Source organism: Geodermatophilus sp. CPCC 206100 (assembly GCF_048569675.1).
Classification (GTDB): Bacteria; Actinomycetota; Actinomycetes; order Mycobacteriales; family Geodermatophilaceae; genus Geodermatophilus.
Genome location: NZ_JAQISV010000003.1, coordinates 226,966 through 284,067 on the forward strand (window position 1 = coordinate 226,966; position 57,102 = coordinate 284,067).

The 57,102-nt window shown below is 74.8% G+C and carries 49 protein-coding genes (1 of these 49 only partly in view); 30 read left to right on the forward strand and 19 right to left on the reverse strand.

Annotated features, from left to right (window positions below; translation table 11 throughout):
* Positions 1 to 282: the 3' portion of an STAS domain-containing protein gene (locus PGN05_RS01625; RefSeq protein ID WP_419750568.1), read on the forward strand. Its footprint begins 117 nt before the window's first position; 282 of the gene's 399 nt are visible here — the last part of the coding sequence; its start codon lies off the left edge, out of view; its stop codon occupies positions 280 to 282.
* 9 nt (positions 283 to 291) lie between these two features.
* Positions 292 to 816: a gamma carbonic anhydrase family protein gene (locus PGN05_RS01630; protein ID WP_419750569.1), complete on the forward strand. Its 525-nt coding sequence runs from the start codon at positions 292 to 294 to the stop codon at positions 814 to 816.
* A gap of 221 nt (positions 817 to 1,037) precedes the next feature.
* Here the strand turns inward: PGN05_RS01630 and PGN05_RS01635 are convergent, their stop codons facing one another.
* On the reverse strand, positions 1,038 to 2,909 hold the full coding sequence (locus PGN05_RS01635; protein WP_419750570.1) for a TIM barrel protein: 1,872 nt from the start codon (positions 2,907 to 2,909) through the stop codon (positions 1,038 to 1,040).
* Positions 2,893 to 3,864 carry a shikimate dehydrogenase gene (locus PGN05_RS01640; protein ID WP_419750572.1) on the reverse strand — a complete coding sequence of 324 codons (972 nt, stop codon included), beginning with the start codon at positions 3,862 to 3,864 and terminating at the stop codon, positions 2,893 to 2,895. The genes PGN05_RS01635 and PGN05_RS01640 overlap by 17 nt, the downstream gene beginning before the upstream one ends.
* A 158-nt stretch (positions 3,865 to 4,022) precedes the next feature.
* Between PGN05_RS01640 and PGN05_RS01645 the strand changes: the two genes are divergently transcribed.
* Positions 4,023 to 5,867, forward strand: coding sequence for an alpha/beta hydrolase fold domain-containing protein (locus PGN05_RS01645; protein WP_419750574.1), 1,845 nt, complete (start codon positions 4,023 to 4,025; stop codon positions 5,865 to 5,867).
* A 52-nt stretch (positions 5,868 to 5,919) separates the two neighbouring features.
* Positions 5,920 to 6,897: a LacI family DNA-binding transcriptional regulator gene (locus PGN05_RS01650; RefSeq protein ID WP_419750576.1), complete on the forward strand. Its 978-nt coding sequence runs from the start codon at positions 5,920 to 5,922 to the stop codon at positions 6,895 to 6,897.
* Positions 6,898 to 6,965: 68 nt separating this feature from the next.
* On the opposite strand, the gene PGN05_RS01655 is transcribed toward PGN05_RS01650, so the two are convergent.
* On the reverse strand, positions 6,966 to 8,324 hold the full coding sequence (locus tag PGN05_RS01655) for an MFS transporter (protein ID WP_419750578.1): 1,359 nt from the start codon (positions 8,322 to 8,324) through the stop codon (positions 6,966 to 6,968).
* Positions 8,325 to 8,570: 246 nt separating this feature from the next.
* Positions 8,571 to 8,918, reverse strand: a complete 348-nt coding sequence (locus tag PGN05_RS01660; RefSeq protein ID WP_419750580.1) for a UBP-type zinc finger domain-containing protein — start codon at positions 8,916 to 8,918, stop codon at positions 8,571 to 8,573.
* A 152-nt stretch (positions 8,919 to 9,070) separates the two neighbouring features.
* Between PGN05_RS01660 and PGN05_RS01665 the strand changes: the two genes are divergently transcribed.
* From PGN05_RS01665 to PGN05_RS01675, 3 genes are all read left to right on the forward strand, one after another.
* On the forward strand, positions 9,071 to 10,729 hold the full coding sequence (locus tag PGN05_RS01665) for an FAD-dependent oxidoreductase (protein WP_419750582.1): 1,659 nt from the start codon (positions 9,071 to 9,073) through the stop codon (positions 10,727 to 10,729).
* On the forward strand, positions 10,726 to 12,165 hold the full coding sequence (locus tag PGN05_RS01670; RefSeq protein ID WP_419750583.1) for an ATP-binding protein: 1,440 nt from the start codon (positions 10,726 to 10,728) through the stop codon (positions 12,163 to 12,165). Before PGN05_RS01665 ends, PGN05_RS01670 begins: the two co-directional genes overlap by 4 nt.
* Positions 12,166 to 12,254: 89 nt before the next feature.
* Positions 12,255 to 13,823, forward strand: a complete 1,569-nt coding sequence (locus PGN05_RS01675) for an MFS transporter (RefSeq protein WP_419750585.1) — start codon at positions 12,255 to 12,257, stop codon at positions 13,821 to 13,823.
* Positions 13,824 to 13,878: 55 nt separating this feature from the next.
* On the opposite strand, the gene PGN05_RS01680 is transcribed toward PGN05_RS01675, so the two are convergent.
* Entirely contained in the window at positions 13,879 to 15,303 is a 1,425-nt protein-coding gene (locus PGN05_RS01680; RefSeq protein ID WP_419750587.1) for a cation:dicarboxylate symporter family transporter, read from the reverse strand.
* A 175-nt stretch (positions 15,304 to 15,478) separates the two neighbouring features.
* Between PGN05_RS01680 and PGN05_RS01685 the strand changes: the two genes are divergently transcribed.
* Together PGN05_RS01685 and PGN05_RS01690 are read left to right on the forward strand one after the other, a co-directional pair.
* A complete protein-coding gene (locus PGN05_RS01685) occupies positions 15,479 to 17,104 on the forward strand; it encodes an ATP-binding protein (protein WP_419750589.1) in 1,626 nt (541 codons plus the stop codon).
* Positions 17,101 to 17,769 (forward strand): response regulator, encoded by a 669-nt coding sequence (locus PGN05_RS01690; RefSeq protein WP_419750591.1) that lies wholly within the window; start codon positions 17,101 to 17,103, stop codon positions 17,767 to 17,769. The genes PGN05_RS01685 and PGN05_RS01690 overlap by 4 nt, the downstream gene beginning before the upstream one ends.
* 12 nt (positions 17,770 to 17,781) lie before the next feature.
* Here PGN05_RS01690 and PGN05_RS01695 read toward each other — a convergent pair whose 3' ends face one another.
* From PGN05_RS01695 to PGN05_RS01730, 8 genes are all read right to left on the reverse strand, one after another.
* The gene (locus PGN05_RS01695; RefSeq protein ID WP_419750593.1) at positions 17,782 to 18,405 is read right to left on the reverse strand and encodes a LutC/YkgG family protein; all 624 of its coding nucleotides are present in this window, start codon (positions 18,403 to 18,405) and stop codon (positions 17,782 to 17,784) included.
* Between the two features lie 91 nt (positions 18,406 to 18,496).
* A complete protein-coding gene (locus PGN05_RS01700; RefSeq protein WP_419750595.1) occupies positions 18,497 to 19,996 on the reverse strand; it encodes a LutB/LldF family L-lactate oxidation iron-sulfur protein in 1,500 nt (499 codons plus the stop codon).
* On the reverse strand, positions 19,993 to 20,823 hold the full coding sequence (locus tag PGN05_RS01705; protein WP_419750597.1) for a (Fe-S)-binding protein: 831 nt from the start codon (positions 20,821 to 20,823) through the stop codon (positions 19,993 to 19,995). The genes PGN05_RS01700 and PGN05_RS01705 overlap by 4 nt, the downstream gene beginning before the upstream one ends.
* Before the next feature lie 48 nt (positions 20,824 to 20,871).
* Positions 20,872 to 21,297, reverse strand: coding sequence for a VanZ family protein (locus PGN05_RS01710; RefSeq protein ID WP_419750599.1), 426 nt, complete (start codon positions 21,295 to 21,297; stop codon positions 20,872 to 20,874).
* 79 nt (positions 21,298 to 21,376) lie between these two features.
* The gene (locus PGN05_RS01715) at positions 21,377 to 22,648 is read right to left on the reverse strand and encodes a DUF3500 domain-containing protein (RefSeq protein WP_419750601.1); all 1,272 of its coding nucleotides are present in this window, start codon (positions 22,646 to 22,648) and stop codon (positions 21,377 to 21,379) included.
* A 3-nt stretch (positions 22,649 to 22,651) separates the two neighbouring features.
* Positions 22,652 to 23,503 carry a fumarylacetoacetate hydrolase family protein gene (locus PGN05_RS01720; RefSeq protein WP_419750602.1) on the reverse strand — a complete coding sequence of 284 codons (852 nt, stop codon included), beginning with the start codon at positions 23,501 to 23,503 and terminating at the stop codon, positions 22,652 to 22,654.
* Positions 23,500 to 24,423 (reverse strand): alpha/beta hydrolase fold domain-containing protein, encoded by a 924-nt coding sequence (locus PGN05_RS01725; RefSeq protein WP_419750604.1) that lies wholly within the window; start codon positions 24,421 to 24,423, stop codon positions 23,500 to 23,502. The genes PGN05_RS01720 and PGN05_RS01725 overlap by 4 nt, the downstream gene beginning before the upstream one ends.
* A gap of 32 nt (positions 24,424 to 24,455) precedes the next feature.
* Positions 24,456 to 25,010: a quercetin 2,3-dioxygenase gene (locus tag PGN05_RS01730; RefSeq protein WP_419750606.1), complete on the reverse strand. Its 555-nt coding sequence runs from the start codon at positions 25,008 to 25,010 to the stop codon at positions 24,456 to 24,458.
* A 110-nt stretch (positions 25,011 to 25,120) separates the two neighbouring features.
* Between PGN05_RS01730 and PGN05_RS01735 the strand changes: the two genes are divergently transcribed.
* The gene (locus tag PGN05_RS01735; RefSeq protein ID WP_419750608.1) at positions 25,121 to 25,882 is read left to right on the forward strand and encodes a dihydrodipicolinate synthase family protein; all 762 of its coding nucleotides are present in this window, start codon (positions 25,121 to 25,123) and stop codon (positions 25,880 to 25,882) included.
* Here the strand turns inward: PGN05_RS01735 and PGN05_RS01740 are convergent, their stop codons facing one another.
* Positions 25,883 to 27,601 (reverse strand): dihydroxy-acid dehydratase, encoded by a 1,719-nt coding sequence (locus PGN05_RS01740; protein WP_419750610.1) that lies wholly within the window; start codon positions 27,599 to 27,601, stop codon positions 25,883 to 25,885. It lies immediately after the preceding gene.
* Between the two features lie 9 nt (positions 27,602 to 27,610).
* On the opposite strand from PGN05_RS01740, the gene PGN05_RS01745 reads away from it, so the two are divergent.
* Positions 27,611 to 28,642, forward strand: a complete 1,032-nt coding sequence (locus tag PGN05_RS01745; RefSeq protein ID WP_419750612.1) for a zinc-dependent alcohol dehydrogenase — start codon at positions 27,611 to 27,613, stop codon at positions 28,640 to 28,642.
* A gap of 10 nt (positions 28,643 to 28,652) precedes the next feature.
* Here PGN05_RS01745 and PGN05_RS01750 read toward each other — a convergent pair whose 3' ends face one another.
* The gene (locus PGN05_RS01750; protein ID WP_419750615.1) at positions 28,653 to 29,453 is read right to left on the reverse strand and encodes an IclR family transcriptional regulator; all 801 of its coding nucleotides are present in this window, start codon (positions 29,451 to 29,453) and stop codon (positions 28,653 to 28,655) included.
* A gap of 251 nt (positions 29,454 to 29,704) precedes the next feature.
* On the opposite strand from PGN05_RS01750, the gene PGN05_RS01755 reads away from it, so the two are divergent.
* From PGN05_RS01755 to PGN05_RS01765, 3 genes are all read left to right on the forward strand, one after another.
* The gene (locus PGN05_RS01755) at positions 29,705 to 30,682 is read left to right on the forward strand and encodes a hypothetical protein (protein ID WP_419750617.1); all 978 of its coding nucleotides are present in this window, start codon (positions 29,705 to 29,707) and stop codon (positions 30,680 to 30,682) included.
* Between the two features lie 313 nt (positions 30,683 to 30,995).
* Positions 30,996 to 32,210 carry a DUF222 domain-containing protein gene (locus tag PGN05_RS01760; RefSeq protein WP_419750619.1) on the forward strand — a complete coding sequence of 405 codons (1,215 nt, stop codon included), beginning with the start codon at positions 30,996 to 30,998 and terminating at the stop codon, positions 32,208 to 32,210.
* Between the two features lie 93 nt (positions 32,211 to 32,303).
* Positions 32,304 to 32,768: a DUF3237 domain-containing protein gene (locus tag PGN05_RS01765; protein ID WP_419750621.1), complete on the forward strand. Its 465-nt coding sequence runs from the start codon at positions 32,304 to 32,306 to the stop codon at positions 32,766 to 32,768.
* 5 nt (positions 32,769 to 32,773) lie between these two features.
* Here PGN05_RS01765 and PGN05_RS01770 read toward each other — a convergent pair whose 3' ends face one another.
* Positions 32,774 to 33,157: a nuclear transport factor 2 family protein gene (locus PGN05_RS01770; RefSeq protein WP_419750623.1), complete on the reverse strand. Its 384-nt coding sequence runs from the start codon at positions 33,155 to 33,157 to the stop codon at positions 32,774 to 32,776.
* A 37-nt stretch (positions 33,158 to 33,194) separates the two neighbouring features.
* On the opposite strand from PGN05_RS01770, the gene PGN05_RS01775 reads away from it, so the two are divergent.
* The 3 genes from PGN05_RS01775 to PGN05_RS01785 all read left to right on the forward strand — a co-directional run bounded on the left by PGN05_RS01775 (position 33,195) and on the right by PGN05_RS01785 (position 39,414).
* Positions 33,195 to 34,388: an AI-2E family transporter gene (locus tag PGN05_RS01775; protein ID WP_419750625.1), complete on the forward strand. Its 1,194-nt coding sequence runs from the start codon at positions 33,195 to 33,197 to the stop codon at positions 34,386 to 34,388.
* Positions 34,385 to 34,777: a YybH family protein gene (locus PGN05_RS01780; RefSeq protein ID WP_419750627.1), complete on the forward strand. Its 393-nt coding sequence runs from the start codon at positions 34,385 to 34,387 to the stop codon at positions 34,775 to 34,777. The genes PGN05_RS01775 and PGN05_RS01780 overlap by 4 nt, the downstream gene beginning before the upstream one ends.
* A 65-nt stretch (positions 34,778 to 34,842) precedes the next feature.
* On the forward strand, positions 34,843 to 39,414 hold the full coding sequence (locus PGN05_RS01785; RefSeq protein ID WP_419750629.1) for an HAD-IC family P-type ATPase: 4,572 nt from the start codon (positions 34,843 to 34,845) through the stop codon (positions 39,412 to 39,414).
* A gap of 9 nt (positions 39,415 to 39,423) precedes the next feature.
* Here the strand turns inward: PGN05_RS01785 and PGN05_RS01790 are convergent, their stop codons facing one another.
* On the reverse strand, positions 39,424 to 40,272 hold the full coding sequence (locus PGN05_RS01790) for an SDR family NAD(P)-dependent oxidoreductase (protein ID WP_419750631.1): 849 nt from the start codon (positions 40,270 to 40,272) through the stop codon (positions 39,424 to 39,426).
* Between the two features lie 213 nt (positions 40,273 to 40,485).
* Between PGN05_RS01790 and PGN05_RS01795 the strand changes: the two genes are divergently transcribed.
* From PGN05_RS01795 to PGN05_RS01815, 5 genes are all read left to right on the forward strand, one after another.
* Positions 40,486 to 41,517 carry an ABC transporter substrate-binding protein gene (locus PGN05_RS01795; protein WP_419750633.1) on the forward strand — a complete coding sequence of 344 codons (1,032 nt, stop codon included), beginning with the start codon at positions 40,486 to 40,488 and terminating at the stop codon, positions 41,515 to 41,517.
* A gap of 86 nt (positions 41,518 to 41,603) precedes the next feature.
* Positions 41,604 to 43,232, forward strand: a complete 1,629-nt coding sequence (locus tag PGN05_RS01800) for a flavin-containing monooxygenase (protein ID WP_419750635.1) — start codon at positions 41,604 to 41,606, stop codon at positions 43,230 to 43,232.
* Positions 43,229 to 44,440: a cytochrome P450 gene (locus tag PGN05_RS01805; protein ID WP_419750637.1), complete on the forward strand. Its 1,212-nt coding sequence runs from the start codon at positions 43,229 to 43,231 to the stop codon at positions 44,438 to 44,440. Before PGN05_RS01800 ends, PGN05_RS01805 begins: the two co-directional genes overlap by 4 nt.
* Before the next feature lie 80 nt (positions 44,441 to 44,520).
* Complete coding sequence (locus tag PGN05_RS01810) at positions 44,521 to 45,057, forward strand: MarR family winged helix-turn-helix transcriptional regulator (protein ID WP_419750639.1); 537 nt, start codon at positions 44,521 to 44,523, stop codon at positions 45,055 to 45,057.
* 97 nt (positions 45,058 to 45,154) lie between these two features.
* Positions 45,155 to 46,273 (forward strand): NDMA-dependent alcohol dehydrogenase, encoded by a 1,119-nt coding sequence (locus PGN05_RS01815; protein ID WP_419750641.1) that lies wholly within the window; start codon positions 45,155 to 45,157, stop codon positions 46,271 to 46,273.
* A 21-nt stretch (positions 46,274 to 46,294) separates the two neighbouring features.
* Here the strand turns inward: PGN05_RS01815 and PGN05_RS01820 are convergent, their stop codons facing one another.
* Together PGN05_RS01820 and PGN05_RS01825 are read right to left on the reverse strand one after the other, a co-directional pair.
* Positions 46,295 to 46,804 (reverse strand): MarR family winged helix-turn-helix transcriptional regulator, encoded by a 510-nt coding sequence (locus PGN05_RS01820; protein WP_419750643.1) that lies wholly within the window; start codon positions 46,802 to 46,804, stop codon positions 46,295 to 46,297.
* A 133-nt stretch (positions 46,805 to 46,937) separates the two neighbouring features.
* A complete protein-coding gene (locus PGN05_RS01825; RefSeq protein WP_419750645.1) occupies positions 46,938 to 48,425 on the reverse strand; it encodes an aldehyde dehydrogenase family protein in 1,488 nt (495 codons plus the stop codon).
* 402 nt (positions 48,426 to 48,827) lie between these two features.
* Here PGN05_RS01825 and PGN05_RS01830 point away from each other — a divergent pair, with 402 nt between their 5' ends.
* From PGN05_RS01830 to PGN05_RS01865, 8 genes are all read left to right on the forward strand, one after another.
* Positions 48,828 to 49,706, forward strand: coding sequence for a transketolase (locus PGN05_RS01830; protein ID WP_419750647.1), 879 nt, complete (start codon positions 48,828 to 48,830; stop codon positions 49,704 to 49,706).
* Entirely contained in the window at positions 49,706 to 50,686 is a 981-nt protein-coding gene (locus PGN05_RS01835; RefSeq protein ID WP_419750649.1) for a transketolase family protein, read from the forward strand. Before PGN05_RS01830 ends, PGN05_RS01835 begins: the two co-directional genes overlap by 1 nt.
* A gap of 22 nt (positions 50,687 to 50,708) precedes the next feature.
* Entirely contained in the window at positions 50,709 to 51,770 is a 1,062-nt protein-coding gene (locus PGN05_RS01840) for a zinc-dependent alcohol dehydrogenase (RefSeq protein WP_419750650.1), read from the forward strand.
* A complete protein-coding gene (locus tag PGN05_RS01845; RefSeq protein WP_419750652.1) occupies positions 51,767 to 53,293 on the forward strand; it encodes a sugar ABC transporter ATP-binding protein in 1,527 nt (508 codons plus the stop codon). Before PGN05_RS01840 ends, PGN05_RS01845 begins: the two co-directional genes overlap by 4 nt.
* Position 53,294: 1 nt before the next feature.
* A complete protein-coding gene (locus PGN05_RS01850; protein ID WP_419750654.1) occupies positions 53,295 to 54,284 on the forward strand; it encodes an ABC transporter permease in 990 nt (329 codons plus the stop codon).
* A gap of 73 nt (positions 54,285 to 54,357) precedes the next feature.
* Positions 54,358 to 55,347 (forward strand): sugar ABC transporter substrate-binding protein, encoded by a 990-nt coding sequence (locus PGN05_RS01855; protein WP_419750656.1) that lies wholly within the window; start codon positions 54,358 to 54,360, stop codon positions 55,345 to 55,347.
* Between the two features lie 73 nt (positions 55,348 to 55,420).
* The gene (locus tag PGN05_RS01860; RefSeq protein ID WP_419750658.1) at positions 55,421 to 56,203 is read left to right on the forward strand and encodes an SDR family NAD(P)-dependent oxidoreductase; all 783 of its coding nucleotides are present in this window, start codon (positions 55,421 to 55,423) and stop codon (positions 56,201 to 56,203) included.
* A 9-nt stretch (positions 56,204 to 56,212) separates the two neighbouring features.
* Positions 56,213 to 57,085, forward strand: coding sequence for a sugar phosphate isomerase/epimerase family protein (locus tag PGN05_RS01865; protein ID WP_419750660.1), 873 nt, complete (start codon positions 56,213 to 56,215; stop codon positions 57,083 to 57,085).
* Positions 57,086 to 57,102: the final 17 nt, after the last annotated feature.

Here is a 57,102-nt window from a genome sequence, read left to right on the forward strand (position 1 = left end):
GAGTCCGCCGGGGTCGACGAGCGCGACCTGGTCGCGGTGCACGTCGGATCGCTGGCCTACATCGACTCGATGGCGCTGTCGATGCTCGTCCGGTGGGCCCAGCACGCGGACCGCGAGGGGCGGCCGGCGGTCATCCGCCAGCCGACGTCCCGCTTCCGGCAGGTGCTGGAGCTGACCGGCCTGTCGCCGCTGTTCGTCCTGGAGTCCAGCCCGGTGAACCCGCCGCCGTCCGCCGCGCGCGACCGCGGCGCCGACCTGCGGGACCGCGGCGCGCGCTCCTAGGCTCCGCCCGTGCCGCTGTTCTCCTTCGAAGGCCGCTCGCCGCAGGTCCACCCCGAGGCGTGGGTGGCGCCGACCGCGACCCTGGTGGGCGACGTCGTCGTGGAGGCCGGCGCCTCGATCTGGTACGGCGTGGTGCTGCGCGCGGACTTCGGCGGCATCGTCGTCCGGGCGGGCGCCAACGTGCAGGACAACTCCGTGCTGCACGGCGGCGCCGATCCGCGGACCGAGGTCGGCCCCGGGGCCACGATCGGGCACGCCTGCGTGGTGCACGGGGCGGTGATCGGCGCCGAGGCGCTGGTCGGCAACGGGGCGACGGTGCAGGACGGCGCGCGCATCGGCCGCCGGGCCCTGGTCGGTGCGCACAGCCTCGTCCCGCCCGGCATGACCGTCCCGGACGAGGTGCTGGTGCTCGGCGCGCCGGCACGGGTGCGCGGCCCGCTCTCAGAGGGCGCCCGCGGCTGGGTGACCGCCAACCCGGGAACCTACCGGGCGCTGGCCCGCCGGCACGCCGCCGGCGTCACCCGGGTCGGCTGACGAGGGGCGGGTGGCCCGACGGGCCGGAGTCGGCCGGGTTTCGGCACGAGATCGTCTGGACAGGGCGGCAGGACCGAGCCGGTGGAAACCGCCCGCCTCGCTCCGGACCGCGTCCGCACCGGGTCTCGCCCGGCGCGGACGTGACCGGGCTGGACTTCCTCGTCCCCGACGTCGGGTGAGCGGAGTGGCAGGGTGACGCTTTCCGCACTCCTGCCACTCCGCTACGGCGCGAGGACGACGGCCGCCGAGCGGGCGCGGCGGTGGGCGGCCATCCGGACGGGGGCGTCGGCGGTGCCGTAGCCGTCGTAGCCGCCCAGGCGCTGCACGACCTCGAAGAACACCCGGTCGCCGATGAGCTCGGTGGCCAGGTGCAGGTAGCCGCCGCGCGCGTCCTCCTCGTACAGCAGCCCGTGCTCCCGGACCGCGGCGAGCAGGTCGTCGGGGAGGTCGAACCGGACGGCGAGGTCGTCGGCGTAGTTCGCCGGCACCGGCAGCAGCGGGGCGCCCGCGGCCCGCAGCCGGCGCGCGGTGCCCACCAGGTCGTCGGTCGCCAGCGCGACGTACTGCGGCTCGGGCACGCCCGGCGCCCAACCGCCCCGCCGCAGCGCGGAGACGCTCAGCGCCAGCCGCACGGCCCGGTCGGGGCCGGTGACCGCCCGGGTGCGCACCAGCCCGAACGGCGCGGCGAGCTCGGTGACCTCCTGGGGATCGAGCCCCAGCACCGCCCGGTAGAACAGCCCGGCCTCGTCGAAGGCGTCGAAGGGCTGGGTCAGGCCCACGTGGTCCACCCGGGTGATCCCGGCACCCGGCCCGGCCGCCGAGCCGGTGGGGAGGAAGTCGGCCGGCCAGCCGTCGGGCCCGGTCCGGGTGAAGAACACCTGGGTGCCGTCGGGGGCGGCGATCGCCGCGAGCTCCGCCTCGGCGGCGCCGCGGGTGCGCGGCAGCACCGGCGCGCTCATGGCCTCGGCCCGCGCCGCGGAGCGCACCGGGTCGGCGCTCTCCAGCCCGAGGGCGGCCACCGCCGCCACACCGGTCGCGGCCGGGCGGACGACGGAGGCGTTGAGCAGCACCCGCGCCCCGCCCTGCTCCCACAGCTGCACGGGCTTGGACCGGTGCTGCCCGGTGTGGGTGAAGCCGAGCGTGGCGAGCACCTCGGCGGCGCGCGGCCCGGAGACGCCGTCGACCGCGAGCTCGGTGAACGACCACCCGGTCAGCGCCGGCGCGGGCGGGGTCGGCGCCGCGCCCGGACCGCGCAGCGCGTGGGCCTCCTCCAGCCACTGCAGCGAGCGCATGGCGTCCACCGCCGTCCGGGCCGGGTCGGACTGCCGGTAGACGTCGTTGAACACCTCCAGCGACAGGGGGCCGGCGTAGCCGGCGGCGAGCACGCAGCCGAGGAAGTGCGGCAGGTCGAACGCGCCCTGGCCGGGGAACAGCCGGTGGTGGCGGCTCCACTGGAGCACGTCCATCCGCAGCTGCGGGGCGTCGGCCAGCTGCAGGAAGAACAGCTTCTCGCCGGGGACCTCCACGAACCCGGCGGGGTCCCCGCCGCGGGAGAGCACGTGGAAGCTGTCCAGGCACAGGCCGAGCGCGGGGGAGTCCGCGCGCCGGACGGCGTCCCACGAGCGCTCCCAGGTCGACACGTGGGTGCCCCACGCCAGCGCCTCGTAGGCGATCCGCAGCCCGCGGGCCGCGGCGCGTTCGGCGGCGGCGGCCAGCTGCCCGGCCAGCCGGTCGGGATCGTCGACGGCGTCGGGTGCGACCGACGAGCAGACCAGGACGGTGTCCACGCCGAGTGCGGCCATGACGTCGAACTTGGCCTCGGCGCGGCGCAGGTTGCGGGCCAGGCGCGCCGGGTCGGTCGAGTCCAGGTCACGGAAGGGCTGGTACAGGTCGATCGACAGGCCCAGGTCGGCGCAGCGGGCGGCGACCTCCGCCGGCGACCACGGTGCGGCGAGCAGGTCGGGCTCGAAGAGCTCGATGCCGTCGAAGCCGGCGGCGGCCGCCGCGGTCAGCTTGTCCTCGAGGGTGCCGGACAGGCAGACCGTGGCGATGGCCCGGCGGCGGCCCCGTCCCGGCTCAGCTGATCCGGACATCGACGTCCGGCCCGGTGACCAGCTCGGTGAAGTGGGCGAGCATGCGCTCGGCGTCGGGCTCGACGCCGGTGAACAGCCGGAAGGCGTCCACGGCCTGGAAGACCGCCATGCCGCCGCCGTCGAGGACCCGGCAGCCGAGGCCGCGGGCGGTCCGCACCAGCTCTGTCTCCAGCGGCCGGTAGACGATGTCGGCCACCCACAGGTCCGGGCGCAGCACACCGGCGTCCAGCGGCAGGCCGGGGTGGGCGGCCATCCCGGTGGGGGTGGCGTGCACCAGGCCGTCGGCCGCGCCGACCACTCCGGGCAGGCCGGCCAGGTCGGCCCCGGCCGCGCGGTCGACGCCGAACCGGTCGCCCAGCGCACCGGCGAGCTCGGCGGCCCGCGCGACGTCGACGTCGACGATGGTCAGCCGGCGCGTCCCGAGGGTCAGCAGCGCGTGCGCCACCGCCGCTCCCGCACCGCCGGCGCCGAGCAGCACCACCCGGTCCAGCGCGGCGTCGGTCAGGCCGCGGTCGAAGGCCCGGGCGAAGCCCGACCAGTCGGTGTTGTGGCCGACCGCCCGGCCGTCGCGGAGGACGACGGTGTTCACCGCGCCCAGGGCCTCGGCGTCGGGGGAGAGCTCGTCGAGGTGGGACAGGACCAGCTGCTTGCACGGGTGCGTGACGTTGAGGCCGTCGTAGCCGGCCAGCCGGGCCGCGGCCAGGACGTCGCCGACGGCGGTGGCGGGCAGGCCGAGGGCGTCGAGGTCCAGGCGCCGGTAGAGGTACCGGAGTCCGAGCCGGTCGGCCTCCCGCTCGTGCAGCGGCGGGGTGAGTGACGGGCCGATCCCGGTGCCGACCAGGCCGACGAGGACGCCGGGGGAGTCGGGCGGGACGGGGAGCGCGTTTCGGGACAGGGGGTGCCTCCCGGCGGTGGGGCTCGGAGGGGGAGGGTGTGCCGGTGTGATCCGGCGCACCGTCGCCCGCTCAGTTTGAAACGTTCTGCAACCGGTGTCAACGACTCGTCCCCTACCGCACTGGCGCGCGTTGACAGTGCTTGAGACCGGTTGCATAGTCGGCCTCGCGCCCGGGGCCCGGTACCCGCGGCGGTCCACCCCAGTCCCGAGGAGCTCCCGTGCCCGAGCCCGCCGACCTGCTCGCCGTCGCCCGCCCGGAGCCGGGCCCGCTCTCCGACGGCACGGCGGCCTTCCCGTTCGCGCCCCCGGTGCGCGGCGCCGACGGCGAGCTGCGCTGGGAGGCCCTCGTCTACGCCGTCGAGCCGGGCTACCGGCCGCTGATGCTCGACCTGTGGGTGCCGGAGCAGCGGCCGGCCGAGGGCGCGCCGGTCGTCGTCTGGGTGCACGGCGGCGGCTGGGTGCACGGCTCACGCCGGCGCCGGGCGCCGCACCTGCACCAGAACCGGGTGGTCGAGCGGATCGTGGCCGCGGGCTTCGCCGTCGCCCTGGTCGACTACCGGCTGGCCGCCGAGGCGCCGTTCCCGGCCGGGGTGCTCGACGTGCAGGCCGCCGTCCGCTGGCTGCGCGCGCAGGCCGAGGTGTTCGGCCTCGACGGCTCCCGGGTCGCGCTCTGGGGCGAGTCGGCCGGCGCGCACCTGGCCCTCCTGGCCGGGCTGTGCCGCCGGCTGGAGGCCGAGCCGCCGGTGGGTGAGGCGACCGACCGCTCGACCGAGGTGCAGGCCGTCGTCGACTGGTACGGCCCCTCCGACCTCGCCGCGATGTCCTCGCCGGTGGACGCCGAGTCGGAAGAGCTCGGCGAGGGGGATCCGTTCGCGATCCTGTTGCGCGACACCACCTGGTCGCGCGACGACCTCTCGCCCGTCCGGTACGTCCGCCCCGACGGCCCGGCGGTGTTCGTCGCGCACGGCAAGGACGACCAGCTGGTGCCCGTGGCGCAGAGCCGCCTGCTGGCCGAGGCGCTGACCGAGGCCCGCGTCGAGACCGAGTACTTAGAGACCGCCGGCGACCACGTGTTCGTCGGCGCGCCGGTCGTCCCCGAGGTCACCGACCGCTCGATCGCCTTCCTGCGCCGGGTGCTCGCCGGGCGCCGGCTCGGCGATCCGCGGCCGCTGGACCCGCACACCGCCGACCTGGAGGCGCGCATGGCGGCCACCGGCATGTGGCCGCTGCTCGACGCCCCGCCCGCGGTCGCGCGCGAGCGCGGGGTGGTGATGCGGCGCGACTTCTACCCGCCACGGCCGTTCCCCGTGGCCTCGGTGACCGACGGCGTCCTCCCGGGGCCGGCCGGCGACGTCCGCATCCGCGTGCAGCGGCCGGTGCAGCCCACCGACGTCACCGTGCTCTACGTCCACGGCGGCGGCTGGGTGATCGGCGACCTGGACTCCCACCAGGGCAGCGCCGCCCGCATCGCGGCCACCGCCGGCGCCGTCGTCGTCCAGGTCGACTACCGGCTGGCGCCGGAGGACCCGTACCCGGCCGGCCTGGACGACTGCCGCGCCGCCGCCCGCTGGGTGCTCGAGCACGTCGACGAGCTCGGCGGGGACCCCGCCCGGTTCGTCGTCGCCGGCGACAGCGCCGGCGGCAACCTGGCCGCGGTCCTGACCCAGGAGCTCGCCGACCGTGGCACCCCGGTGGCCGGGCAGTTCCTCCTCTACCCGGGCACCGACCTGCGCGGGGACACCAGCGCCGACGTCCGGCTGCAGTACCTGGGCCCGGACGGCGACGCGCTGGCCGGCGACCCGCGGGTGTCACCCGTCCTCGCCCCGACGCTCGCGGCCCTCCCGCCGACCGTCATCGGCATCGGCGCCCACGACTTCCTGTACGCCGACACGCTGGAGTACGCCGCCGCGCTCCGGGCCGCCGGCGTCCCGGTGGTGCTGCGGGTGTTCCCGACGCTGGACCACGGGTTCTTCAGCTACGGGTCGGTGTCCCCGGCCGCGGAGGCCGCCGCAGACCTCCTGTGCCGGGACCTGCACCGGTTGCTGCACCGTTCCACGGCATGATCGGTGTCGCGGCGCCGTCCGGCGCCGGCGGTGCACGGGGACGGGAGCTGGCGTGACGAACATCCGGACGGTCGCGGCCCACGCCGGGGTCTCGCCCTCGACGGTGTCACGGGCCTTCGCCCGTCCCGAGGTCGTGGCCGAGGAGGCGCGCCGGCGGGTGTTCGCCGCCGCCGCCGAGCTCGGCTACCAGCCCAACCCCGTCGCCCGGAGCCTGGCCATGGGTCGCACCGGCAACCTCGGCGTGATCGTCCCCGACATCGCCAACCCGTTCTTCACCCCGCTCATCAAGGAGGTGCAGCGGGAGGCGCGGCACCGGGAGCGGTCGCTGTTCGTCGCCGACTCCGACGAGCACGTGCGCCAGGAGCTCGACGTCGCCCTCGCCATGGCCCGCCAGGTCGACGGGCTGGTGCTCGCCTCCTCCCGGCTCCCCGAGGAGGACGTCCGGGCCGTCGCCGCGCTCACCCCCGTGGTCACGGTCAGCCGCGTGGTGGACGGCGTCCCCGCGGTGGCGACCCCCAGCGACCAGGGCATCGGCCAGGCCGTCGACCACCTGGTGGCGCTGGGGCACCGGCGGCTGGCCTACCTCGGCGGCCCGGAGGAGTCCTACATGACGCCGGAGCGGCACGGGGCGCTGCACGCCGCGGCCGCGCGCCGCGGCCTGGAGGTCGTCGACCTCGGCCCCTTCCAGCCCCGCTACGAGCCGGGGGTGCGCGCGGCGGACCTGGTGATGGCCGAGGACGTCACCGCCGTGCTGGCCTACAACGACCAGATCGCCCTCGGGGTGGTCAACCGGCTCACCGAGCGCGGGGTGCGCGTGCCCGACCAGGTCAGCGTCCTCGGCATCGACGACAGCTGGATCGCCGCACTCACCCAGCCGGCCCTGACCTCGGTGCGCGTGCCGGTCGGCCGGGCCGGGGCGGTCGCCGTCCGGATGCTGGCCGAACCGGCCCCCGGCGCGGGCACCACCCCCCGGGAGAGCCTGGCCACGGAGCTCATCGTCCGCGCGTCCACCGGCCCCGCCCCCCGCTGATCCCCCGCCCGGGACGACGGAGCGGGCGCCCCCGGGTGCACCGGGGACGCCCGCTCCGCGGATGGGGATCAGGCGGCGTCGGCGACCTGGCGCTTCCCCCGGGCCGCGGCCCGGCCCAGCTCGTGCATCGGCACGTCGCGGGTCTCGCGCATGGTCAGCACGGCGATCGTGGCGACCACCGCGGCGGCGCAGGCGAAGATCGCGACGGGGATCCAGTCCTCCAGGGACGGGCCGGCCAGCGCGGCGGCGATCGTCGGGGCGAACCCGCCGAGCGCGAAACCGAACTGGGTGCCGACGGCGACACCGGACATGCGGACCTTGGTGTCGAACTGCTCGCTCCACAGCGCGTACCCGACGCCGCCGTAGGCGCTGTAGGCGACGCCGCCGAGCACGATGCCGAACAGGAACACCAGCGGGAGGTTGGCCTGGCTGACCGACCAGATGAACGGCCAGATCAGCACCGCCGGGCCGAGCGCCCCGATGGCGAAGACCGGCTTGCGGCCGATCTTGTCGCCGATCATCCCCCAGAGCGGGATGGCGCCGAGCGCGACGATGTTGGACAGGATCAGCATCCACAGCAGGCTGGTCCGGGACAGGCCGATCGTGTTCACGCCGTAGGTCAAGCTGTAGATCGACAGGATCGTGCTGATCGTCGAGACCAGCGCAGCGATCATGACCTTCAGCACGTCGGGCGTGTAGTGCGTGAACAGGACCTTGAGCGGCGTCTTCGGAACGGCCTGCTGCTCCTGCTCCTCCTCGAAGGCCGGGGTCTCGTGCAGCGTCCGCCGGATCCACCAGGCGACCACCATGACCACGGCGCTGAGCAGGAACGGGATTCGCCAGCCCCAGGAGAGCAGGGCGTCGGTGGGCATCGCGGCGATCGGGATGAACACCGCGGTGGCCAGGATGAGGCCGAACTGCGTGCCGGCCAGGGTGAAGCTGGTGAAGAAGGCCCGCCGGTGGGGCGGGGCGTGCTCCAGCGACATGGAGCTGGCGCTGGACTGCTCGCCGGCGACGGCCAGGCCCTGGCAGACGCGGAGCACCAGCAGCAGGATCGGCGCGGCGTAGCCGATCTGGTCGTAGGTGGGCAGCACGCCGATGAGGAACGTCGCGATGCCCATGCCGAAGAGCGTGATCAGCAGGACGTTCTTGCGGCCGAACGTGTCGCCCACGTGCCCGAGGATGAACGAGCCGACCGGGCGGGCCACGTAGGCGACGCCGAAGGTGGCCAGCGAGGCGATGGTGGCGGCGGCCTGGTCGCCCTCGGGGAAGAAGATCTGCGGGAAGACGAGCGCTGCCGCCGTGCCGTAGATGAAGAAGTCGTAGTACTCCAGCGCGCTGCCGATCCACGCGCTGATCGCGGCCTTCCTGGGGGTCCGGCGACCGTGCGGTTCGTGGGCGCCGGCCTCGACCGAGACGTCGTGCACGTGATCCTCCTCGATGCTGGGACGTCGGGAACGGGTGCGCCGGCGGGCCTGCGCGGAGCGGGGGCAGGGGACCGGGATCCGGCTGGGTGATGTTGCTGCAACCGGTTTCAGAAACCGGATGCAGAGATGGTGCTGGCCGTCACAGTCGTTGTCAAGAGGCCGCCGGGACCCCGGCGGAGGCGGGCCGACGTGCGACACCGCCGCGTCGCCCGGCGCACCGGGTGGAGCGCGCGGGGCGCCCCGCGATCAGTGCAGGTGGGCGCGCCAGTCGGCCGGGACGCGGCCGCGGGGACCGGGTGCCGGCTGGTCGTGCGGGTGGGCGAGCGGCGGAGCGAGGTCGGGGCCGGTCACCGGGCGCTCGTGGGCGAAGTCCCAGAACCAGGTCTCACCGGGCTCGAAGCTGCGGACGACGGGGTGACCGGACTCGGCGGCGTGCGCCCGGGCGTGCCGGGAGGGCGAGGAGTCGCAGCAGCCGACGTGCCCGCACTGCGCGCAGCGGCGCAGGTGGAACCACCACCCGCCGGTCGCCTCGCACTCCAGGCAGCCGGTGCCGCTGGGCGGCACGGACGGGTCGATCCCCGCGGGAGCGGTCATGGCGGCGTCCTCCCGGTCCGGTGCTGGATCCGGCGCCCACCGTAGGCCCGGGGCGGGCCGCCGCGCGAGGCTGTCGTCGGGGCCGGGCGCGGGACTAGCGTGGCGGCACGGGGGCCGCGTCGGGTGTCCGGCGCACCCGACGGGAGGCCGAGATGGGCAAGCCGGTCCTGCTCAGCGTCGACGACGACCCGGGTGTCTCCCGGGCCGTCGCCCGCGACCTCCGCCGTCGCTACGGCGAGGACTTCCGGGTGCTGCGTGCGAGCTCGGGCGACGAGGCGCTCGAGGCGCTCCGGGAGCTGAAGCTTCGCGGCGACCCGGTCGCCGCGGTGCTCGCCGACTACCGGATGCCCGAGATGAACGGCATCGAGTTCCTCGAGCGGGCCATGGACCTGTTCCCGAGGGCCCGCCGCGCGCTGCTCACCGCCTACGCCGACACCGACGCGGCGATCTCGGCCATCAACGTCGTCGACGTCGACTCCTACCTGCTCAAGCCGTGGAACCCGCCGGAGGAGAAGCTCTACCCGGTGGTCGACGCCATGATCGACGCCTGGCGGGAGTCGTCGGACACCGGTTTCGAGGGCATGAAACTCGTCGGGCACCGGTGGTCGGCGCCGTCCTTCCGGGCGCGGGACTTCCTCGCCCGCAACGCCGTCCCCTACCGCTGGTACAGCGTCGAGGAGCCCGAGGGGCAGCGGATCCTCGCCGCCGCCGGCGCCGGCCCGGACGACGTCCCCGTGGTCGTGACGCCGGACGCGCAGGTCCTGCGGCACCCGGGCGAGGCCGAGCTGGCCGCCGTCGCCGGGCTGGCCGTGGAGCCGCAGGCCGACTTCTACGACGTGGTCGTGGTCGGCGGCGGGCCGGCGGGCCTGGGCGCGGCGGTGTACGCGGCGTCGGAGGGGCTGCGCACCGTGCTGGTCGAGCAGGTGGCCACCGGCGGGCAGGCCGGGCAGAGCAGCCGGATCGAGAACTACCTGGGCTTCCCCGACGGCGTCTCCGGCGGGCAGCTGGCCGACCGGGCGCGGCGGCAGGCGGTGAAGTTCGGCGCCGAGCTGCTGCTGGCCCGCACGGCCGTCGCGCTGGAGTCGCACGGGCCCAAGCGGGTGCTGCGCCTGGACGACGGCCGCAGCATCGGGGCGCACGCCGTCGTCCTCGCCACCGGGGTCTCCTACCGGAGCCTGGGGGTCGACGGCGTCGACGACCTGACCGGCCGCGGGGTCTTCTACGGCTCGGCGATGACCGAGGCCGCCGAGTGCGCCGACCGGGACGTCCTCATCGTCGGCGGCGCCAACTCCGCGGGCCAGGCGGCGGTCTTCTTCTCGCGCTACGCCCGGTCGGTGTGCCTGCTGGTCCGCGGGCCCTCCCTGGAGGCGTCGATGTCGGCCTACCTCATCGAGCAGGTCGCGGGCATCCCGCAGATCTCGGTGCGGACCTGCACCACGGTCGCGCAGGCGCACGGGGACGACCACCTGGAGGCGGTCACGCTGGACGACGCCCGCTCCGGGCAGCGGGAGACCGTGCCGGCCAGCCACCTGTTCGTCTTCATCGGCGGCGCGCCGCGCACCGGCTGGCTGGACGGCGCGGTCGTCCGCGACGAGCGCGGTTTCATCCCGACCGGACCGGCGCTGCTGCGCGACGGGCGGCGGCCGCCGGGCTGGCCGCTGGACCGGGACCCGTTCTTCCTGGAGACCAGCCTGCCCGGGGTGTTCGTCGCCGGCGACGTGCGGGCCGAGTCGGTGAAGCGGGTCGCCTCGGCGGTCGGCGAGGGCGCGATGGCCGTGACGCTCGTGCACCGGTACCTGGGGGAGCGGTGAGCGCGCCCGCGGCCACCCTGACGGTGGCCGAGCTGCGGGAGCTGTTCCTCTTCGCCGACCTCGACGACGGCCAGCTGGACTGGGTGGCCCGGCACGGGGCGGTGCTGGACTTCCCGGCCGGCACGGAGGTGTCGGTCGAGGGGGAGCCGGCGACGTGCTTCTACGTGCTGCTGGACGGCGAGATGAGCATGGTGCGCTTCGTCGGCGGCAGCGAGGTCGAGACGGTGCGGACGTCGCAGCGCGGCGTCTACTCCGGCGCGGTGCAGTTCTACATCGGCGAGCGGATCGCCCAGACCTACCCGGGCACGGTGCGGGCGGTCACCGACTGCCGGTTCCTCGCGCTGCCGGCGGCGGAGTTCGAGGCGGTGTTCCGGCGCTGGTACCCCATGGCCGTGCACCTGCTGGAGGGGCTGTTCTTCGGCCAGCGCAACATCGCCGAGCTGGTCAGCCAGCGCGAGCGGCTGCTGGCGCTGGGCAAGCTCACCGCCGGGCTCACCCACGAGCTGAACAACCCGGCGGCGGCCGCCGCGCGGGCGGCGTCGGCCCTGCGCGACCGGGTCGCCGGCATGCGGCACAAGCTGGCGCTGCTGTCGGAGGGCAAGCTCGACGGCGAGGCGCTGCGGGCGCTGACCGGGCTGCAGGAGACCCTCGTCGCGCGGATCGGGGACGCCCCGGAGCTGACCGCCCTGGAGCGCTCCGACCGCGAGGACGAGCTGTCGGACTGGCTCGAGGACCACGGCCTGGGCAATCCGTGGGAGCTGGCCGGCGTCTTCGTGGCCGCCGGGCTCGGGCCTGACGACCTCGACCGGGTGGAGGACGCCGTGGCGCCGGCCTTCCTCGAGCCGGCGCTGCGCTGGCTGGCCTACACGGTCGAGACCGAGCTGCTGATGGGCGAGATCATCGAGAGCACCGGCCGGATCTCCGGCCTGGTCGACGCCGCCCGGCAGTACTCGCAGCTGGACCGCGCGCCGCACCAGCCGGCCGACGTGCACGCCGGGCTGGACGCCACCCTGGTCATGCTGAGCGCCAAGATCCCGCCCGCGGTGACCGTGGTGAAGGACTACGACCGGTCGCTGCCGCTGGTGCCGGCCTACGCCGGGGAGCTCAACCAGGTGTGGACCAACCTCATCGTCAACGCGCTGGACGCCATGGCGGGGGAGGGCACGCTGACGCTGCGCACCGCCCGGGACGGCGGCTGCGTGCTGGTCGAGGTCGCCGACACCGGCCCGGGCATCCCCGAGGACCTGCGCCGCCGGGTGTTCGAGCCGTTCTTCACCACCAAGCCGGTCGGCCAGGGCACCGGCCTCGGCCTGGACGTCTCCTGGCGGATCGTGGTCAACCGGCACGGCGGTGACCTGCGGGTGCGCTCCGAGCCCGGCGACACCCGCTTCCAGGTGCTGCTGCCGCTGAGCGAGGGGGCGACCGCCCCGGCCTGATCCCGGGCCGCGGCCGGGGCCGCATCGGCGGACACTGGCAGGTGGGCGCGCACCCGGCCGCCTCTCCCCAGCTCCCCGGAGGCGCCCGCGTGTCCTCGTCCGCCGTCCGCCGGTCCCGCGCCGCTCAGGAGGGCTCCCCGGAGGACGGCTACCGGCCGCACTCGCGGCGGTGGCGGGCCCTGTGGGTGACCCTGGTCGTCGGCTTCATGAGCCTGCTCGACGTCAGCATCGTGTCGGTCACGCTCCCGTCGATGCAGCGCGACCTCGGCGCCTCCGCGGCCACCGTCCAGTGGGTGGTGTCCGGGTACGCGCTGACCTTCGCGCTCATGCTGGTCCCGGCCGGGCGGCTGGGCGACGCCTTCGGCCGGCGGCGGATGTTCCTCGTCGGCCTGTCGCTGTTCGTGGTGTGCAGCGCCGCGGCCGGAGCGGCCCCGTCGGCGGGGCTCCTGGTGGCCGCCCGGCTGGCGCAGGGCCTGGCCGCCGGGTGCCTGGCGCCGCAGAACTCGGGGCTGATCCAGCAGCTGTTCCGCGGCGACGAGCGTGCCCGGGCGTTCGGGATGTTCGGGGCCACGGTCGGCATCTCCACCGCGGTCGGGCCGGTCGTCGGCGGGCTGATCCTCGCCCTCGCCGACGGGCCCGACGGCTGGCGGTGGGTCTTCTACGTCAACGTGCCGATCGGCGTGGTCGCCTTCGTCCTCGCCTGGCGGCTCCTGCCCCGGGGCGGCACCGGCCAGCGGGGCGGCATCGACGTGGGCGGCGCCCTGCTGCTGGGGGTGGGGGCGTTCGCCGTCCTGCTGCCCCTGGTGCAGGCCGAGGCCGGCGGGCTGGCCCGGCTGTGGTGGCTGTTCCCGGTCGGGGTGCTGGTGCTGACCGCCTTCGCGGTCTGGGAGCAGCGGGTGGTGCGGCGCGACGGCCAGCCGGTGTTCGACCCCCGCCTGGTGACCGAGACCCGCGGGTACGGCATCGGCGCGGCGCTGGGCACGGCGTACTTCATCGGGTTCAGCGGGATCTGGCTCGTCTTCGCGCTGCTGTTCCAGAACGGCCTCGGCTTCAGCCCGCTGCGGTCGGGCCTGGCGGTGACGCCGTTCGCGATCGGCGCCGCGGTCTCGGCGGTGGTCGCCGGGCGGCTGGTCGAGCGCTACGGGCGGGCGATCACCGTCGTGGGCCTGTGCCTGGTGCTCGCCGGGCTGGGCGCCGCGGCGGTCGTCCTGCTCGTCGTGCCGGCGTCGGCGGTGGGCTGGGCGGTCGCGCCGGCCCTGCTGGTCGCCGGCATCGGGGGCGGCGGCGTCCTGTCGCCCAACGTCACCATGACCCTCCGGGACGTGCCGGTCCGGATGGCCGGCGCCGCCGGCGGCGGGCTGCAGACCGCGCAGCGCTTCGGCGGCGCGATCGGCACCGCGGCGCTGCCGGGCCTGTTCTACGTCGTCCTCGGCGCGACCGGCGAGGACTTCCCGACCGCGGCGGCCGCCGGACTGGCGGTCGCCCTCGTCGGGGTGCTCGCCGCCCTCGTGCTCGCGGTGATCGACCTGCGGCGCAGCTCCCGCCCGGCCGAGGACACCGCAGACGACACCGACGACGAGACGGACGAGGACGACGGGCACGACGACGGGGACGGCGACCGGCGCCGCTCCGGGGACCGCCACCACGCCCACCCCTGACGCGACGAGGGTGCCCGGCCAGGCGGCCGGGCACCCTCGTCCAGGGCGGGAGCGGTCAGCGCACGGACGCCTCGGCGACCTCCCGCTGCGCGGACTCGGCGTCCCGCTGCCCGGGGCCGGCGTTGCTGCCGGACTCCGGCAGGTCCCCGGAGCCGTGGTCGTCGAGCATCGTCTCCTCGTCGAAGGGGCTCTCGCCGGACAGCGCCGCCGACAGCTGCTCGCGGTCGAGCTCCTTGGTCCAGGTGGCGACCAGGACGGTGGCGATCGCGTTGCCGGCGAAGTTGGTCACCGCGCGGGCCTCGGACATGAACCGGTCGATGCCGACGATCAGGCCGACGCCGTCGAGCAGGTCGGGGCGGTGCGCCGACAGCCCGCCGGCCAGCGTGGCCAGGCCGGCGCCGGTGACCCCGGCGGCGCCCTTCGAGGCGACGATCATGAAGACCAGCAGGCCGAGCTGCTCGCCGATGGTCAGCGGGTCGCCGAGCGCCTCGGCGATGAACAGCGAGGCCATCGTCAGGTAGATCGCGGTGCCGTCCAGGTTGAACGAGTACCCGGTCGGGACGACGATCCCGGCCACCGGCTGGCTCACGCCGGCGTGCTCCATCTTGGCGATCAGGCGGGGCAGCGCCGTCTCCGACGAGGACGTCGAGACGATCAGCAGGAACTCCCGGCCGAGGTACTTCAGCAGCGAGAAGACGTTGACGTGGGCGACGAGCCGCAGGATCAGCCCGAGGACGACGAAGACGAAGATCGCGCAGGTCGCGTAGAAGGCGATCATGATCACGGCCAGGCTCTTCAGCGCGTCGATGCCGGTCTCGCCGACGACCGCCGCGATCGCGCCGAAGGCGCCGATCGGGGCCAACCACATGATCATCGCCAGGATGCGGAAGACCAGCTTCTGCAGGTGGCCGATGCCGCGCAGCAGGGGCTCACCGGAGCGTCCCATGGCCTGGATCGCGAAGCCGACCAGCAGCGCGACGAGCAGCGCCTGCAGCACCGATCCCGCCGTCAGGGCCGACAGGAGCGTGGTCGGGATCAGCCCGAGCAGGAAGTCGACGGTGCCGCCGCTCTCGTGGGCCTCCCCGGCCAGCGCGGCGCCCTCACCCCGGAGCTCGTCCGAGAGCTGGAGCCCGTCCCCGGGGTTGATGATGTTGCCGACCACCAGGCCGATCGCCAGCGCGACGGTCGACATGAGGATGAAGTAGCCGAGCGCCAGACCGCCGATCCGGCCCACCTTCGCCGCCTGCCGGATCGCGCCGATGCCCAGCACGATCGTGCAGAAGATGACCGGCGCGATGAGCATCTTGATCAGGCCCACGAACGCGGTGCCCAGCCACTTCAGGCTCGTCGCGAACTCCGGGAACGCGAAGCCGACCGCGATGCCCAGGACCACGGCGCCGATGACGGCGATGTAGAGCCAGTGGGTGCGGTCCTTGCGCCGGGTGGCCGGCGGTCGGTCGTGCTCGGTGCCTGACGCCATGGCGAGCTCCTGTCGTGGGGGGGCGGCGGGTCGCGGGCCCCGGAGGGGAGTGCCCCGCGTGTTGCGATGCCAGTCACAGTGCGGTGCGCGGTGACGCCGGTCACGCATTCGGTCATTGCGTTCACGGGGGCGCGACGACGGCCGGGGGGACGGCGCCAGGCGGCACACTCCCTGCGTGCACGTGCCCGCGTTCCTGTCGCACCGGCGCGATCCGAGCCTGGCCCGGCGGTTGCTGCTCCTCCAGGCGCTGGTAGTGGGGGTCGTCGTCCTGACCGCGTCGGTGGTCGCCTACCTCGACGCCCGGCAGGCCGTGCAGGAGACCGCCGAGCAGGAGACGACCGCGATCGTGGAGAGCCTGGCCGACTCGCCTCTGGTCCGGGACGCGGTCGCCGGCCCCGACCCGACCGGCGTCCTGCAGCCCTACGTGGAGCAGGTCCGCGCCGACACCGGCACGTCCTTCATCACCGTCCTCGCGCCCGACCGCACCCGGTACACGCACCCCGACCCGGCCGAGATCGGCCGCCCGTTCCGCGGGACCATCGCGCCGGCGCTGGCGGGGGAGACCTTCACCGAGACCTACACCGGCACCCTCGGCCCGTCGGTCCGGGCCACCGGCCCCGTGGTGGGCGACGGCGGCGACGTCGTCGCACTGGTGTCGGCGGGGATCACCGTCGAGGCGATCGGGGACGACCTCGCCGCCGCCGTCCCCGGGATCGCCGGGACCGCCCTGGCCACCCTCGCCGTCGGCGGGCTGGGCAGCTGGGCGCTGAGCCGGCGGCTGCAGCGGCAGACGCACGGGCTCTCGCCCGGCCAGCTGGCGCGGATGGTCGAGTACCACTCCGCCGTGCTGCACGCCGTCCGCGAGGGGCTGCTCCTGGTGGACGGCGAGCAGCGGGTGCAGCTGGTCAACGACGAGGCCCGGCGGCTGCTCGGGCTGGCCGGCGACCCGACCGGCCGGCACGTCGCCGAGTTGGGGCTGCCGGCCGAGCTCACCGCGGTGCTGGCCCAGCAGCGCACCGCGGTCGACGAGGTGCACGTGACCGGCACCCGGGTGCTCGTGGTCAACCAGGCCCCGCCGCAGGCCGCCGACGGGTCGGCGGGCACCGTGGTGACGCTGCGGGACCACACCGACCTGCAGGCGCTCACCGGCGAGCTGGACAGCGTCCGGTCGTTCGCCGAGTCCCTGCGGGCGCAGGCGCACGAGGCCGCCAATCGGCTGCACACCACCGTGTCCCTGGTGGAGCTCGGCCGCACCCAGGAGGCGGTCGACTTCGCCATCGCCTCGCTGGCGTCGGCGCAGCGGCTCACCGACCGCGTGGTCGGGTCCGTCGGCGACCCGGTGCTGGCCGCGCTGCTGCTCGGCAAGGTGGCCACCGCGCACGAGCGCGGCGTGCTGCTGGAGATCGACCCGGCCACCTCGGTGGGGGACACCGGCCTGCCCGGCGGCGACCTGGTGACCGTCGTCGGCAACCTGCTCGACAACGCCATCGACGCCGCGCTGGCCGGCGATCCCCCGCGGGAGGTGCAGTTCGCCGCCGAGGTGGCCGACGGCCGGCTGGAGATCCGGGTCGAGGACACCGGCCCGGGGGTCGCCGAGGCGGACCTGGGGCGGGTCTTCGAGCGCGGCTGGTCGACCAAGGACACCGACGGTGCACCGGCCGGGCTGGGCCGCGGCCTGGGGCTGGCCCTGGTCGCGGCCGCCGTCACCCGGCACGGCGGGACGATCGCCGTCCGGCCGGGGCCGGGCGCGGAGTTCGTCGTCCGGCTGCCCCTGCCCGTGCCGGCCGGGGCGGCGTCGTGATCCGCGTCCTCGTCGTCGAGGACGAGCCGGTTGCCGCCGAGGCCCACCGCGCCTACGTCGACCGGACCGCGGGCTTCAGCACGGCGGCGGTGGCCGGCACCGGCGCCGCGGCCCTCGACGCGCTGGCCCGGGTGCCGGTCGACCTCGTACTCCTCGACATGAACCTGCCCGACGCGCACGGCATCGAGCTGTGCCGGCGGATCCGCGGCGCCGGCGCGCAGGTCGACGTCCTGGCGGTCACCTCGGCGCGGGAGCTCACCACCGTCCGCGCGGCCGCGGCGCACGGTGTCGTCGGCTACCTGCTCAAGCCGTTCACCTACCCGGCGCTGCGGGACCGGCTGACCGCCTACGCCGAGTACCGGTCGCGGCTGGCCGCCGGCGGGGACGCCGCCGGGCAGGACGAGGTCGACCGGGTGCTGGGCGCGGTCCGCCCGGGCCGGTCCGCGCCGCTGCCGAAGGGGATGGGCCGGGAGACCCTCGACGCCGTCGTCTCCGCGGTCCGGGCCGGCGACGGGCTCTCGGCCGCCGAGACCGCCGAGCTGATCGGCGCCTCGCGGATCACCGCCCGCCGCTACCTGGAGTACCTCGCCGACGCCGGCCTGGTCGACCGCGCCCCCCGCTACGGCGGCGCCGGCCGCCCGGAGATGGAGTACCGCTGGCGCTGAGCGGTTCCGTCCTCAGCCGACGAGGACGACGACCAGCGTGCGCGGGCCGTGCACGCCCTCGACCCGCTGCAGCTCGATGTCGCTGGTGGCCGAGGGGCCGCTCACCATGGTCAGCGGCGCGGTCGGCTCGAGTCGGGCCAGCCCCTCGGGGACGCCGCCGACCACCTGCCCGGCCTCCACGACGCAGACCAGGCAGTCGGGCAGCAGCGACACCGCGCGCCGGCCCGAGCGGGGCCCGCCGTCCAGGACCAGGGTGCCGGTCTCGGCGATCGCGACGGCCACGCCGGTGACGGTGGCGGCGAAGGCGGCCAGCTCGACGGCGGGGCGGCCGTCGTCCTCGCGCACGCCGGCGGGGCGCCAGTGCTCGGGCAGGCCGGGGGCGACGACGACGTCCGCCGCGGCCCAGCCGGGACCCAGGCCCGCGTGCAGGGCGGCGGACACGGTGGCGGCGACGTCGCCGGGCGGGCAGCGGAGCACCGACGCCCGGTAGTCCACGAGCCGGTCGGTGAGGACGTCGAGCAGCTCCGCGCCGGCCCGCCCGTCCGCCGTCCGGTAGGCGCGGGCGATCTCGCTGACCTCGCGCGCCGGCCCCAGCGCGGTGCGGATGCGGGCGAGCACCTCGTCGCGGGCGCTCATGCGGTCGCCTCCGTCCCACTCTCGCGGGATTCCGCGCGCCCTCGCGGTGCTGTCCCACCGCAGGCGCGCGCGGAGAACCGCAGGAGTCGGGTCACGACCGGCCCCCGTGCTCCCGCGCCCAGGCCTGCGTGAACGTCTCCCGCGGCGGGGTCGGCAGGTCGCGGCTGCGGGTCCACGCCCACGCCGGCGGGGGCAGGGCGGCGGGCAGGGTCGGCCTCCCCCGCGCGAGCAGCCGGCCGAGGCCCGCCGCGCGCTGGGCCAGCCGCCACAGCCGCGGGTGCGACATGGCGCGGGCCAGCGCGCGGAAGGCGACCGCCTCGGGCGTCGTCCGCTCCTGCGCCTCGACGTGCTCACCGCGCAGGTGGACCAGGATCGAGGGGATGTCGATGGCCACCGGGCAGGCGTCGTAGCAGGCGCCGCACAGGCTCGACGCGTAGGGCAGCGAGGCGTTGTCCTCGACGCCGGTCAGCTGGGGGGACAGCACCGCGCCGATCGGCCCCGGGTAGACCGAGCCGTAGGCGTGCCCGCCGGTGCGCTCGTAGACCGGGCAGACGTTCAGGCAGGCCGAGCAGCGGATGCAGTGCAGCGCCTCCCGGCCCACCTCGTCGGCGAGGACCGCCGTCCGCCCGTTGTCGAGCAGCACCAGGTGGAACTCCTCCGGGCCGTCGCCGGGGCTCACGCCGGTCCACATCGAGGTGTAGGGGTTCATCCGCTCGCCGGTGGAGCTGCGCGGCAGCAGCTGGAGGAACACCTCCAGGTCGCGCCAGGTGGGCACCAGCTTCTCGATGCCCATGACGGTGATGAGGGTCTGCGGGAGGGTCAGGCACATCCGGCCGTTGCCCTCGCTCTCGACGACGGCGAGGGTGCCGGTCTCGGCGACGGCGAAGTTGGCCCCGCTGACCGCCACCCGGGCGCGGAGGAACCGCTCGCGCAGGTGGGCACGGGCGGCCATCGCCAGGCGGCGCGGCTCGTCGGTGAGGTCGGCGTCGACCCCCGGCATGGTGCGCAGGAAGATCTCGCGGATCTCGGCGCGGTTCTTGTGGATCGCCGGCACGAGGATGTGGCTGGGCTCGTCCTCCCCGAGCTGCACGATCAGCTCGGCGAGGTCGGTCTCGTGGGCGGTGATCCCGGCGGCCTCCAGCGCCTCGTTGAGCCCGATCTCCTGGGTGGCCATCGACTTGACCTTGACCACCTCGTCGGCGTCGGTGGCCTGGACGAGCCGGGTGACGATCTCGTTGGCTTCCAGGGCGTCGCGGGCCCAGTGCACCGTGCCGCCACGGGCGGTGACCTGCTCCTCCAGCTGGACCAGCAGCTCGTCGAGGCGGGCCATGGTCGCGGCCTTGATCGCCCGGCCGGCCGAGCGCAGCTCCGCCCAGTCGGGCACCTCGCCGACGACCGCGGCCCGCTTGCGGCGGATGGTGGACGTCGCGTGGCCGAGGTTGGCCCGCAGCTGGCCGTCGCGCAGCGCGTCGCGGGCGGCGTCGGGGAAGGGGCGGTCGCCCCGGAGGTGGCCCACGCCCGCCGGGGCGGTGGGGAGGGCGGGCCGTGGCGCGGTCGGCAGCGCCGGCATCCCGAGGTGGACGGCGGTCACCGCCGTCCACCCGTGGCAGTTTCCGCGGAAACCGACGTCCGTGGACCGTCGTTCTCCGCGGAAACCGACGGCTTCGTGGTCTGGGAGGGGGTCACGGCGTCCTCCGTCGAGGCGAGGATCTCGGCCAGGTGCACCGTGCGGGTGCCCGAGCGCAGCCGGGACAGCCCGCCGCCGATGTGCAGGAGGCAGGAGGCGTCGCCGGCGGTGCACACCTCGGCGTGGGTGGACAGCACGTTGGCCATCTTGTCGGCGAGCATCGCGGTCGAGGTGTCGGCGTTCTTGACCGCGAAGGTGCCTCCGAAGCCGCAGCACTGGTCGGCGGCCGGCAGCTTGGCCAGCTCCAGTCCGCGCACCGCGCGCAGCAGCGCGAGCGGCCGGTCGCCCACGCGGAGCAGCCGCAGCGAGTGGCAGGTCGGGTGGTAGGTGACCCGGTGCGGGTAGTAGGCGCCGACGTCGGTGACGCCGAGGACGTCGACGAGGAACTGCGACAGCTCGTACGTCCGCCCGGCCAGCGCCGCGGCCTCCTCGGCGAGCGCGTGCTCCCCGGCCCGGCGCAGGACCGTCGCCTGCTGGTGGTGGATCGACGCCACGCAGGACCCGGACGGCGCCACCACGGCCTCCGCGCCGGCGAAGGCGCGCACGTGGTTGGCCACGATCGGCACCGCCTCGCGCCGGTAGCCGGTGTTGACGTGCATCTGGCCGCAGCAGGCCTGCCCCGGGGGGACGACGACCTCGTGGCCCAGCCGCTCGAGCAGCCGGGCCGTGGCCATCGCCACCTGCGGCACCACCGTGTCCACGAGGCACGTGGCGAAGAGCGCGACCCTCACGGTGCCGACTCTCGCACGACGCGGGTGCCGGGGACCCGCGGGAGCCTCCTACGCCCCGGCCGGTGCGCGCCGGACCCGGATGGCTGCCGCCGCGAGCAGCCCGGCGAGGACGGCGCCGGTGACGTTGAGCGCCGCGTCGACCGGGGAGACCACGCGGCCGAGGGGCAGCGCCCACTGCAGCAGCTCGACGCCCCCGGCGACCGCGACGGCGACGACGACGAGCCGGTGCGGCGTCCCCAGGGCGGGCCACCGCAGCACGGCCAGGGCGGCCAGGGGCGCGAGCAGCGCGAGGTTGCCGAGCAGCTGGAACAGCGTCGTCCGGGACTCCAGGCCGGTGGCGTACCAGCGCAGCTCGGTCAGCGGCGCGCCCCACGCCCAGCCGGCCGCCCCGGTCGGGGTGAGGGTCAGCACCGCGACGGCGAGCCCCGCGCAGAGCAGGGCGACGTCGAGCACGCGGCGTCGGTCGTCGTCCACGGACCCGAGGGTGCACCGGCCGGCCGGGAACCCGCTGGCAGGCGTCTGGACGGCGCCTGGCAGCGGCCCGGCGCGGGGATCAGCGCGGCTCTGCCGTCGTGGGCCGCGCGCGGGCGGCCTGCCACTGCCGGACCCAGGCCCGGCCGTAGTCGTTGCCGTGCGGCGTCCGCAGCACGGTGTGGATGTGGAACGTCTTCGGGGTGTCGTAGTCGAGGAAGACGCCGCCGTGGTGGTCGAGCTCGGCGATCAGGACCGGCGACTGCACCCGGTAGTAGAAGACGTCGCCGGGCCGGTGCCCGCCGATCCAGGAGAACCAGGTCTCGTCGAGGTGGTCCTCGACCTCCCGCAGGCGCGCGGTCCGCGGGCCCTCGGGCAGCAGGCGCACGAACGTCGCGACGACGTCCACCACCCGCTGCCGGGCGGCCTCCGGCAGCTCCGCGACCCGGACGCCCTCGACCGGGATCACCCGGTTGTCCTGGAAGGCGCCGGCCAGGTGCCGCTCGTCGCCGGGGTGCACCCGGCCGGGCGGCATGGCCGGGTCGACCATCTGCTCGTACACGACCGCGGCGCGCCGCTGGTCCGGGTCCAGCGCGGCCATGACGGCCAGCCCGGCGTCGATCCGGTCGGCGAACAGGCCGGAGAGCCCGGCGTGCGGGCCCGCGTCGATCTCGTCCGGCTCGGCGCCGAGGAAGACCGGCGAGACCACCATGCGGCCCTCGACGACGAGGCAGTGGACCGCGCAGTGGTGGCCGTACAGCTGCCAGCCCCACGGGGCGCGCAGGTCGGGGGTGCCATAGAGGGCGAGGTTGTAGCTCCACTCGCCCAGCACGGTGGGCAGGTCGACGACGTCGCCGAGGAAGCCGTTGACCAGCATCATCGCGTGCACGGAGGCAGCGCCCTCGGGGGAGAGCGAGGCCCGCACCAGGGCCAGCGCCCGCTCCCGCACCTCCGGCGGCTGGAACTCCAGGCGCAGGCCGGTGTCGAACTGCAGGAACTCGGGGTTCGCCCAGGTCTGCCACTCGACGGCGTCCACGGGGAACGCGATCCGCTCCCGGTCCTCCGGGGAGAGCGCGGCGAGCAGGTCGGTCACCGCGGCGACCATCGCCGCGACCGGGGCCTCCTCGCCGGGGCGGGCCGGCTCCAGCGGGTACAGGCCCTCCCGCAACGTGCCGTCCTCGGTGACCCCGCGGAACTCCGTGCGGTAGAGCGGCGTCCAGCCCTCGACCAGCCCGCCGGTGAACGTGCCCGGTTCCTTCGAGAACTCGCCGTAGGAGTGGGGGTCCATGCCGCGGACGTCGGCCAGCCGCGGGTGGTCGTGCGGGAAGAGGTACCGGCGGAACTCGCCCGACACGGCTCAGCCCCGCTTCCGCGCGTCGCCGGCGACGACGCGGTTGGTGAGGACGCCGAGGCGGTCCACCTCGACCTCGACCACGTCGCCGGGCTGCAGCAGCCACGGGGGCGTGCGGGCGTAGCCGACGCCGGAGGGGGTGCCGGTGGCCAGCAGGTCCCCGGGACGGAGCGTGAACGTCCGGCTGATGAGCGCGAGGGTGTCGCCGACGGGATAGACCATCTCGTCGGTGCGGCCGTCCTGGACGGTCTCGCCGTTCACCCGGGTCCGCACCCGCAGCCCCTCCCGCAGGTCGCCGACCTCGGCCGCCGGCACCAGCGGGCCGAGCGGGCCGGAGTTGTCGCCGTTCTTGCCGAGGATCCACTGGCTGGTCAGCTTCTGGGCCCGGCGGGCGGTGAGGTCGTTGAACGTCGAGTACCCGACGACGGCGGCCAGCGCCTCGTCCGGGGTGGCGTCGACCAGCGTCGACCCGACGTAGGCCACCACCTCGCCCTCCCAGTCGAGGCCCTCCTCGTCCGGCGGCACCGGCACCTCGGCGCCGTCCACGGTCAGCGAGGCGGTCCAGCGGGCGAACAGGGTCGGGTACGGCGGCAGGTCCTGCCCGGCGAACGAGCCCTCGGCGACGTGCTTGAGGTAGTTCAGCCCGATGCAGACGACCCGGGCGCCGGGCAGCACCGGCGGAACGCGCTCGACGTCCCCCACCGGCAGCGCCGGACCGGCCGGCTCGCGGGACAGGTGCCCGGTGGCGTCGGCCCAGAACGCCTCCAGCCCGGCGACGACCGTCACCGAGGTGCCGTCGTCGGACAGCGCGCCGACCTCGACCGGTCCGCCGTCCCGGCGGATGCCCATGATCCTCATGACTGGTCCCCTCCGGGGGTCAGGTGCCGCTGCAGGAAGTCGACGGTGCGGCGCAGGGCGTCGGCGGCGGCGTCCGGGTCGCCCGCCCACATGTGGTCGGCGGCGTCGTAGGAGTGCAGCTCGACGTCGGCCCCGGTCTGCTGGAGCGCCGCGGCCAGCCGCTCGGACTGCACCCACGGGATGAGCTGGTCGACCCGCCCGTGCAGCAGCAGGACCGGCGGTGCGGACGGCGAGACGTGGGTGAGCGGGCTGGCCTGCGCCGCGAGGTCCGGCACGGTCGCCGCGGGCGCGCCCAGCAGGAGCGCCTCGCGGGTCGAGGCGTCGAGGGGGTCGGCACCGGTGTCGACGGCGACGGCGGCGACGTCGCTGGGAGCGAACCACGCGACGACGGCGACGACGTCCGACGGGGGGCCCGCGACGCCGACGTCCCCCTCCAGCGCGGGGTCGCCGCCGGTGAGGCCGAGCAGCGCGGCGAGGTGCCCGCCGGCCGACTCGCCCCAGGCGGCGATCCGGTCGCCGTCGATCCCCAGCTCTCCGGCGCGGGCGCGCAGCCAGCGGACGGCGGCCTTCGCGTCGGAGAGCTGGGCCGGCCACGTCGCCTCGCCCGAGAGCCGGTAGTCGACGCTGGCCACCGCGATGCCCGCCTGCGCCAGCACCTGGAACGGGGTCGGGTCCTGGCCGCGGTAGGCGGGGCCGGCGGAGTGGCGGCTGCCCACCCGCCAGCCGCCGCCGTGCAGGAACACCACGACGGGGGCCGGGCTCCCGGCCGGCAGGTGCAGGTCGAGCTCGAGCGGGCGGAGCCCGGGGATCGCGGCGTACGGGACCCCCGCGAGGACACGGGTGCCCCCGGGGCCGGGGTGCGCGCGAGGCAGCGGCAGTTCGTGGGCGGGCGGCGGGAAGGGCAGGGCTGGCGCGGGCACGGAACTCCTCGTGTCCTCCGGGAGGCGGCAGGTCAGGCGTCGGGCCAGGTGTGGTCCGGCAGGAAGCGCATGTCGTGCTGCTGGGCCGCCGCCTGCATGCGCGGGGGGTCCGGCACGAACGGCGGCTGGTCCGGACCGGCGGAGTCGGTCGGGGTGCCCATGTGCTGGAAGAACCGCTCGAAGCCGCCGGACAGCGTGCCCATGATCCGGGCGTGCTCGACGATCTGGTAGGCGTGCGCGAAGCCGGCCGGGACGAACCCGAAGTCGCCCGCGCGCAGCAGTTGGGACTGCTTCTGCCGCTCGGCGTCCTCGAAGAACAGCCGCACCGTGCCCTCGATGACGTAGAAGGTCTCATGGGTGGCGTTGTGCGCGTGCGTCGGGATGACGTCCCCGGCCGGGGAGTCGCTGACGACCACCCCGAACTGGTTCTCCGTCTCGTCCCCGGACAGCAGCACCGTGAACACGTCCCGGAACAGCATCGCGTGCTCTCCCTCGCCCCGGCGCAGCACGTAGGGCACCGGCCTGCCGGGCAGCACGCCCGCCCACTGCGGACCCCTCGCGGGGTCGACCAGGTACTCGAAGCTCATGCGCCCTCCCGGGTGGGGTCGTCGGTGACCGGTCGAGCATCGGGGAGCGCCGTTCCCGCACCCAGTGTCGTGCCATTGAGCGGCAGGGTCATGGGCGGCAGGATCGGGCCATGCCCCTCTTCGCCGGCGTCGGCGTCGCCCTGGTCACCCTCTTCCGGGAGGACGGCGCGCTGGACGCACCGGCCACCGCCGACCTCGCGGCCCGGCTGGTGGACCTCGGGGTGCGCTGCGTGCTGGTGGCCGGGACGACCGGGGAGGCGGTCGCCCTCACCCCCGACGAGCGCGACGCGCTGGTCGGCGCGGTGCGGGCGGCGCTGCCGGGCGGGGTGCCCGTGCTCGCCGGGACGGGCGCACCCACGGGGCGGCAGGCGGCGGAGCTGACCGAGCGGGCGTTCGGGGCCGGGGCCGACGCCGTCCTGGCGCTGTCGCCGCCCGGCGTCGCCGACCCGCGGGCGTACTACGAGACGGTCGCCAAGGCGGCTCCCGGGTCCCTGCTGGCCTACCACTACCCGGGCGCCTCGGCGCCGGGGATCCCGGTCGACCTGCTGCCCGACCTGCCGGTCGCCGGGGTCAAGGACTCCGCGGGGGACGCCGGGCGGCTGCTGCACGAGCGGGCCACCTACGGCGGCGACCTCTACACCGGCGCGGCGAGCCTGGTCGGGTTGTGCGGTGCCGTCGGCGCAGCGGGCGCCCTCGTGGCGGCGGCCAACGCCGTTCCCGAGGAGTGCGTCGCGGCCTTCGCGGGCGACGGCGCCGCGCAGGTCCGGCTGGCCGCCGTCGACCGCTCGGCGTCCTCGGAGTTCCCCGCGGGCTACAAGCGGGCGGCGGCCGAGCGGTTCGGCGTCTCCACCGTCACGCGGGTGGGCACCTGATCAGTGCGACTCGCGGCTGACGTGCGAGCCGCTCGAGCCGATCAGGAAGTCGAGGTCGGCGCCGGTGTCGGCCTGCTGCACGGTCTCGACGTAGAGCCGCTCCCACCCGCGGCCGGGGGCGGCGAACCCGGCGAGGGTCGCCTCGTTCGGCGTGCGGGCGGCCAGCTCGTCGTCCGGGACCTCGACGTCGATCCGCCGGGCCGCGACGTCCAGGCGGACCACGTCACCGGTGCGCACCCGGGCCAGCGGGCCGCCGGCCGCCGCCTCCGGTGCCACGTGCAGGACGACGGTGCCGTAGGCCGTGCCGCTCATCCGGCCGTCGCAGACCCGCACCATGTCGCGCACGCCCTGCTCGAGCAGCTTGCGGGGCAGCGGCATGTTCGAGACCTCCGGCATGCCGGGATAGCCCTTCGGGCCGCAGCCGCGCAGCACCAGCACCGAGTCGGCGTCCACGTCGAGGTCCGGGTCGTCGATGCGGGCGGTGAAGTCCTCGATCGAGTCGAACACCACCGCGCGGCCCCGGTGCCGCAGCAGACGCGGTGACGCCGCGGCCGGCTTGATCACCGCTCCGGACGGGGCGAGGTTGCCGCGCAGCACGGCGATGCCGCCGTGCTCGACCACCGGGTCCGCGCGGGTGCGGATGACCTCGGGGTCCCAGATCGGGCCCTCGTCGAGGGAGTCGACCAGCGGCCTGCCGGTGACGGTGAGCGCGGCCGGGTCGAGCAGGTCGCGGACCTGGTGGAGCACCGCGCGGAGGCCGCCGGCGCGGTGCAGGTCCTCCATGAGGAACCGGCCCGCGGGCAGCAGGTCCACGAGGACCGGCACCTCCGAGCCGATGCGGTCGACGTCGTCCAGCGTCAGGTCGATGCCCAGGCGCCCGGCGATGGCCAGCAGGTGGACGACGGCGTTGGTGGACCCGCCGATCGCCGCGAGGGCCACGATCGCGTTGGCGAAGGACCCCCGGGTGAGGATGGTCGACGGGCGGCGGTCGGCGGCGACCAGCTCGACGGCCAGCCGGCCGGTGCCGTGCGCGGCCTCCAGGAGCCGGCTGTCGGCGGCGGGCGTGCCTGCGACGCCCGGGACGACGGTGCCCAGCGCCTCGGCGACCAGCGCCATCGTCGACGCCGTCCCCATCGTGTTGCAGTGCCCGCGGCTGCGGATCATCGCCGACTCCGAGCGGGCGAAGTCCTCGGCCGACAGGGTGCCCGCGCGGACCTCCTCCGACAGCCGGAACACGTCGGTGCCGCAGCCCAGCGGCACCCCGCGGAAGGTGCCGGTCAGCATCGGGCCGCCCGGGACGACGACGGCCGGCAGGTCGACCGAGGCCGCGGCCATCAGCAGCGCGGGGATCGTCTTGTCGCATCCGCCCAGCAGCACCAGGCCGTCGATCGGGTTGGCGCGGAACGCCTCCTCCATCTGCATCGCGGCCAGGTTGCGCCAGAGCATCGCGGTGGGGCGCACCTGCGTCTCGCCGAGACCGAAGACGGGCAGCTCCAGCGGGGTCCCGCCGGCGGCGTGCACGCCGTCGCGCACCGCGGCGGCCACCTCGGTCAGGTGCCGGTTGCACGGCACGAGGTCCGAGGCGGTGTTCGCGATCGCGATCTGCGGGCGCCCGAACGCGTCGTCGGGGAGGCCGCGACGCATCCACGCGCGGTGGATGTAGGCGGACCGGACGTCGGAGGAGTACCACTGCGCGCTGCGGAGGGCCACGGGCGACATCCTTGCCGCGTGCCGAGGACCATGCGCGCCGTCGTGCTCACCGGACCGGGACAGTGCGCCGTCGAGGAGGTGCCTGTCCCCGTCGCGGCGCCGGGGGAGGTCGTCGTCGACGTCGAGCGGGCCGGCGTGTGCGGCACGGACGTCGAGCTGTTCACCGGCGAGCTGTCCTACCTGCACACCGGGCACTCCTCCTACCCGCTGCGGCCCGGTCACGAGTGGTGCGGGCGGGTCGCCTCCGTGGGCCGGGGTGTCGACGAGGCGTGGCTCGGCCGGCGGGTCATGGGGGACACGATGCTCGGCGACCAGGTCTGCCGGCGCTGCCGCCGGGGCCGGCAGCACGTGTGCGAGCAGCGGCAGGAGGTCGGCATCCGCGGCGGCCGGGACGGCGCGCTGGCCGAGCAGGTCGCCGTCCCCGCCTGGTCGCTGCACGCCCTGCCGGACGCCGTCGACGCCACCCTCGGGGCGCTCGTCGAGCCGGGCGGCAACGCGTGGCGCGCGGCGCACGCCACCGGCGCCGGCCCGGGGGACCGGGCGCTGGTGATCGGCCCCGGGACGATCGGCCTGCTGACGGCCGCGTTCCTGCGAGCCGCCGGCGTCGAGGTGCACCTGCTCGGGATCACCGAGGACTCGCTCGCGTTCGCCCGCGGTCTCGGCTTCGCGGACGCCTGGACCCGCGAGCAGGTGCCGGACCTGCCGTTCGACGCGGTCGTCGACGCCTCGACCGCCGCTGGGTCCCCGGCGCTGGCCCTCGAGCTGGTCGAGCCCGCCGGCCGGATCGTCTGCATCGGCATCGCCGGGACCCCGAGCACGATCGACACCCGGTCGCTGCTGCTCCGGGACGTCACGGCCGTGGGGGTCCTCTCGGCGTCGCCCGGGCTGGCGCCGACGATCGCCGCCTGGGCCGGCGGCGAGGTCGACCCGCGCCCGCTGGTGGCCGCCACCGTCGGCCTCGATCAGGTCGGCGCCGTGCTCGCCGGCGAGCGGCCGGAGGGCGGCGGTGCGGGTCCGAAGGTGCACGTCGACCCGCGGCTGGGCTCCTGAGCCGGCCGGGTCAGCCGTCGAGGCCGATCGTCCGCCGGGCGCCGAGCTCGCGGGAGATCGAGCGGGCGGCCGTGCGCACCGCGGGACCGAGCAGTCGCGGCTCGGCGTCCTCCTCCGGGACGACGACCGACAGCGCGGCGGCGATCCGGTCGTCGGCACCGAAGACGGGCGCGGCCACGCTGACCAGGGGCTCCGGAGCCGACCGGCGGATCGTGCCCAGGCCCTCCCGCCGGATCCCGGCGAGCGTCCGGCGCAGCAGCCCGGCGGCGACCGCGACGTTCTCCGGCTGGTGCACCAGCGGCTGGGCGAGGACCTCCTCCTGGACGGCCGGGTCGGCGAAGGCCAGCAGGACCAGGCCGGCGCCGGTGGAGTGCAGGGGCAGCCGGCCGCCCACGCGGTAGAGCACCTGCATCGCCCGGTGCGCCGAGAGGCGCTCCACCAGCAGGCCGTCGAGGCCGTCGCGGACGACGAGCAGCACGTGCTGCCGGGTGACCTCCTCCAGGTCGCCCATGAACGGCAGGGCCACCTGCCGGAGCCCCTGACCGCGGGGAGCGAGGGAGGCGACCTCCCACAGCCGGAGGCCGACGGTGAACCGGCCGTCCTCGCCCCGCTCCAGAGCGCCCCACGCCAGCAACCGGTTGGCCAGCCGCAGCGCCGAACTGGCCGGGATGCCGCTGCGCCGGCTGAGCTCCCCGAGGCTCAGGGACCGGTGGCCGGCGTCGAAGGCGGCCAGCAGGGCGAGCGCACGGTCGACCACCGGGTCGCCCTGGGGTGGGCGGTGCCCGCGGACGCGGGCCGGGGGGTCGGTCACGGGCAGGACATCCGTTCGTTCGCGGTTGCGGGCGGGCGCTCGGCCGGCCGGCCGTCGAGCGGCATCGTGCCCGACGCGCGGATCCGGAGGGTGACCGTGCGGTCGGCGCCCCCTCCGGCTCCGCCGTCCCCCCGAGAAACATCCAGGAACAGGGGATTAATGCCTTGTGCTCCGGGTCCTGCGGTCCCACGCTCGGGCTGCACACTCTCGCGGTTCCGGGGCAGCCCCGGACCGGTCCCCGAGGATGGTCGATGACCGCAACCGACCGCGTCGCGCCGGGCTCGTCGGCGGACGCGGGTTCGCACCAGCCCGACCCGCAGGACCCGGCGGACGTCGTCCGGCCGGGCACCCGGGTGCTGCTCCGCGTGTTCGTGGGGCTCACCTCGCTGGCCGTCGTCCAGCTGCTGTTCCGCCCGGGACAGACGGCGGAGGCCTTCGCCTGGCACATCCACTCCGAGGTGACGGCCGCCTTCATTGGCGCGGCCTACGCGGCGGGCACCGTGCTGTCCGTGGTGGCGCTGCGGCAGCGGTCGTGGAGCCGGGTGCGCATCCCGGTCCTCACCGTCACCGTGTTCACCTGGCTGACCCTCGTCGCCACCGTGCTGCACACCCACCGCCTGCACCTGACCGACGGGGACGCGCTCGCCCGCGGCGCCGCCTGGCTGTGGCTCGCCGTCTACCTGGTCATCCCGTTCGCCTGCCTCGCCGTCGTCTGCGCGCAGGGCTGGCGCCGGCCCGCGGCGGTGGCCCGGCGCCGGAACCTGCCGCTCTGGCTGTCGGCCCTGCTGGCGGTCCAGGGGGCGGCCCTGGCGGCGGCCGGTGCGGTCCTGTTCGCCGGTGGCCTGGCGGTGCACCACACCGCCGAGCCCATGACCGGGTTCTGGCCGTGGGACGTCATGCCGCTCAGCGCCCAGGTGATCGGCGCCTGGCTGGTCGCCTTCGGGATCGCCGCGGCCCTGGTCATCCGCGAGGGCGACCTCACCCGCCTGCGCGGGCCGGCCGCCGCCTACGCCGTGTTCGGCGCGCTGCAGCTGCTCGTGCTCGCCCGCTACCGGGCCGAGGTCAGCAGCTCCGACCCGTGGCTGTGGGCCTACGTCGGCGTCCTGGTGACCGTCGTGGTGGCCGGCGGGTACGGCTGGGCAGCCGCCCGGCGCGGGGCCGCGGCCGGCGCAGACCGCGTGCCGGGCCGGAGCCCGGTCGAGGAGCCGTCCTTCGCGCCGATCGGCTGAGGAGGCGGGGACCGCACCCGCCGGGCGGCGGGTGCGCAGACGCCCGGGCGAGCCGTGGGTGGCGGCTGGGAGTTCGGGGACATGCCGGGCGGCGACGCGGTGTCATCCGACGCGGAGGCCGGGCACGCGGGGTTGTCGCCGACCTCGTCAGGACCACGGTATGGCGTGGGCTGCACTACCCGCCGCCGCGCTCCTTCGGTCGCAAGGGGCTCTGCAGATCTGTGGACAGCCGTTTGACCTGGGGATCCGCGTAGTGGGCGCCGCCTGATCGCGGTAGACTTCGAACACGTGATCGAAGTCGCCGGGAGGTGTCGTGGACGGGTTGTCGTCGGTGCTCGATGCCCTCGGGGACGGTGACCTGGCCGGGTTGGGCGACGGGGAGCTGCTGGACCGGACCGCGGCGCTGGTCGCCGCACGGAACCGGATCGAGGCGGAGCTGGCCCGCACGGTGCGGGCCGCGGACGTCCGGCGGGCCGCGGAGCACGACGGGCTGACGACGATGCGCTCCTGGCTGCGCGGGCACGCCCGGTTGTCCGCGGCCGAGGCCGGCCGGGTGGTGCGGGCCGGGCGGGTGCTGGAGCACCTGCCGGCGGTGGCCCGGGCGTTCGCCGCCGGGCAGGTCAGCGCCGAGCAGGTGGCCGCGGTGGTGCCGGTGGTGACCTCGGAGCGGGTCGCCGCGGCCGCCGAGCAGGGCGTGGAGCTGGCCGAGGTCGACGCGGTGCTGGCCGAGGTGGCCGCCACCCGGCCCCACCGGGCGCTGCGCCAGGTGGTGGGCCACTACCTGGCCCGGCTGGACCCCGACGGCACCGAACCGGATCCCACCGAGGGCCGGTCGGTGTCGATCGCCCGCCACTCCGACGGCAGCATCACCGCCCGCGTCGAGCTCGATGCCGTCGGCGGGGAGAAGTTCCAGGCGGCGCTGGAGTCGATCGCCGCGGCGGGCCGGTGCGCCGGGGACCTGCGCACCCGCGCCCAGCAGCTCGGGGATGCGCTGGTGCAGCTGTGCGATCTGGCCCTGGCGTCGGGGACGCTGCCGGTGCTGCGCATCGTGAAGCCGCACGTGGCGGTCACCATCCCGCTCGAAGACCTCGCTGACTCCGCGACCGGACCGGGTTCAGCGGAGTTGGGGTTCGGGGCGACGATCTCCGCGGCGCGGGCGCGGTGGATCGCCTGCGACGCCACCGTCACCCGGATCGTGCTCAGCCCCGAGGGGCTGCCACTGGACCTGGGGCGCAGCGCCCGCGTCGTGCCCCCGCACCTGCGCCGGGCGGTCGAGCACCGCGACCGCGGCTGTGTGTTCACCGGCTGCACCGCGCCGACGCACTTCTGCGACGTGCACCACCGGCTGGAGTGGATCAACGGCGCCCAGACGAACCTGGAGAACTCCGCGCTGCTCTGCGAGCGGCACCACACCGAGGTCCATCACGGCTTCCGGGTCCAACGCGGATCCGACGGGCGATGGCGCACCTGGCGACCCGACGGCACCGAGATCCTCCTCCCACCCGAACGCCCGGCCACCGCCGCCTGACGTCGGGGCGCGGAGCTCGCCCGGACCGTCCGCACGGCTGCCGGACCCGACCGGCAGGATCGGAGCGTCCGTTCGATGCCGCCAGGAGGCCCCGTGACCGTCCCCCCGCCGTCGCTCGTGCACGTGCTGCACCTCGAGGTCACCGTCGACGCGCCGATCGAGATCGGCCCGACGCCGGCCGGCCAGCGGCGGGTCATCCCGATCACCGGCGGCACGGTGAGCGGCCCGCTGCTGACCGGCCGGGTGCTCCCCGGCGGCGCGGACTTCCAGGTCATCCGCACCGAGACGGAGACGGTCGCGGAGGCCCGGTACGTGCTCGAGAGCGACGAGGGCGAGCGGGTGTACGTGGAGAACACCGGCCTGCGCACCGGCTCGGCCGAGGACATCGCCCGGCTGCGCCAGGACCTGCCGGTCGACCCGTCCCGGATCTACTTCCGCTCCTCGCCGCGGTTCGAGACCGCCGTGCCTCGGCTGGCGGAGCTGACCTCGCACGTCTTCGTCGGAACGGGCGTGCGGCGTCCCACCGCGGTGGTGTTCGACTTCTTCCGCGTGGACTGAGCGGCTCAGTCCGGCAGCCGCGTCGGCGCGTAGGCCAGCAGCCGCCAGGCGCCGTCCGCCCGGGTCCAGACGGCGAGGGCCAGGTTGTCGATGGTCTTGGGCACGCCGTCGACGTCGACGTCCGCGGTCATCCGGCCCACCACGACCGCGCAGTCGCCGGCCACCTCGACCCGCTCCACCGGGTGCTCGGCGCGCCGGTACACGTAGTAGCGGGCACGGAGCTTGCCCAGGTACTCGTCCTTGGTGTCCCGGGCGCCGCTGGAGTGCGCGTAGCTGGCCCCGGGCGCCAGCAGCTCGTCCAGCGCGGCCAGGTCGCCGTCCACCATCGCCCGGTAACGGCGCTCCTCCGCCGCCAGCACCGCCTGCACGTCCTCGTCCCCGCTCGTCATGGCCCCATCCTCGCCGGAGGGCGCTAGCTTGCGCCGCGTGGACGGCGAGCTGGAGGCCAGGCCGCGCGAGCGGAGCACGGAGGACGGCGGGTGGTTCCGCCAGCCGCCGCCCTGGCTGCGGCGCGGCGTGGTCTTCGCGATCGTCGCGCTGGCCGGCTACCAGGTCGCGGTGTGGGCGTTCACCAACCTCCGCGGCTTCCTCGGCCTGCTCTTCCTCGCCTGGCTCTTCTCGATCAGCGTCGAGCCGCTGGTGGAGCGGCTGGAGCGCCTCGGGCTGCGGCGCGGCGCGGCCACCGGCCTGGTGCTGTTCTCCCTGGTCGCGGCGCTGGCCGGCTTCGTCGCCGCCTTCGGCACCCTGCTGGTCGAGCAGCTCACCTCACTCTTCACGGCCCTGCCGGACGTCGTCCGCGAGGTCGTCATCTGGGTCAACCGGACCTTCGGCACCACGGTCGATCCCGATGACATCGTCTCGTCGCTGCAGCTCACCCCGGCGCGGATCCAGCAGATCGTCTCCGACCTCACCCCGGGCGTGGTCGGCTTCGTCACCACCCTCGTCGGGCTGGTCTTCCAGGTGCTCACCTTCCTGCTGTTCGCCTTCTACATGTCCGCGGAGGGCCCCCAGCTGCGGGCCACGGTCGCCCGGCGCTTCCCGCCCCGGCAGCAGCGGTTCATCACCACGGTCTGGGCCATCACGGTGGACAAGACCGGCGGCTACGTCGTCTCCCGGCTCGTGCTGGCCACGATCAGCTCGCTGGCCACCGGCCTGTTCCTGTTGCTGCTCGGCGTGCCGTACTGGCTGCCCCTGGCGCTGTGGACCGGCGTCATCTCGCAGTTCATCCCGACCATCGGGACCTACCTGGCGATCGCGGTCCCGGCGCTCATCGCGCTGTCCGGGCAGCCGGTCGACGCCCTCTGGGTGGTGGTGTTCGGTGTGGTCTACCAGCAGGTCGAGAACTACCTGCTCGCCCCGCGGATCACCGCCCGCACGGTGGCGATCCACCCCGCGGTCGCCTTCGGCGCGGTCATCGTCGGCGCGGGGCTGTTCGGGCCGATGGGGGCGCTGGTCTCCATCCCGGTCGTCGCCGCGATCGAGGCGGTCATCGACACCTACGGCCACCGCTACGAGCTGGTGGGGGAGGACCCCGCAGCGCTGGAGGCGCTCGACAGGGCCGACGCGGCGGACCGGCCCGCCGATGAGTCCGCGCCCGGAGGCCGGTCGGAACCGGTGTGAGCGACGACGCGCAGATCCGAGACCTCGCGCACCGATGGGCAGCCGCGGTGCACACCGGCGACCTGGCGGGGGTGCTCGCCGACCACGCCGAGGACATCGTCGTGTTCGACGTCCCGCCCCCCGACGACGGCGTCCGCGGCCTGGCGGCCTACCGCGAGACGTGGCCGCCGGTCTTCGAGTGGCAGCGCCAGGGCGCGTCCTTCGAGATCGTCGACCTCGAGGTCACCGCCGGAACCGACGTCGCCTGGGCGCACGCCCTGCTGCGCTGCGGATCGCCGGAGGAGCTGGCGGAGCGCCCGGGGCGCCGGCTGCGGCTCACCCTCGGCCTCCGCCACCAGGACGGCCGGTGGGTGGTCGCCCACGAGCACCACTCGTTCCCGTTGTCCTGACGCGCGCCCAGGCCGATCCCGTTCCGCGGGCGTACGGTGCGGGGAGGACCGACCGAGGGACGCCGATGACCCTGCTGCGCAGGATCGAGGCCGCACGCGGCGCGGTGGGGACGGCCACCCGTCTCACCATCGCCGGTGCGGGGCTGGCCGCCGCCCCCGCCGTGCTCACCGCCGGCCTGCTGGCCGAGCCCGCCCGCGCCACCGTCCGGCTGGCCCGCGGCGCCGCCGGGGTCGCGGCCGGGGCGGGCGCCGCGGTCGCCGACGGCTCGCTCCAGCTGGCCCGGGCCGCCGCGGTCCCCGTCACCCGGGCGGTCGGGACGCTGCTGACCGGCGCCGACCCCATCCCCGACGGCCACCTGCACTCCCTGGTCGACTCCGCGAGGGGCATGGTCGAGCCGCCGCGGTCCCGGCACACCCGCCGCGTCTGGGCCGGGGACGGGCACGTCCAGGTGGAGGTCTCCGCGCCGGCGGCCGAGGAGCAGCCCGAGGTGCGCCGCACCCTCCGCCGGCAGCTGGAACGCCTCGAGGGCGTCCAGTGGGCGGCGGTGAACGACGTGGTCGGCCGCGTGCTGGTGTCGGTCGACGAGCGCCGGGTCCGGGTGGAGGACGTCGTCGGCGCGGTCACCGCGATCGAACAGGCCCGCGGCGGGGCGCACGTCTTCACGTCGTCGACCGAGCACCCCGCCGACCTCGAGCCGCTGCTGGCCGCCGCCGTCGCCGCCGCGGTCGACTCCGCCGCGGTCGGGGTCGCCTTCCTCGCCAGGGCACTGCCGATCCCGCCGCTGTCCCGGCACGCCACGCTGGCCATCGCGCTGCTCGACAGCCAGCGCTGGGTGCGCAAGGGGCTCGAGGGCCGGATCGGGGTCATCGGCACCGACCTGCTCTTCAGCGGGACCAGCGCCCTGCTGCACGCGCTCACCCAGAGCCCGACCATCCCGGCCCTCAACGCCGCCGCGGCCCTCCAGCAGGTGGCGGAGATGCGCGCTCGGCGGCAGGTGTGGCGGCGCCGCGAGCCGGAGCTGTGCGGGCCCGAGCCGGACGACGACGCCGAGCCGCTCGTCCCGCCCGGACCGCGCCCGGTGCCCCTGCCGCCCGGCCCCGTCGAGGCCTACCGCGCCCGGCTGGAGCGGATCGCGCTCGGCTCCGCGCTGAGCCTGCTCCCGCTCACCGGCAGCCCCGCCCGCTCGGCCGACATGCTCAAGTCGCAGAACCCCAAGGCGGCGAGCCTCGGCCGGGAGTCCTTCGCCGCCACCCTCGACCTGCTCCTCTGCCGGCGCGGCGTCCTCCCCATGGACGGCGCGGCCTACCGCCGCCTCGACCGGGTGGACACCGTCGTCGTCGACGGCGCCGCCCTGTGCACCGGACCCCCGGTCGTCATCGAGGCGACGGCCGACGCCGAGGGCTGGGACGACGCGGCGGTGTGGACGGCCGCGGTCCGCCTGCTGGGCGCCCGCGGGGACGACGGAGGTGCCGGCGGGGACGGCGACGGGCGGCGGCTGCGCCTGGGGCCGCCGCGCAGCGCCCCCGGTGCCGAGGGCGGGGAGGTGCGCAGCCTGCTGGAGGGCCGCCGCCGGGTCGGCGTGGTCACCGTCGCCGCCGAGCTGGACCCCCACGCCGAGGCGCTCCTGGCGGCCGCGTCCGGTGCCGGGCACCGGCTGGTCCTGACCGCCCACGTCGGCACCCGCGAGGTGGCCGGCGCCGCGGACGAGGTCGCGGCTCCCGACGAGCCCCTGGTGGCGACCGTCCGGCGGCTGCAGGGCGACGGGCGCGCGGTGCTGCTGGTGTCCGCGACCGACGGCCCGGCCCTCATGGCCGCCGACGTCGCCGTCGCGCCGGTCGTCCCCGGCTGCGCCCCGGCGTGGGGCGCGGACCTGGTCACCCGGCCCGGGCTGGCCGACGCCTGGGCGATCGTCGACGCCACGGTCCCCGCCCGCGCGGTCAGCCGGCGCTCGGTCACCACCGCGGTGACCGGCAACGTGCTCGGCGGGCTGCTCGCCGCGGTCGGCAGCACCCGCTTCGGCCAGGCCAAGGCGACCGCACCGGGCAAGACGGCGAGCACCTGGGCCCTCGTCGACGGCACCTGGTCGGCCGTCCGCGTCGCCGGGCGCCCCGCGCCGCCGCCCGCCGTCCACACCCCGTGGCACGCGCTCGACCCCGACGACGTCCTCGGCCGGGTCGCGGACCTGCGCGGCGACGACGAGTCCGTCCCCGGCCGCCTCGCCGGCGCTGCCCGCGTGGTGGCCGGGCTGCCCGTCGTCCGGGTGCCCGCGCGCTTCGTGCGCACCGTGGCCGGGGAGCTCGCCGACCCGCTCACCCCGGTGCTGGCCACCGGCGCCGCGGCGACCGCGGCCCTCGGGGAGAACACCGACGCGCTGCTGGTCGGCGGCGTCACGGTCATGAACGCCCTCGTCAGCGGGCTGCAGCGGCTGCGCGCCGAGACCGCGCTGGAGGCGCTCCTGCTCGAGCAGGACGTCACGGTGCACCGCGAGACCGACGACGGGCAGGAGGACGTGCCCGGTGCCGTGCTGCGGGTGGGGGACGTCGTCCGGGTCGGTGCCGGGGACGTCGTCGCCGCCGACGCCCGCCTGCTGGAGGTGGCCGACCTCGAGGTCGACGAGTCCAACCTGACCGGCGAGTCGCTCCCGGTCACCAAGTCGGTGCCCGCCACGCCGGGGGCCGAGGTCGCCGACCGGACCTGCATGCTCTTCGACGGCACCACGGTCGTCGCCGGCAGCGGCCGGGCCGTCGTCGTCGCGGTGGGCTCGGCCACCCAGGCCGGTCGGGCCGCGCGGGCCGCCGGCGGCGCCGCCCCGCCGGCCGGCGTGCAGGCCCGGCTCGGCGAGCTGACCTCGGCCGTGCTGCCGCTGACCCTGGCCGGCGGCGCCGCGGTCACCGCGCTGGGCGTGCTGTGGCGCCGCCCGCTGCGCGAGGCGGTGTCCGCGGGTGTGGCCGTCGCCGTCGCCGCCGTGCCGGAGGGGCTGCCGCTGGTCGCCACGGTCGCGCAGCAGGCCGCCGCCCGGCGGCTGTCCCGCGGGGGCGCGGTGGTGCGCAGCGCCCGCGTGCTGGAGGCGCTGGGGCGCGTGGACACCGTCTGCTTCGACAAGACCGGCACGCTCACCGAGAACCGGCTGCGCGTGGCGCGGCTGCGGCCCGCCGAGGACGGCTCCGGCGAGGACGACGTCCTGCGGCTGGCCGCCGCCTCGGTGGCCGACGGCGACGAGCAGGCGCACGAGACCGACCGCGCGGTCGTCGACGCCGCCGTCGAGCGCGGGCTGACCACCGAGGGCGAGCCCGACGCCTGCGTGCCGTTCGCCGCCGAGCGCGGCTTCTCCGCCGCGGTGCGCGACGGCCGGCTCGTGGTGAAGGGCGCGCCCGAGGTCGTCGCCGCCCGGTGCACCGGCCGGCCGGACGTCCGCGCGATGGTGCAGGAGCTGGCCGCCGACGGGTTGCGGGTGCTGGCCGTCGCCGACCGGGAGCTGGACGGGGTGCCCGACGACCTCGACGCCGCCGCCTGTGACCTGCGGCTGCGCGGCCTGGTGGGCCTCGCCGACACGCTGCGGCAGTCCTCGGTGGCCGCCGTGGAGCAGCTGCGTGCGGCCGGCGTCCGGGTGGTGGTGGCGACCGGCGACCACCCCGAGACGGCCGGGGCGATCGCCGCGCAGGCCGGCGTGCCGGGCGCGGACGAGGTGGTGACCGGCGCCCAGTTCGCCCGGGCCACCGACGCCGAGCGGGCGCGCATGGTCCGCGAGGGCACCGTCTTCGCCCGGCTGTCCCCGGAGCAGAAGGTGGCGCTGGTCGCCGCGCTGCGCCGGGCCGGGGCCACACTGGCCATGACCGGCGACGGGGTCAACGACGCTGCCGCGATCCGGCTGGCCGACGTCGGCATCGGCGTCTCGGGAGCCGAGTCGCCGGCCGCCCGCGCCGCGGCGGACCTGGTGCTCACCGACCTCGACCTCACCCGCCTGGTCGACGCCATCGGCGAGGGCCGGGCGATGTGGCTGCGGGTGCGCGACGCGGTCTCCATCCTCGTCGGCGGCAACGCCGGCGAGGTCACCTTCACCGTGCTGGGCACCGCGTTCGGCGGTCGGGCGCCGCTGGGCACCCGCCAGCTGCTGCTGGTCAACCTGCTCACCGACATGTTCCCGGCCCTGGCCGTCGCGGTGGCCACCCCGCGGGCCGCCGTCCCGGAGCCGTCGGAGGGGCCGCTGGCCGGGCACCGGCTGGAGGCGGTGCTGCGCGCCGGCCCGCAGCGCGGCTTCTCGGCCGACGTCCGCCGCCTGGTGCTGGTGCGCGGCGCGGCCACCGCCGCCGGCGCGACCGGCGCGTGGGCCGTCGGCCGGCTCACCGGCCCGCGCGGGCGGGCCGGGACCATGGGTCTGGCCGCGCTCATCACCACCCAGCTCGGCCAGACCGCCTGGGCGGGACGCCGCAGCCCGCTGGTGCTGCTCACCGCCGCCGGCTCGCTGGCCGTGCTGGTCGGGGTGGTCTCCACCCCCGGGGTCAGCCGGTTCTTCGGCTGCACCCCGCTGGACCCGCTGTCCTGGCTGGTCGTGCTGGGGTGGGCCGCCGCCGGCACCGCCGGGGCCGAGGTCGTCCCGGCCCTCCTGCGGCGCTCGCGCGGCCGGACCGCCGGCTGACGCGGCGGCTCACCAGGCCAGCGGGGGAGTGGGCGGCCGGCCGGCCAGCACCTCCTCCGCGCGGCCGCGGATCGCGGCGTCGCGCGCGGAGTTGGTGAGCACGTAGAAGCGGTCGGACCGGATGGCGTCGACGACCATCCCGGCCACCTCGTCGGGCTCCCGGGGCGGGGCGGAGCGCGCGTGCAGGTCGGCGCGGGCGGCCTGCGACACGGCACCGGTGTTCTCCCGCGGGCCAGCCTCCGGCGGGCGGTTGCGGGCCGAGGTGTCGAAGTTGGTCCGGACGGCGCTCGGGCACAGCAGGGTGACGCCGATGTGCGACCCGGTCTCGCGCAGCTGGAAGTGCAGCGACTCGGTGAGGGCGACGACCGCGTGCTTGGAGGACCCGTAGGCGCCCAGCGAGCCGGCGAACAGGCCGAAGACCGAGCTGGTGTTGACGATGTGCGCGGCGTCTTGCTGCTGCAGCACCGGCACGAAGGCACGGACGCCGTGCACGACGCCCCAGAGGTTGACCCCGAACACCCACTCGAGGTCGGCGAGGGGGACCTCCCACAGCGGGTCCTGCGAGCCGCCCACGCCGGCGTTGTTGCACAGCAGGTGGACCGCGCCGTAGGCGCCGAGCGCCGCGTCGCGGAGGGCCTCCACCGAGGCGGCGTCGGCCACGTCGGTGACCACCGGCAGGACCTCCGCCCCGGTGCCGGCGACCTCGGCGGCGGCCGCCTCGAGCACCGGCGCCTCGACGTCGGCCATGACCACGCGCATCCCCTCGTCGGCGAACCGGCGGGCCATCCCCAGCCCGATCCCGCTGGCGGCGCCGGTCACCACCGCCACCCGCCCCGGAGCGACGACCTCCGCTGCCATCCGTGCCTCCCCGCTGCCGCGCCGTCCGGGGGTCCCGGCCGGTTGCACGCGCAACCCTGCTGGTCAGGGGGGCAGTCGTCAAGCTCACCCGCCGTGCGGCGACACGCCGAACGCGTCGGTTGCAAGTGCAACACAGCCCTTGACAGTCCGAGTGACGCACGACACCTTGTCCTCCACCGCGACGCAGCGCGGCTCCATCGGAAGCGAGGCACGATGCGCCACCTCAGGCACCGCACCGCCAGGCCGGGCGCGGCCCTGGCCCTCACCGCCGCCGTCTCCCTGGTCCTCGCCGCGTGCGGCGGCGCCGACGACGCGGAGGAGCCGGCGGCCACCGGCTCGAGCGAGTCGTCGGGCTCCGCCCCTGCCGAGCAGGTCACCGTCCAGGCCGGGGTCATCCCCGTCGTCGACGTGGCCGTGCTCTACCTCGGGCAGGAGCAGGGCTTCTTCGAGGACCGCGGGATCACGCTGAACTTCAACACCGGGCAGGGCGGCGCCGCGCTGGTGCCCTCGGTGGTCAGCGGCGACTACCAGTTCGCCTTCAGCAACGTCATCTCGGTGATGCAGGCGCGCGAGCAGGGCCTGCCGCTGCAGATCATCGCCCCCGCGGCCTCGAGCACCGGGGACCCGGACTTCGGCATCAACTCGATCATGGTCATCGACCCGGCGATCCAGGACGCCGGCGACCTGGCCGGCAGGCGGATCGGCGTCAACACGCTGAACAACCTCTCGGAGGTCATGGCCAAGGTGGCGGTCGAGGCCGCCGGCGGCGACCCCGAGTCCGTCCAGCTCGTGGAGCTGTCCTTCCCCGACCAGGTGACCGCGCTGAGCGCGGGGGACATCGACGCCTTCGTGTGCGCCGAGCCGTTCTGCAGCATCGCCGAGGACGCCGGCGCCCGGGTCATCGCCAACCCCTACGACGACCTCGCACCCGGTGAGCAGATCGCCTCCTCGGCGTACTTCTCCACCGAGCAGGCCATCGCGGAGGACCCCGACCTGTTCGCCCGCCTGCAGGAGGCGATCGCGGAGTCCCAGGAGTACGCCCAGGAGAACCCCGACGAGATCCGCGCCCAGCTGCCGAACTTCACGACGCTGGACCCGGCGCTGATCGAGACGCTGCGCCTGCCGCAGTTCAACGGGACGGTCACCGGTGACGAGTTGGCCGCCCTGGCCGATGCCTCGGTCCAGTTCGGCGTCCTGACCGAGGAGCCCGACCTCGACCAGGTCGTCTGGACGCCGGGGGACTGACAGGCCGGGCGGCGGCGCGGCCCCCCCTCCGCGCCGCCGCCCACCCCCCCTCCGACCCGCCCGATCCCGGACCGAGGGAGATCCCCGTGCCCCCCACCGCCGACCGCGAGCCGGTCGACGTCGTCATCGTCGGCGCCGGCCTGGCCGGCCTGTACATGCTCCACCGCGTCCGGGGCCTCGGGCTCACCGTGCGGGTGTTCGAGGCCGGCGACGACGTCGGCGGCACCTGGTACTGGAACCGCTACCCGGGCGCCCGCTGCGACGTGCCGAGCCTGGAGTACTCCTACTCCTTCGACCCCGAGCTCGAGCAGGAGTGGGAGTGGTCGGAGCGCTACGCCACCCAGCCGGAGATCCTCCGCTACATCGAGCACGTCGCCGACCGTTACGACCTGCGCCGGGACATCACCTTCGGCACCCGGGTGGTCTCCGCCGTCCGGGACGACGAGGCCAACAGCTGGCGGATCGCCACCGACACCGGCGAGCAGGTGGCCTGCACCTGGCTGGTCACCGCGGCCGGCTGCCTGTCGGCGCCCAAGCCGCCGGAGATCCCCGGGGTCGAGACCTTCGCCGGGCCGATCTGGTCGACCAGCAACTGGCCGGCCGACGGGGTCGACCTCACCGGCCTGCGGGTGGGTGTCGTCGGCACGGGCTCCTCGGGCATCCAGTCGATCCCGGTCATCGCCGAGCAGGCCGCGTCCCTCACCGTCTTCCAGCGGACGCCGAACTACAGCCTCCCGGCGCGCAACGCCCCGCTGGACCCGGAGTACCAGCGGGAGTGGAAGGCCCGCTACCGCGAGCACCGGGCGGCCGTGCTGCAGATGCGCACCGGCATCCTCATCGAGCGCGGCACCCAGTCGGCTCTGGCGGTGGACCCCGACGAGCGCACCCGCCGCTTCGAGCACTGCTGGGACACCGGCCTGTTCGCCTGCATCCCGGCGTCCTACCCCGACATCACCACCGACCTGGCGGCCAACGAGACCGCCGCCGAGTTCGTGCGGGCCAAGATCCGCGCGACCGTCCGCGACCCCGAGGTGGCCGAGGCGCTCACCCCGCGCGGCTATCCGTTCGGCACCAAGCGGATCTGCCTGGACAGCGGCTACTACGAGACGTTCAACCGCGACACGGTCAGCCTGGTCGACCTCCGCCGGACGCCGATCGTCGAGGTCACCCCCCGAGGCATCCGCACCACCGAGGCCGAGCACGAGTTCGACGCGCTGGTCTTCGCCACCGGCTTCGACGCGGTGACCGGGCCGCTGCTGCGGATGGGCATCCGCGGCCGCGACGGCGTCGACCTGCGCGAGCGCTGGGCCGACGGGCCGCGCAGCTACCTGGGCCTGCAGGTGGCCGGGTTCCCCAACCTGTTCACCATCACCGGCCCGGGCAGCCCCTCGGTGGTCAGCAACGTCATCGTCTCCATCGAGCAGCACGTCGACTGGATCGCCGAGTGCCTGCGGTACCTGCGCGAGCACGACATCGCCACCATCGAGCCCGACCTCGACGCCGAGGACGCCTGGGTGCAGCACGTGCACGACGTCGCCGCCCTCACCCTGTACCCGCAGGCGCCGTCGTGGTTCGTCGGCGCGAACGTGCCGGGCAAGCCGCGGGTCTTCATGCCCTACCTCGGTGGCGTGCCGGCCTACCGGCAGCGCTGCGCGGAGGTCGCGGCGGCCGGCTACAACGGCTTCCGGCTCGACCGGCGGACGGTGCCGGCGTGAGCGCGGGGCTGCAGGACGAGGCGGTCGAGGCGCCGGAGACCGACCTCGACCCCTTCGCCCTCGAGAACCTCGCCGACCCGGTGCCGTGGCAGACGGCCCTGCGCGAGCAGGCGCCGGTGCTGCGCCTGACCCGGTACGACGCCTACGTCGTCACCCGGCACGCCGACGTCAAGGCGGTCCTGCGCAACTGGGGGGACTACGAGTCCTCGGCCGGCACCGGGCTGCAGAACTACCACCGCGAGCCGTCCTGGCGCCCGCGCAGCCTGCTGCTGGAGACCGATCCCCCCGAGCACACCCACTACCGCGGCGCGGCCAACCCGCTGCTGCTGCCCAAGGCCCTGCAGCACCTGCGGCCGGAGTTCGAGGCGGCCGCGCACCGGCTGCTGGACCGGCTGCTGGGCCGCGAGCGGGTGGAGGTGGTGACCGAGCTCGCCGAGCCCTACGTGGTGCAGGTGTTCGCCGACGCCGTCGGGATCGGGGAGGAGGGGCGGGAGAACCTGCTGCCCTACGGCCACTCGATCTTCAACAGCTTCGGCCCGCTCAACGACCTGTTCCGGCACACCCAGGCCGCCGCCGCCGGGTCGACCGAGTGGGTGCTCGGCCGCTGCCAGCGCGAGGAGCTGCGCCCCGGCGGCATCGGCGCCGGGATCTGGGCGCTGGCCGACGACGGCACGGTCACCGAGCAGGAGGCGCCGCTGCTGGTCCGCTCGCTGTTCGGCGCCGGGCTGGACTCCACCGTCGCCGGCATCGCCTCGACCGTGCAGTGCCTGGCCGCCCACCCCGGCCAGTGGGAGCTGCTCCGGGCCGACCCGGGCCTGGCGCGGCACGCGTTCGAGGAGACGCTGCGCTACGAGTCGCCGGTGCAGAACATCTTCCGCACCACCACGCAGGACGTCGTCCTGGCCGGCACCCGCATCCCGGCGGGGGAGAAGGTCATGCTGCTGCTGGCCTCGGCCAACACCGACCCGCGGCAGTACGACGCGCCGCTGGAGTACCGCATCGAGCGGCGCGGCCACGGCCAGCTGGACCTCGGCCTGGGCATCCACCAGTGCATCGGCCAGCACATCGCGCGGATGGAGGGCGAGGCGCTGCTGAGGGCACTCGCCGAGCGGGTCCGCGAGGTCCGGCTGCTCGGCCCGGGGGAGCGCAAGCTCAACAACTCGCTGCGCGGCTGGGCGTCGCTGCCGGTCGCCCTCGTGACCGCGTGAGCAGGTCGACCGACGGCGCCCCGGCTAGCCTGCGGGGGAGACCGACGCCGGTGCGGCGTCCCGAGGCGGAGCGGGGGAGCATGGCCGGCGAGGGAGGGAGCGGGCGGCTGCGGCGCCGCCCCATGTCGCGGCACATCGACCGGGAGCGCTACGCGCCCTACTACCTCACCGTCATCGCCAACGCGATCTCCTCGTCGGCCTCCCAGGTGTACCTGCGGGAGTTCGGCATCGGCGTCAACGACTGGCGGGTGGTCTCCCACCTCGGCCTGGACCCCGGCTGCACGGCGCAGGTCATCAGCAACGTGCTCCAGCTCGACAAGTCGGTGGTGAGCCGCAGCGTCAAGACGCTGGTCGACCGGGGCCTGGTGGGCGTGGAGACCACGCCCGGCTTCCGGCGGCTCTACCTGACCGCCGCGGGCGCCGAGCTGCACAAGCGCATGGTCCCGGTGGCCCTGGAGCGCGAGCAGCTGCTGCTGGCCGGCCTGGACGAGGCCGACGTGACGCTGCTGCTCGGGCTGCTGCGGCGGGTGCACGCCAACCTGCCCGCGCTCACCGCCTACGACCCCCGCCGGGCGCCGGAACCGGCGGACCACCCGCTGGCCGCCTCCGGCGGCTGACCGCCCGCTGGCCGCCTCCGGCGGCTGACCACCCGCCGGCCGCCTCCGGCGGCCGACCCGCCACCCCCAGTCACCATCGAGCACCAGGAGCAACAGCATGAGGGCGCGCGCCGCGATCATCCGGGAGACGGGCACGCCCTGGGAGGTCACCGAGCTCGAGCTGGACGAGCCGAAGGCCGACGAGGTCCGGATCCGGTTCGTCGTCTCGGGCATGTGCCACTCCGACGAGCACCTGCGCACCGGCGACAGCGTCGCCCGGCTGCCGATGGTGGGCGGCCACGAGGGCGCCGGCGTGGTGGAGGCGGTCGGCTCCGCCGTCACCCGGGTGGCGGTCGGCGACCACGTCGTCTGCTCCTTCATCCCGGCCTGCGGCGTCTGCCGGTACTGCTCCACCGGGCACCAGAACCTCTGCGACCGGGGCGCCGAGATGGCCACCGGCAAGCTCGGCGACGGCGGCTTCCGCTTCCACGACGACGCCGGCAACGACCTCGGCGGCTTCTGCATGCTCGGCACGTTCAGCGAGCGCGCCGTCGTCAACCAGGCCTCCTGCGTGCGCATCGAGGAGGACATCCCCTTCGAGGTGGCCGCGCTCGTCGGCTGCGGCGTCCCGACCGGCTGGGGCTCGTCGGTGAACGTCGCCAAGGTGGGGGCCGGTGACACCGTCGTGGTGTTCGGCGCCGGCGGGGTCGGCATGAACGCCGTGCAGGGGGCGGCCTACGCCGGGGCGAAGAACCTCGTCGTCGTCGACCCGGTGGCGTTCAAGCGGGAGAAGGCGCTGGAGTTCGGCGCCACCCACGTCTTCGCCGACGCCGGCGAGGCCCACGAGGCGGTGGTCCAGATGACCCGCGGCCAGCTCGCCGACCACGCCATCTGCACCGTCGGGGTGCTCACCGCCGACGTCGTCTCGGCCGCGGCCGCGATCGTCGGCAAGGGCGGCCAGGTCACGGTCACCTCGGTCGGCCGGACCGGCGAGAACCAGATCCAGCTCGCCGCCGGCGGCGGGGTGGTCGGGTACCAGCGCAACATCCAGGGCCACATCTTCGGGATGAGCAACCCGCTCTACGACATCCCGCGGCTGCTGGACCTGTACCGCGCGGGCCGGCTGAAGCTGGAGGAGCTGATCACCCGCCGGTACACCCTCGACGAGGTCAACCAGGGCTACCAGGACCTGGACGAGGGGAAGATCGTGCGGGGGATCATCCTGCACGAGGGGTGACGGACAGGGGCGCGGCGGCGCTCAGGCCCGCTCGGCGTCGCCCGCCTCGTCCGTCTCGTCGGTCTGCAGCTCCCGCACGTGGGCGAGCAGCCGGCGCAGCAGCTCGTTGAGCCGGCTGACGTCCTCGGCCGACAGGTCGGCGAGGAGGATCTCCTGGCCGCGCATCGAGATCGGCAGCATCGCGTCGTGCATCTCGACGCCCGCCGGGGTCAGGAACAGGTGCCGGGAACGGCCGGTGTCCTCCACCTGCACGATGAGCCGGCGTGCGGTGAGCACGCCCACGCTCTTGGACACGATGGCCTTGTTCATCGCCACGAACTCGGAGATCTCGGTCGCCGTGATCCCCGGCCGGATGCCGATCGCGGAGATGACCCGCCAGTCGTTGGTGCCCAGCCCGAACCGGGTGCGCAGGGCGCGCGACTCGCGGTAGACGAGGTTGTTCGACAGCAGGGCCAGCAGGCGCGGGGTGAACTCCTCGCTGTCGATCACGGTCGGCATCGGGACGGCGACGGCATCGGGCGGCAGCTCCATCGTCGATTCCTCCTCCGGGCCGTCAGGAGGCCCGGCCCCGGCACGTCCGGAAAGCGACTCTGGACGACTCCCGACACTAGCCGGGGCGCGGTCCGGGCCGGCGGGGAGGCACCCACCGGCCCGGACGGCGTGCTCAGGCCTGCTCGGTCTCGTCCGCGGCGTGCGCGATCGAGCGGGTGTCCTGGAAGGCCCGGACGCCCTCGATGCCCTGCTCGCGGCCCATGCCCGACTGCTTCATGCCGCCGAACGGGGCGCGCAGGTCCAGCCGGGCGGCGCCGTGGTCGTTGACCCAGACGTAGCCGCACTCCAGCTGGCCGCCGAGCCGGGTGGCGGTCTGGTCGTCCGCGGTCCAGACCGAGGCGCACAGGCCGCCCCAGCTGTCGTTGGCCAGCCGCACGGCCTCGGCGTCGTCGTCGAAGGGGATCACGGGGATCACCGGCCCGAACTGCTCCTGGGTGACCACGCGCAGCTCCGGGTCGGGGTCGACCACGATGGCCGGGCGCAGGAAGTTGCCGCCCGCGAGCTCGCCCTCGGGCAGCTCGCCGAACTCCAGCACCGTGGCACCGGAGGCCTTGGCCTCCTCGACGATCTCCGAGACGAACGCCTTCTGCGCGGGCTGGTGCAGGGGGCCCATCGTGGTGCCCTCGTCCAGGCCGTGGCCCAGGACGACCTTCTCCAGTCGCTTGGTCAGCCCGGCCACCAGCTCGTCCTGCCGTGAACGGTGCACGTACAGCCGCTTGGCGTTCATGCAGATCTGGCCCGTGGTGTCGTAGACGGCACCGAAGAGCCGGTCGAGGTGGTCGTCGTCGAGGACGGCGTCCTCGCGGATGATGGCCGGGTCGTTGCCGCCCAGCTCGAGGGTGACCCGGGTGAGGCTGCGGGCGGCCATCTCCATGATCCGCTTGCCGCCGTTGACGCTGCCGGTGAAGCAGACCTTCGCGACGTCGTCGTTCTGGATGAGGCCGGCCATCTCGCTGTCCCGGCCGGTGACGACGTTGAGCACGCCCGGGGGCAGCTTCTCGGCGACCCGCTGCACCAGGCGCGTGGTGGCCAGCGGCGTCGAGGGCGGCGGCTTGACGATCACCGTGTTGCCGGCGAGCAGCGCGTGCGGGAGGGACGCGGCGAGGATGGCGATCGGCCAGTTGAAGGGCACGATGATGGTCACCACGCCGAGCGACTGGTAGGCCACGGTGGTCTGGACCGGGATCCCCGGAGCCGGCGGCAGCACCTTGGTCTGCTCCACCTCGTCGGCCAGGGAGAGCGCGAGCTGCCAGCGGATCTCGAAGACCAGGGCGTCGACCCACGCCTCCATGCGGATCTTGCCGTTCTCCAGGGAGAGCACGCGGGCGTCCTCGTCCCGCTCGTCGGCGATCCCCTCGATGGCCGCGGCCATCTGCGCCGCGCGCTCAGCGGCAGGTAGGGAAGACCACGCCGGGTAGGCGCCCTTCGCCGCCGCCACGGCGTCGGCGACGTCCTGCGTAGTCGCCGCGGCCGCGGAGCCGACGACGACACCGGGCCGAGCCGGGTCGACGACCTCCAGCGTGTCCGTCGTGGAGCGTTCCTGCCCGCCGATGTAGAGGCCCGTCGTCACCGGGGCCGTCGTGCTGACCGTGCTCGTCATGCGGATCGCCACCTCTGTGTGTTCCGTCTGCCGGGGTGCCGGGCGGCACCGAGGCTCTGCGCAGTCCGCGCCGGGAGGCCCGACGGGCGTCTCGGGAGCGGGTGGGTCCGGTCGCCCACCGGCGGGTCGGTGACCGGGGGAGGCCCCCTCGTCCGGGGGCGGTGCGTGACCTGGGGGCACCGTTCGCCGTCCCCTCCGGGGGTGTCAGCGACGCAGGAAGTATGGGCGGATCGGCGTTCACGTGTAAACCAGCTCCGACTGTTTACATATAAATCAGACGCCGCTACTGTGGCCCTCGTCACGGACACCGCGGACACTGACCCGGGGCCCGATGACCCCGTCGAGGCAACGAGAACGACCGGCCGTGTCCGGTTCTCACTCGCACCACACCTGGAGGTACCAGTGAAGGACGATGCCGTCTGGCTGGAGGGCGAGCGCCCCTCCGTCGAGGAGCTGGAGGAGCGGGCGTACCAGCTGCGCGCCAAGCTGCTGCACCTGTGCGGCACGTACGAGGGCGCCGTCCACATCGGTGGTGACCTCTCCGCCGCGGACATCTTCACCGCGCTGTTCCACTACGGACTGCGGGTGGACCCGCACGACATCAGCAACCCGCGCCGCGACCGGTTCCTGCTGAGCAAGGGCCACGCGGCGGTCTGCATGTACATCGCCATGTCCATGCGCGGGTTCTTCTCCTACGACGGGATCGTCGAGACCTACGGGCAGCTCGACAGCGCCTACGGCATGCACCCCTGCAAGGTGCAGCTGCCCGGCGTGGAGGCGTCCACCGGATCGCTCGGGCACGGCCTCCCGCTCGCGGTGGGCATGGCGCTCAGTGGCCGGCACCGCGGCGAGACCCACCGCGTCGTCTGCCTGCTCGGCGACGGCGAGACCGGCGAGGGCTCGGTCTGGGAGGCCGCGATGGCCGCCCGCAGCAGCGAGCTCGGCAACCTGGTCGCCTTCGTCGACCGCAACCGCCAGCTCATGACCAGCCACGCGGAGGAGCGGATCGCCTTCGAGCCCTACCCCGACAAGTGGCGCGCCTTCGGCTGGAACGTGGTCGAGACCGACGGCCACGACATGGCCTCGCTCGTGAAGGCCATCGACGACCTGCCCGCGACCGACAGCGACCGCCCCACGGTGGTCATCTGCGAGACGGTCAAGGGCAAGGGCGTGGACTTCATGGAGCGCAACCTCGCCTGGCACGCCGGCTCTCTGGGCGCCGAGGACCTCAAGCGAGCACTGGCCGCCCTCGAGGCGTCCCGAGAGAAGGAGTCGGTCTGATGCCGGTCACGTTCACGTTCGGCGAGATGCTGTCGGCCCGGTCGGTGATCGGGTCCACCCTGGCCGAGCTCGGCAAGACCCACGACAACCTGTGGGTGCTCACCCCCGACATCGGCGCCACGCTGGTCGAGTTCCAGGAGACGTTCCCGGACCGCTTCCTCGACGTCGGCCTCGCGGAGCAGGTCTGCGTCGGCATCGCCGCCGGCCTCGCCTACGACGGCAACATCCCGGTCGTCTCCGGCATGCTGCCCTTCCTGAGCATGCGGGCGCTCGAGCAGATCCGCACGGACGTCTGCTACCCCAACCTGCCGGTCAAGATCATCGGGACGCACGGCGGTCTGGTCGGCAACGGCGGGTCGACGCACTACGCGGTCGAGGACCTCGCCCTCATGTGCGCCCTCACGAACATGACCGTCACCTCGATCGGTGACCCCCTCATGGTCGGCGAGATCCTGCGCCAGTCGATGACGATGCCGGGCCCCATCTACATCCGGCTGGCCGTCGGCAAGAAGGACAAGGTCCTCTACGAGGAGGGCCAGCACGACGTGCGGATCGGCAAGGGGATCATCGCCCGCGAGGGCACCGACGCCACGATCTTCACGCACGGCACGACCGTGGCGCAGGCCCTCGATGCGGCCGACGAGCTCGCCGAGGACGGCCGCTCGGTGCGGGTGGTCGACATGTTCACGCTCAAGCCGATCGACGAGGCGCTCATCGCCCAGTGCGCCGACGAGACCGGCGGCCGGTTCGTGGTGCTCGAGGACCACCTCGCCTACGGCGGGCTCGCCACCCGGATCGCCGACGTCGTCGCCGACCGCGGCATCCGCCTCGCCGCCTTCGAGCGGCTGGGGATCCCGCAGGTCTACGCCGGCTTCGGGGACGACGAGGAGCTGCGGAACAAGCACGGCTACGGGCTCGCGGCGACGGTCGCGGCCACCCGTCGGGTGATCGCGCACCCCTCCTGGCCCTCCTCCCACTGACCGGCGCCGGACGGAGAGACAGATGAGAACAGTCGCGGTCACCAAGATCGGCAGTCTGCGCGACCCGGACGAGGGCGCGCGGGGCCGGATCGGCATCGTCGAGCTGCCCGACCAGCCGCTCGGGCCGGAGGACGTGCGCATCCGCGTCGCCTACTCCGCCATCTGTGGGTCGGACCCCCACCTGGCCGAGGGGTTCTTCGGCACCGACGTGCCGATCGGCCTCGGCCACGAGCTCTCCGGCGTGGTCGAGGCGGTGGGGGACGGCGTCCGCACCGGGATCCGGGTGGGCGACCGCATCGCCGGCAACTTCCTGCGGTTCTGCGGGAGCTGCGGGCCGTGCCGGGACGGCCGCCAGCAGTTCTGCGAGTTCATCCAGGACTACAACCGCCCCGGCATGGCCGAGACGGTGACCTGGCACGAGTCGCAGGTCTACCGGCTGCCGGACTCGGTCAGCCTCCGGCGCGGCTGCCTGCTCGAGCCCACCTCGGTCGCCGTCCGGATCGCGGACAAGTCCGGGATGCGCGTCGGCGACCGCGTCGCGATCTGCGGCGGCGGTCCGATCGGGCAGCTCGCGCTGCAGGTGATGCGGCTGCACGGAGCCACCTCGCTCACCCTCATCGAGCCGATCGCCGAGCGCCGCGAGATGGCCCTGGCCACCGGCGCCCAGCACGTGATCGACCCGGTCGGCGAGGACCAGGCGGCGCGGGCGGCGGAGATCACCGAGGGACGCGGGTACGACGTCGTCATCGACGCCTCGGGCTCGACGCGAGCGGTCCGCGGGCTGCTGGACATCGCGGCCAAGGGCGGCACCGTCGTCTACGGCGCGATGTACCCGCACGACTTCGAGATGCCGCTGAACCTCTCGGACTTCCTCTACCTCAAGGAGCTCACCCTCACCGGCGTCTTCGTCTCGCCCTACGCCTTCCCCCGGGCGGTCCAGCTGCTGCCCCTGCTGGACCTCGACGCCCTGACCGAGACCGCGTTCCCGTTCGACCAGGCCGTCGAGGCGTTCGCCGCGCACCTCAGCGGCAAGCACCCGAAGGTCCTCATCCGGTGCAACGACGTGGACGAGGCGCAGCGGTGAGCACGGCCCTGCAGCAGCCCGGTGTCGCCGAGGCGACGCCGGCGCTCGAGGCGGTCGGCGTCGAGAAGCACTTCGAGGGCGTCTACGCCCTCAGCGGTGCGCGGCTGTCGGTGCAGCCGGGGGAGATCCACGCGCTCCTCGGCGAGAACGGCGCCGGGAAGTCGACGCTCATCAAGATCGTCACCGGCCTCTACGCGCCGGACGAGGGGGAGATCCGGCGCAACGGGGAGCCCGTCCAGTTCTCGAACGTGCGCGCCGCGCACGGCGCGGGGGTGGTCGCGCTCTACCAGGAGCTGTCGATCATCCCGACGGTCAGCGTGGCGGAGAACATCTTGCTGGGGGAGGAGACCCCGAGCCGCGGGGGCGTCGTCAACTGGAAGCAGCTGAACAAGCGTGCGGCCGAGCAGCTGGCCCGGCTCAACCAGCGGATCTCGCTGCGCAAGCTGGCCGGCGAGCTCTCGCCGGTCCAGCAGACGATGGTCGCCGTCGCCCGGGCGCTGGCCACGGACGCCCGGGTGCTCATCCTGGACGAGCCGACGGCGTCGCTGACCGACACCGAGATCGTCGACCTCTTCGCCGTGCTCCGCCGACTGCGGGACGAGGGCGTGGCGATCGTCTACGTCTCGCACCGCCTCGAGGAGGTCTTCGAGCTCTGCGACCGGCTCACCGTCATGCGCAACGGCGAGACGATCATCACCAAGTCGATCGCGGAGACGAACATCGACGAGGTCATCTCCACCATGGTGGGCCGCCCGCACGGCCTCATGTACCCGGAGCGGGACACCGCCACGACGGACGTCGTGCTCGAGGTCCGCGGCCTCACCGGCTCCCGCGTCCAGGACGTCTCGTTCCGGGCGCACGCGGGCGAGGTGCTCGGCATCGGCGGGCTCGCCGGGTCCGGTCGCAGCGAGCTGCTCCGGCTGCTGGCGGGCGCGCAGAAGCGGGCGTCGGGCGAGGTCACCGTCGCCGGGGCCGCCCTCACCCACGCGGTGGGGGTCGGCCGCGCGCTGGAGGCGGGCATGGCGCTGGTCCCGGAGGAGCGGCGCAGCCAGGGCGTCATCCTCCACAACTCGATCCAGGACAACATCGCGGTCGCCAACATCCCCACCGTCAGCCGGGCGGGGTTGGTGCGGAACGGCGCCATCGCGAAGATCGCCCGCTCGGCGCTCAGCGACCTGCAGATCAAGGCCCGGGGGCCCCGCCAGCCGGTGGGCCAGCTGTCGGGAGGCAACCAGCAGAAGGTCGTCCTGGCCAAGATGCTGGCCCGCAAGCCCAAGGTGCTGCTCATGGACGAGCCGACGCGCGGCATCGACGTCGGCACCAAGTCGGAGATCTACCGCCTCATCCGCCGCCTCGCGGCGAACGGCACCACCGTCATCGCGGTGAGCTCCGAACTGCCCGAGCTGATCGGCATGTCCGACCGGATCCTGATCATGCACGAGGGCCGCGTCTCCGGTGAGGTCCCGGCCGCCGACGCCGACGAAGAGCACCTCCTCACCTACGCCTACGGAAGGACCGCCTGACATGGCCCAGACCGAAGCGCCCCCGGTGGTGGCGCCCGCGGCGTCCACCGAGCGCACCCCCGTCACGCAGCTGCTGTGGCAGGGCGGGACGCTGCTCGCCCTCGTCGCGCTCGTCATCCTGTTCGGCGCGCTGCAGCCCGACGCCTTCCTGAGCTTCGGCAACGTGCGGAACATCCTGGCGCAGATCGCGATCCTCGCGATCATCGCGTCGGCGCAGACGGTGGTCATGGTCGTCGGTGACTTCGACCTGTCGGTCGGCGTCACCGCCACCCTCGCCGGCGCGACCGCCGCCGCGCTGATGATCCAGGGCTGGTCCATCCCGATGTCGATCGTGGCGGCGCTGGTCGTCGGCACGCTGGTCGGCGTGGTCAACGGGATCCTCGTGGCCTACATGAACCTGTCCGCGTTCGTGGCCACGCTGGCGACGCTCACCTCCGTCGGTGGCCTCGCCTTCATCGTCACCGACGGGACCACGCTCTTCGGGATGCCGGAGAGCTTCGAGACGATCGGCCAGGGCCGGCCGCTCGGCCTCCCCCTGCCGATCTTCTTCGCCGTCGCCGTCTGCGTGGTCGTCTGGCTGGTGCTCAAGTTCACGACGCTCGGCCGGCGGTGGTACGCCGTGGGCGGCAGCGCTGAGGTGGCGCGGCTCTCCGGCGTGAACGTGCGCATGGCGAGGTTCCTCGCCTTCACCGTCGCGGGGTTCGTGTCGGCGATCGGCGGCGTCATCCTCGTCAGCCGCCTGGCCAGCGCCAGCGCGACCAGCGCGAACAACTACATGCTGCTCGCCGTCGCCGCCGTCTTCCTCGGCATGACCGTCCTCCGGTCCGGGGCGGCGAACGTCGGCGGCACGCTGGTGGGCGTCGGCATCATCGGCGTGATGAGCAACGGGCTCAACATCGTCGGCGTCAGCGCCTACTACCAGCAGGTCTTCACCGGTCTGATCATCATCGCCGCGGTCACGCTCTCGGCGCTCAAGTCGCGCACCCACTGACAGGACCCCGTCCTCCCCGACGGGGCCGGCCGTCTCGCCACCAGCACCACCCACCCACACACAGGAGTGAATGATGCGTAGAAGCCTCTCCACCGTCGTCGGCCTCGGGGTCGCCTCGTCCCTCGTCCTGGCCGGGTGCTCGGACTCGGGCGGCGGCGGCGGTGGTGGCGGTGGGGGCGACGACACCTTCTCGGTGGCGGCGTTCACCGCCGGGTACGGCACGCCGGTCGGCAAGTCGACGCTGGACGCCTTCGTGCAGGCCGGCGAGGAGCTCGGCTGGGACGTCACGCTGTACACCAGCGACTTCGACTACGACAAGATCAACACCGACATGCAGTCCGCGATCACGCAGGGCGTCGACGCCATCCTCGCCGGCTTCCCGGACCCCCGTCAGATCCAGCCCATGGTCGCCGCCGCGGAGGAGGCGCAGATCCCGATCTTCTCCATCGACGGCGGCGTCGAGCCCAACCCCGACTTCGTCGTCGACGTCACCACCGACCAGCAGCAGATCGCCGACCTCACCGTCGGGTCGCTCGAGGAGGCGATGGGCGGCCTCGAGGGCAAGGACGTGATGGTCATCGGTCACGACCCCCACGTCGGCATCAGCACCCGCAGCGCCATGGCGGTGGAGCTGCTGGAAGCCGGCGGCGCCACGATCGCCGGTGGTGAGATCCGCCAGGTCCTGGCGCCCGGCACCTCCCAGGAGGAGGCGCTGAAGTTCGTCACCGACTACCTGCAGGCCAACCCCGACGGCCTCGACGGCGTCTGGGTCGGCTGGGACCACGCCGCCGTCGGTGCCGCCCAGGCGATCGAGGAGGCCGGGCGGGACGACATCTTCGTGACCGGCGTCGACGCGGTGGGCATCGCGCTGGCGGAGATCGAGAAGAACGGCCCGTTCTACGCCACCGTCGTGCAGGACTGGCCGGCCGTGCTCGACGAGGTCATGGGCTACATGGAGACCTACGCCGAGAACGGTGAGCTGCCGGAGAACAACTTCGTCGAGACCGAGGTCACCCTCGTCGACCGCAACAACGTGGCCGACGTCGAGCCGACCGACGCCTGAGCCGCGCGCGGGGGCGGGCGCCGTCCCGCCCCCGCACCGGACCGTCACCACCCCGAGGAAACGAGGACAACCCATGCGTTTGGCAGGCAAGGTCGCGATCATCACCGGCGGTGCCAGTGGCATCGGCCTGGCGACGGTCCACAAGTTCGTCCGTGAGGGCGCCAAGGTCGTCGTGGCCGACATCGACCTCGAGCGGGCGGAGAAGGTCGTCGCCGAGATCGAGGCCGACGGCCACCCCGGTGCCGCCGCGGCGGCCCGGGTGGACGTCTCGGTGTACAGCGAGGTCGAGGCCACCGTGCAGCGCGCGGTCGACGTCTTCGGCAAGCTCGACGTCATCTTCAACAACGCGGGCATCGCCGGCGGCAAGCCGCTGCTCGAGCACGACCCGGCCGTCGACTACGCGCCGATGATCCGGGTCGACCAGGACGGCGTGTACTACGGCATCCTCGCCGCCGGCCGCCAGTTCCGGGCGCAGGGCACCCCCGGCGTCATCATCAACACCTCCTCGATCTACGGGGAGCAGGCCGCCGAGCTGGCGTTCTCCTACAGCGCCGCGAAGGCCGCCGTCATCTCCTTCACCCGGTCGGCCGCCTACGAGCTGGCCGAGTACGGCATCCGCGTCGTCGCGATCACGCCCGGCCGGGTCGGCACCGCCATCATCAACAAGTTCAGCGACGAGCTGAAGCAGACGTTCGCGTCCGAGCAGCTGCGGAACTCGATGACCGAGCCGGAGGAGATCGCGAACGTCGTCGCGTTCCTGGCCTCCGACGAGGCCAACGTCATCAACGGCACCGTCGTGCACGTGGACGACGGCTACTCGGTGTTCAAGCAGCGACTCGACCTGCCGGTCTTCTGAGGAGCCGTCGTGCCCCTCGACGTCGCCTGCCACCTGAACGTCCTGGTCCCGGACCTCGAGCAGCCCGGGCTGACCCGGGCCCTCGGCGACCTGGCCGACCTCGGGTACTCCTCGGTCGTCCTGCCGCCGATCGACCCGGCGAGCGCTCCGCTCGCGGAGTGGGCCGCGCTCTTCCGTGAGCACGGCCTCTCACCGATCACGCTCGCCGGCCAGGCTCCCGGCGCGGACGTGTCCTCCGCCGACCCGGACGAGCAGGAGCGGGGCGCGGCCGCCCTGCGGGAGGTGGTCGAGGCCACCGTCGCCCTGGGGGGTGACCAGATGAACGGCGTCTCGTACGGGCTGTTCGGCCGGGCGGCGACGGCGTCGACGCGGGAGGCCTTCGACCGGTCGGCGGCCCACCTCGGCACGGTCGCCGACCACGCCCACGAGCGGGGCGTCACGATGACCTTCGAGGTGCTCAACCGGTACGAGACCGCCATGGTCAACACGGCGCAGCAGGCGCTCGACCTCGTCGCGGCCAGCGGGTCCGAGCACCTCCGGGTGCACCTGGACACCTTCCACATGGCGGTCGAGGAGGCCGACATGCTGGGCGCGGTCCGGTCCGCGGTGCCCGTGCTGGGCTACCTCGAGCTGGGTCAGTCCGGCCGCGGGGCCCTCGGGTCCGGCGCGGTCGACGCGGCCGCGGTCGTCCGGACGGCGGTCGCCGCCGGGTACCGGGGGCGGGTCGGCCTGGAGGCCTTCTCGCGCTCGGTGCTGTCGCCCGTGGCGACCGAGGTCCTGGCCATCTGGCGGGACACCTACTCCGACGGCCGCGCCGTGGCCGCGGAGGCGATCGAGATCATCCGGTCGGCGGAGGCCGCCGCGAGCGCGCCGGAGGGGTGAGCCCGCGCAGCCACGGG

What these genes read in the sequence shown, in the direction of transcription:
- PGN05_RS01635 (WP_419750570.1), bottom strand. Translation starts at nt 2,909, where the DNA reads ATGTCCGGATCAGCTGAGCCGGGACGGGGCCGCCGCCGGGCCATCGCC.
- PGN05_RS01660 (WP_419750580.1), bottom strand. Translation starts at nt 8,918, where the DNA reads ATGACCGCTCCCGCGGGGATCGACCCGTCCGTGCCGCCCAGCGGCACC.
- PGN05_RS01665 (WP_419750582.1), top strand. Translation starts at nt 9,071, where the DNA reads ATGGGCAAGCCGGTCCTGCTCAGCGTCGACGACGACCCGGGTGTCTCC.
- PGN05_RS01680 (WP_419750587.1), bottom strand. Translation starts at nt 15,303, where the DNA reads ATGGCGTCAGGCACCGAGCACGACCGACCGCCGGCCACCCGGCGCAAG.
- PGN05_RS01695 (WP_419750593.1), bottom strand. Translation starts at nt 18,405, where the DNA reads ATGAGCGCCCGCGACGAGGTGCTCGCCCGCATCCGCACCGCGCTGGGG.
- PGN05_RS01720 (WP_419750602.1), bottom strand. Translation starts at nt 23,503, where the DNA reads ATGAGGATCATGGGCATCCGCCGGGACGGCGGACCGGTCGAGGTCGGC.
- PGN05_RS01730 (WP_419750606.1), bottom strand. Translation starts at nt 25,010, where the DNA reads ATGAGCTTCGAGTACCTGGTCGACCCCGCGAGGGGTCCGCAGTGGGCG.
- PGN05_RS01735 (WP_419750608.1), top strand. Translation starts at nt 25,121, where the DNA reads ATGCCCCTCTTCGCCGGCGTCGGCGTCGCCCTGGTCACCCTCTTCCGG.
- PGN05_RS01740 (WP_419750610.1), bottom strand. Translation starts at nt 27,601, where the DNA reads ATGTCGCCCGTGGCCCTCCGCAGCGCGCAGTGGTACTCCTCCGACGTC.
- PGN05_RS01755 (WP_419750617.1), top strand. Translation starts at nt 29,705, where the DNA reads ATGACCGCAACCGACCGCGTCGCGCCGGGCTCGTCGGCGGACGCGGGT.
- PGN05_RS01770 (WP_419750623.1), bottom strand. Translation starts at nt 33,157, where the DNA reads ATGACGAGCGGGGACGAGGACGTGCAGGCGGTGCTGGCGGCGGAGGAG.
- PGN05_RS01785 (WP_419750629.1), top strand. Translation starts at nt 34,843, where the DNA reads ATGACCCTGCTGCGCAGGATCGAGGCCGCACGCGGCGCGGTGGGGACG.
- PGN05_RS01790 (WP_419750631.1), bottom strand. Translation starts at nt 40,272, where the DNA reads ATGGCAGCGGAGGTCGTCGCTCCGGGGCGGGTGGCGGTGGTGACCGGC.
- PGN05_RS01795 (WP_419750633.1), top strand. Translation starts at nt 40,486, where the DNA reads ATGCGCCACCTCAGGCACCGCACCGCCAGGCCGGGCGCGGCCCTGGCC.
- PGN05_RS01810 (WP_419750639.1), top strand. Translation starts at nt 44,521, where the DNA reads ATGGCCGGCGAGGGAGGGAGCGGGCGGCTGCGGCGCCGCCCCATGTCG.
- PGN05_RS01815 (WP_419750641.1), top strand. Translation starts at nt 45,155, where the DNA reads ATGAGGGCGCGCGCCGCGATCATCCGGGAGACGGGCACGCCCTGGGAG.
- PGN05_RS01820 (WP_419750643.1), bottom strand. Translation starts at nt 46,804, where the DNA reads ATGGAGCTGCCGCCCGATGCCGTCGCCGTCCCGATGCCGACCGTGATC.
- PGN05_RS01825 (WP_419750645.1), bottom strand. Translation starts at nt 48,425, where the DNA reads ATGACGAGCACGGTCAGCACGACGGCCCCGGTGACGACGGGCCTCTAC.
- PGN05_RS01835 (WP_419750649.1), top strand. Translation starts at nt 49,706, where the DNA reads ATGCCGGTCACGTTCACGTTCGGCGAGATGCTGTCGGCCCGGTCGGTG.
- PGN05_RS01840 (WP_419750650.1), top strand. Translation starts at nt 50,709, where the DNA reads ATGAGAACAGTCGCGGTCACCAAGATCGGCAGTCTGCGCGACCCGGAC.
- PGN05_RS01850 (WP_419750654.1), top strand. Translation starts at nt 53,295, where the DNA reads ATGGCCCAGACCGAAGCGCCCCCGGTGGTGGCGCCCGCGGCGTCCACC.
- PGN05_RS01855 (WP_419750656.1), top strand. Translation starts at nt 54,358, where the DNA reads ATGCGTAGAAGCCTCTCCACCGTCGTCGGCCTCGGGGTCGCCTCGTCC.
- PGN05_RS01860 (WP_419750658.1), top strand. Translation starts at nt 55,421, where the DNA reads ATGCGTTTGGCAGGCAAGGTCGCGATCATCACCGGCGGTGCCAGTGGC.